Consider the following 55,525-nt stretch of genomic DNA (forward strand, 5'->3'; position numbering starts at 1 on the left):
ATTCATGCACCATCATCTAATGACGATATTGCTGTATCCGGGTCGTTCTGAGACCAGCCAGCCCATGATCGGAGATCGAGGACTGCCAGGACAGGAACTCTTCCACCGTCAACGTATAGCGATGGCAAGCCTCCTCAAGACTAAGAAGACCACCGCGCACAGCGGCAACCACCTCAGCCTTGCGGCGAATAACCCAACGCCGCGTGTTCGCGGGTGGAAGATCGGCGATGGTCAGCGGGCTGCCATCCGGGCCGATTACGTATTTTACTCTCGGTCGAACAAGATCGGTCATTGTACTCTCTACACTAAACTTCAAGACCTATCGCAGCTGACATTACAGTCAGGGCTTTAATAATTGCCTAAACCTCGAGTCATTCTCTGGTAACTTCGGTTAATGGATCGGTCGTATTTTCGTTAAACTTTGGCCTAACTTCCAGAATTTTCGGGTTTTGACGCGAGCGTTATGCAAAAAACTCGTCTCAAGAAAAAATTCTCCGATACCACTTCTCAGAGATCGTTTGGAAAGTCGCTGCGGCGAGGCATATGATGCGGTTCTCGAGAACGGGAGCGCAGCGTACTATTGTACGTGAGCACCGGAAGCGCAGAAACTCGCGTTAGATGGCCGTCGCAGTAGAGTTTCAAACGGTCTCTTATTGGCAAGTCCGGGTCGATGCCCTATATAGAGCCGACAAAGCGCTGCGCTTATATGCCGCGACGAAAACGGATCCGCTTATGACACTGAATAATCTCGATCTGCCGGGAAGACCGGAAGACACTCGCATCGTCGTTGCCATGTCTGGCGGCGTGGATTCTTCTGTTGTGGCCGGCATCCTCAAACGCCAGGGCTATGATGTCGTCGGCGTCACCTTGCAGCTCTATGACCATGGTGCATCGACCCATCGGGCCGGTTCCTGCTGCGCCGGTCAGGATATCGAGGATGCGCGCCGCGTCTCCGAACGTCTTGGCATTCCGCATTATGTACTCGACTACGAAGCCCGTTTCCGCGAAGCCGTGATCGATCCCTTTGCCGCGAGCTATGTCAGCGGCGAAACGCCGATCCCCTGCGTTTCCTGCAACCAGACCGTAAAATTCGCCGACCTGCTGCAGACCGCCCGCGATCTTGGCGCCGATGCCCTGGCGACTGGTCATTATATTCGCAGCAGTGCAAACGGAGCGCATCGTGCTCTGTTCCGTCCTGTCGATACCGACAAGGACCAGAGCTATTTCCTGTTTGCCACCACGCAGGAACAGATCGATTATCTGCGCTTCCCGCTCGGTGGTCTGACGAAGCCCGAAACTCGTGCTATTGCCGAGGAGCTCGGTCTTACTGTCGCAAACAAGCAGGACAGCCAGGACATCTGCTTCGTGCCGCAGGGTAAATATTCGGACATCATTTCGAAACTGAAGCCGGAAGCGGCCAATCCGGGCGATATCGTCCACATCGACGGGCGCGTACTCGGTCGTCATGAAGGCATCGTCCACTATACCATCGGCCAGCGTCGCGGCATTGGCGTCGCCACCGGCGATCCGCTCTATGTCATTCATCTCGATGCGGCCAATGCCCGTGTCATAGTCGGCCCGCGCGAAGCGCTTGAAACCCGTAAGGTTTTCCTGCGCAACGTTAACTGGCTGGGTGACGACGCATTGGAAGATATTCCGGCAGGCGGCGTCGAGGTCTACGCCAAGGTTCGCTCCACCCGCCCGCCGCGTCCGGCCGTCCTGCATCATCAGGCCGGCGAGACGTGGGTCGAGCTGGTCGATGGCGAAAGCGGCATCGCGCCCGGCCAGGCCTGCGTGCTTTATTCGGACGACAGCAACACCGCCCGTGTCTTTGGCGGCGGCTTCATTGGCCGCTCCGAACGCGCCCCGCAGGCGGAAGCCATGCTGAAGCGCCTCGCCCAGCAAGGCCAGCACGCCTGATCAGTTTCGTTCGAAATTGAAGGAAATGGGGCCGTCAGGCCCCTTTTTCATGGAACTCGCGGATAGTGCCGATAATCCGGTCCTGGTCATCATTGCTCAAATATGGATGCATGGGCAGGCACAGAATGTTCTTCGGCAATGTTTCTGAAACCGGCAAACCGCCCGGCGCGCGCATATAATGCGCATAAGCTTCCTGCAGATGCAGCGGCTTTACATAATAAATCACCGACGGAATGCCGTTGGCCTGCAGGTGCGCCTTCAATCCATCGCGATTCTTCGTCTCGATCGCATATTGTGCCCAGGCCGAGCGCGAACCTTCCGGCATCAATGCCACTTTAACGATATCCTTGAGGCCATTGGCATAGCGCCCGGCAATCACCTGCCGCACTTCCATCTCGTCTTCGAGAATTGCGAGCTTTTCGATGAGGATCGCGGCCTGGATCGTATCGAGGCGCGAATTCAGACCGATACGTACATTGTCGTATTGCGTCTCGCCCTTGCCGTGGAACAGGACCGAACGCAGCACCTCAGCGAATGCCGCATCATTGGTGAACATGGCGCCGCCATCGCCATAGCAGCCGAGCGGCTTGGCGGGATAGAAACTCGTCGCTCCCACATCGCCGAAGGCGCCACACATCGCATTGTCGCGCTTGCCACCGATTGACTGCGCAGCGTCCTCGATGACGAAAAGGTTCTCGCGGGCAGCGACTGCAGACAGCGACGTATAGTCGGCGGCCAACCCAAACAGATCGACGGGTATGATCGCTTTCGGCGTAAGCCGGCCTTCCGCGCGCACAGCGGCAATAGCGGCTTCGAGCTGCTTCACATCGATATTGTAGGTGTCGGGATCGACATCGACAAAAACCGGTTCTGCACCGGCCAATGCCACCACTTCGGCAGTTGCGGCAAAAGTGAAACTCGGACAGAAAACCGCATCGCCGGGACCGATCCCCTTTGCCATCAGCGGAATAAGCAGCGCGTCGGTGCCGTTGGCACAGGCGACAACGTGCTCGACACCGATATATTCGGCCAGACGTTTTTCAAACTCGGCAACTTCCGGCCCGAGAATGTATTTACCCTCACGCACAACCTTGGCGATCGCCGCGTCGAGTTTGCCGCTAATCCGTTCACGCTGTGCGCCGAGATCGATGAACTGCATCATTGCTCCACTATCAATGTCTCCGCGAATCTGCGCCGGGAAACTGTTCGGCTACTCTATAGAAGGGCGGAGGGAGGTCCGCGAGAGTGCGCCATTTCAAAGTTTGTGCGGCCTTGTAACAACGCTTTACGTCGAGAGCAATGCATCAGGCGAAAGCGGTCCCGTGTTTATCTCTCCCCTTGTGGGAGAGAAAGGGTTTTCCTGGATTTAGCGTCTTTCGCTAAATCCTTGGAAAATCCAAGAGAGGGGATTTGGAGCGCATCATGCCGATCCCCTCTCTTGCGATTTCTAGCACTTAGCCAAGAGGCTAAGGTGCTGAAATCGCTTTCTCCCCCACAAGGGGGGAGATAAGGGTCAGGCCTTGTTATGTGCAACCGTTCCCGCGGTCAAAATCCGCAAGACGCGGATGGCTTCTTCGCCATCCGTTTTCGGTTGCCTGCGCGTCTGGATGCTCTCGATAAAACTCTGGCACTCGCGCGTCAGCGGCATGCCCTGCGCAACCTTGACGTATGTCGGCTCTTCTGTCGTCGAGGCCCACTGGCCATCATCCTGCCAGATCGAATGCTTGTAGACGGCGAGCTTCTTGTCCCATTGCTCCATGTCGTCGAACACCGCCATCGCCTTGGTGCCGACCACGGTCAGGCGGCGTTCGCGATAAGGGTTGAGCCGCGAGGCAAACAGGTGACCGCGCACATTATCCGGAAAACGCAAATGCAGGTGCGCGAAATCGCTGAGGTGGTCCAGCACGGCGGCACCCTCGCCGCGCACCTCCAGCGGCTCGGTTTCCGTGATCGCCAGGATCATCGACAGGTCGTGCGGCGCGAGATCCCACAGCGCATCGTTCTCGGTATGGAACTTCCCGAGCCCAAGCCGGTGCGAGTGGATATAGCGCACCTTGCCGAGATCGCCGGCCTTGATAAGATCCAGCAGCTTTTCGAACGCAGGATGAAACCGCAAAACGTGGCCGACCATGAAGATGCGGCCATTGTCGTGCGCGGCCTTCACGGCAGCTTCCGCGTCCGGTACCGTCAGAGCGATCGGTTTCTCGACCAGCACATCCTTGCCATTGGTAACGGCACGGATAGCCGCTTCCGCATGGAATTGCGGCGGCAGCGCCATGACGATGGCGTCGACATCGGGATGGGTGAAAAGATCCTCGACTTCTATATGCAAAACGTCCTGCTCGGCAGCAAAGCCGGCAGCACGATCGCTGTTCTGGTCGGAGACGGCATAAAGAGCGCCGAGGCTCTTCAATGTACGGATATGGTTGCTCCCCCAGTAACCGCAACCCAGCACTGCAATCCGTGGAGCCATCTTTTCAGCCTTGTTCATGTCGGCATCCAATATCCGTACGACGAAACTATGACAAGTCCCGCTTCCGGGCATTGCACTTGAATTGTGCGGAAAGGTTGGCCGTTATCTCCCCCCTTGTGGGGGAGAAAGTGATTTCAGCATCTTAGCGTCAGCTAAGTGCTAGAAATCACAAGAGAGGGGATAAATTGGCGTGCTTCCGCGGAAAAATCCCCTCTCTTGGATTTTCCAAGGATTTAGCGAAGAGGCTAAATTCAGGAAAATCCTTTCTCCTCCGCAAGGGGGGAGATAAAAAAGCGGCGTAACATTGCTTGACAGGCTGTTGCCACCCCCATATATCCCGCCCCGTCCCTGTCGATTTGACAGCGCGGCCTCCCGGTTCCTTTTGCAGGCAAACCATCTATGGGTCGCGAGACATATGGGGCGAAGTAGCTCAGTAGGTTAGAGCAGAGGAATCATAATCCTTGTGTCGGGGGTTCGAATCCCTCCTTCGCTACCATTTTCCCATCAATAACGGTTCCATGCGCTAGTAATATCGCTGGCTGTAGCTGTTGTAGCTTGTCTGTAGCTTGTCGCGACTTTTTGATTTTTTGTCAGCTGGTTTTAGAATAACCGCGTTTTCAAAAACGACGATTTTTGAGGATATTGCCGGTCTTTCGAAGGGCGTCAAACCCTTTTGAAGTACGTTCAAAGGCTGGGTCCAAGAAAGAAGGCGCGCTGCCAATGTGGTGCCTGTGCCATGATGCTGGATATGACGGTAATGATGAATTCGAGGGGCAGTGGGGTCGGCGTGTGACCAGAACCATATTGTACAGACCAGTGGGGCTGAGCCCGACGCAACCCCACCAGTCGATTTGAAGGAGAGTAAACCTAAAGAATGAAGTCGCCTGCTACTAACAGTTGGCGATGAGTTAGCGACGCGTACTCAAACATAAACTCAGGTGCTGCATCGCCGTCGATATTGCCCATGATGGCGTTGCCTCCCGATGGCGAGTAGGCAAGTACCAAATGACCTGCGGTGAAGTCCCCGCCAAAGATGAATTGCTGATTGACACCATCGTTAACGTCCGTCTGGTTAGCGTCGATGCGCGACAGATCAATCTTTGTGTGTTCCCCCGGAACACCAAGGAAGAAGATAAGGCCATCCGTCGCGGTGGGAGTACTGTCGTTCTCACTCTCATATATGAAGAGGCCGACGTTGTTGGAGCTGGTGGCGCTTGATACCGACATGAAATCTTTGCCGGCTCCTCCAATGAATCTATAGCCACCCGAGAGCTCATCGTTCCCTGCGCCGCCGATGAGCGTGTCTTGCGGGCCACCGTTGAGCTTATCATTGCCGCCAAGGCCGATGAGCACGTTTTTATCCGCATTGCCGGTGATCGTATCGCCGTATTCTGAGCCAACGACATTCTCGAAATCATTGGAGACGATATCGCCATTGGCATGACCGCCGCTGACGGTGATGTTGCCGAGCAGGTTCAACACCGACATGTTAACGGTCACCTCGGCATTGGAAAACGCATAGCTCAACGTGTCAGTGCCCGCACCGCCTGAAAGTGTGTCTGTGAGGCCCGCACCGCCATGAATAAAGTCATTGCCATTACCGCCATTGATGATGTTGATGCCGTTGTTACCATAAAGTTGATCGCTGCCCTCACCGCCATTGATATTGAGGGTGATCGCGCCGTTGTTCAGAGTAATTTTGTCGTTACCGCCAAGGCCATTGGCAAGAACGCCCAACGAAAGTCCGTCGAAGATGAGGTTATCATTGCCATCAGTGCCACGGCCAAGCCGCGGATTGGTTACCGGGTCGTTCCATTCGCCGTTGTAGACGTCTAAAAAATCCCTTCCGAAATAAATGGATTCAAGTGCCATGATCGTGCACTCCCGTTTTCGGGCTGCACGAGCCGGTTTCCCCCATAGGGCCTGTTACCCCCGCAACCAACGGGAAATAGCCTACGCCTTTATGATGAGAACACAATTAGACCCTACTGAAGAATACTTAATCAAAACGGATTAGATGGGCAAAATCGCGGCACTGCTTCTCTAGGCGTTTCAGTTCATCGTCCGGCCACGGGCTGCTTTTTTCTGGATTGATCCTTGCCCTCGCAGCCTCATCTCTGTTCAAGGAAAGATGTTTGGGCGGCGTATGCAACATTGTTTAGGTATGTTGGGCAATTACTGGAGTTAGACTGATCAAAAGAGCTATCTGTCTGTAAAAATCCAGCTAGACTTTGCCACTCGCTTGCTACAATACTATCACAGCGAGGGACGATGGCCAAGATTTCTGGAATCTTCAATGATGCTGGAACCGCACTCATGGTGCTGGCATCGCTTGGCGGCCTCATCGTTTCGATCTTCAACTACTTCAATCCCGATAGCGGTATCGCCGGTGAGCCAGGAACGCTTCTGGTGATCGCTTCCACCATACTGCTGGCCCTATTCGGTATAGCGCTCAACAAATTGAATGCTGGCTTCCTCCGGTCGTTCCTCATTGTCTCTTCCATCCTCAATATCGCCGGCACATCCTTCGCCGGGTATCTCCTGCATAGTCAAACACTTGTGATCCTTATGCTCGTCAGCCTTCTCGGCTGGATTCTTCACGTGTTCAGACGGCGTCGCGCGTTTGCCTGAACCAAGCTTTTGCAATGGTGACCGACGTGATGTGGACAAAGTATCTATTGTCGGCGTTGTCTGTTGTGGCGTTGACGGCAACTTGCGGCGAACTCCGGGCCCAGAGCGTCGAATGGAGCACCTACAACGGTGACCTTGCGGCACAAAAATTCTCGCCCCTGAAGCAGATAACACCTCAGAATGTGGGTAATCTCACGGTTGCCTGGCGCACGCATACTGGCGACGTTTCATCCGGTGGACCGCCTCCAACTGGAATGCACAATCGCCCGCCAGCCTCTGGTGCGCAGGCCGATATTCCGCCAACAGTGTGGTCGGCGACGCCGCTTTTCGTTAACGACACAGTCTATCTTGGCACGCCCTTTTACCGGATTTTCGCACTTGAACCCGATACGGGAAAAGTGAAGTGGAGCTATGACACCAATGCTGTTCTTGAAGCGCTGACGCAGCCTGACCTCAAGAACCGCGGCGTTGCTTACTGGCAGGCAGATGCCCCTGACGCTTCGCAAGTGTGCCAGAAACGCATCTATATTGGTACGATGGACGCGAAGCTGCATTCCGTTGATGCAGACACAGGCAAGCCCTGCGCGGATTTCGGCAAGGGCGGTGTCGTTGATATCAACCAGTGGAATGTTGAAAACGCCAAATGGCCGCTGTCCATTCTCCAGCCTCCGACCGTTTACAAGGATTTTCTCTTCGTTGGCTGGGCAGGCAAGGACTGGGCGGACGCTGTCGATCCACCCGGCACTGTTTTTGCACTGGATGCACGGACTGGCGCCCTGCGCTGGACGTTCCATGCCTTGAACCCAGCGGACGCCGCGAAGAGCGGCACCGCAAATGTCTGGGCAAGCATGGCTGTCGATCGTGACCGTAATCTGCTGTTTTTGCCGGTCAGTTCACCCAGTCCAAACTTTTTCGGCGGCAACAGGCTGGACGCGATCTCGCTCGGAACGTCTGTCACTGCGCTTGATGTGGACACGGGCAAAGTCGTCTGGTCGAGACAACTGGTGCACCACGATATCTGGGACCTCGACACCAATTCTGCGCCGACACTGATCGATATTCAAAAGGACGGAGCGACAATTCCGGCCCTGGTGCAGACCTCCAAGCAGGGATTCCTCTATGTCCTCAACCGCGAGACCGGCGAACCCGTCTACCCGATCGAGGAACGTCCCTTCCCGGCTTCAACGGTACCCGGAGAGACGGCAGCGCCGACGCAGCCCTACGTGCCGCTGCCGAAAGCTGTCGTGGGAGACAAATGGCCAGGTGTCTTTGGCTTGGCGGACATCGTGAGCTTCGGCTATTGCAGCCGCACCGCCGCGACGTTGCGCGACGAGGGCCGGTTTACACCGCCCAGCCTTGAAGGCTCGCTTGTTTATCCGGGTACGATTGGAGGCATCGAATGGGGTGGCGGAGCGGTCGACCCGTCGACTGGCACCTTCGTTGTCAATTACTCGAGTGCAGTGCAGATTTACAAGCTGATCCCGCGCGCTGATTATGACAAGGCAGCAACTGCCGGAGGCCTGGAAACCGGCGGTTTCTTTCCGATGACCGGCGCACCTTACGGAGTCCAGCTCACGACGTTCCTCAATCCTCTGGGGATGCCCTGCTGGAAACCTCCCTATGGTTCAATTGCTGCCTACGATCTTAAAACAGGCAAGCAGCTTTGGGACGTGCCGTTCGGCCAGGTTCAGCAATATGGCTTCTACATGCCTGAATCGTGGGGATCGATCACCCTGGGGGGCCCCGTCATTACCGCGAGCGGCTTGATCTTCATCGGCGCTTCCATGGACTCGATGGTGCGTGCACTTGATCTTGCAACCGGCAAGGTGTTGTGGAAGTCTCTCGTGTCAGCTCCGGCCGTCGCTCTTCCGGCAGTTTATGAGTATAAAGGCAAACAATATGTCGTGTTTGCAGCGGGCGGTAATTCGATCCTCACTCCAAAGGTCAGCGACGAAATTATCGCTTTCGCCCTGCCGAACTGACGCGCCATCACCATTGCAACTTAAAACCGGGTTGGCAAAAGGGGCATCGCTAATGAGACAATCCGGTTACTGGTCATTGCGATATGTCTGACGTAGCGGGTTCGTATTGGCGCAGCGGCGTTCTTGACCCGCAGGGGCCGGTTGGCGCTGCACAGAATACGATATTGCTGAACGCGACAACGATCATGCTGGCGGTGGTCATTCCTGTCATTCTGCTCACTCTCGGGTTCGCCTGGTGGTTTCGGCACAGCAACGCGCGGGCCCGTTATATGCCTGACTGGTCATATTCGGGCCGCATCGAATTGATCGTCTGGTCGATACCGGCGATGGTTGTGCTTTTCCTCGGCGGAATCGCCTGGGTCGGCTCCCACGATCTCGATCCAGGCAAACAGATCGCTTCCGCCGCCGCGCCACTTGACGTTCAGGTGGTCTCCCTCGATTGGAAATGGCTCTTCATTTATCCCGATCTGGGCGTCGCAAGCGTAAACAGCCTCGTGGTGCCGGCAGGTGTTCCGATACGCTTTCAGCTGACGTCGGCAACTGTGATGAACAGTTTTTTCGTGCCACAGCTCGGCAGCCAGATTTATACGATGGAGGGCATGACGACGCGGCTCAATTTGCTCGCAGACAAGCCGGGGAAATATCCGGGGCTATCGGCGCAATTCAGCGGCGAAGGCTTTTCGGATATGCGCTTTATGGTCGAGGCAATGCCGCAGCAAGCCTTCGACCAGTGGACCGCAAACACGCGCGCCGCTGGCGGGAATTTGGACAAGGCGAGCTACGCGCAGCTGGCGCGTCCAAGTTCCGCGGTAGCATCGTCCACCTTTGGTCAAGTCGAGCAAAACCTGTTCAATGACATCGTGAATGCAAATAACCCCGTATCCGGCACATCCCCCGCCGGACACCATTCGGCACCCTCAATTTCTGACGGAACCTGACATGCTCGGAAAGCTCAGCTGGGCCGCCATACCTTTCGACCAGCCCATTCCCATGGTCGCATCACTGATGGTCATACTCACGATCTCGGCGATATTGCTGCTTGTCATGTGGAAAGGCTGGTTGCCGTATCTCTGGTCCGAATGGATCACCAGCGTCGATCACAAGCGCATTGGCGTCATGTATATCCTGCTTGCGCTTGTCATGCTCGTTCGGGGCTTTACCGACGCGATCATGATGCGCGCGCAACTGGCACTGGCCGCTGGCGGGGCGCAGGGTTACCTGCCGCCGGAACACTACAATCAGATATTCTCGGCTCATGGCACGATCATGATTTTCTTTGTAGCGATGACCTTCATGGTCGGTCTGATGAACTTCGTTGTGCCTCTGCAACTCGGTATCCGCGACGTGGCGTTTCCCGTGTTGAACTCGGTCAGCTTCTGGCTGACGGCGGCAGGTGTATTGTTGGTGAATATGTCACTCGTCATTGGCGAGTTCGCACGGACAGGGTGGCTGGTCTACCCGCCTCTGTCGGAATTGGCCTATTCGCCCGGGGTTGGCGTCGATTATTACCTCTGGGCGCTGCAGATATCCGGCGCGGGCACGCTTTTGTCAGGCATAAATCTGACGACGACCATCCTGAAGCTGCGAGCACCCGGCATGGGCTATATGAGGATGCCGATCTTCTGCTGGACAGCACTCGCTTCCAACCTACTGATCGTTGCGGCTTTCCCGATCCTGACCGCGACCTTCGCGATGCTCCTTCTGGATCGCTACCTCGGATTTCATTTCTTCACCAACGAGGCTGGCGGTAACGCCATGATGTATATCAACCTCATCTGGGCCTGGGGTCATCCTGAGGTCTATATCCTGATCCTGCCCGCATTCGGCGTTTTCTCCGAGGTCATCGCCACCTTTTCCGGCAAGTCGCTGTTCGGTTATCGCTCCATGGTCATCGCCACCATGGCAATATGCGTGCTCTCGTTCATGGTGTGGTTGCATCACTTCTTCACGATGGGCGCAGGAGCCGACATCAACGGCTTCTTTGGGATCATGACGATGATCATCGCGGTGCCAACCGGCGTGAAAGTCTTTAACTGGTTGTTCACGCTTTATGGCGGCCGTCTCCGCTTCGACGCGCCGGTTTATTGGGCGCTGGGCTTCATGGTCACTTTTGTCGTTGGCGGCATGACAGGTGTGTTGCTTGCAATTCCCCCAGCGGATTTCGTCCTGCACAACAGTCTGTTTCTCGTGGCGCATTTCCATAATGTGATCATCGGAGGCGTGCTCTTTGGAGCTTTCGCAGGATATACGTTCTGGTTCCCCAAGGCTTTTGGTTTCAAGCTGGACGAGCGTATCGGCAAGGCAATTTTCTGGTGCTGGTTCATTGGTTTTTATCTGGCCTTCATGCCGCTCTATATCCTCGGCCTGATGGGCGCGACGCGGCGGATGCAGCACTATGATGTTGCCGGGTGGCAGCCTCTGATGCTCGTCGCGCTGCTTGGCGCAATCGTCATCCTCGCCGGTATCGTCCTCACCGGCGTTCAACTCGTCGTCAGCATCCGCACACGTGACCAGCGACGCGATCTTACCGGCGATCCATGGAATGGGCGCACGCTCGAATGGTCCACACCTTCTCCGCCTCCTGCATGGAACTATTCGGTCTTGCCGGCGGTAAACGGCCTTGACCCTTACTGGGAAGCAAAGAAAAGTCCCCAATCCCAGCGTCAAAATGGTCCCGAACCGGAAACAATCGCAGTTCCACGCAACAGCCCCATAGGGTTCGTGCTGGCATTCTTCGCCGTCGTCACCGGCTTTGCCCTGATTTGGCACATCTGGTGGATGGCTATTGCCGGATTGATAGGGGCTCTCATAACCATTCTTGCCCACGCCTGGCGCGTTTCCGACGAGGTCGAGTACATCGTTGAGAGCGAAGTGTCGCGAGCAGCCATATGAGTGCAAGTTCATCGGCTCACTCAGAGGTTCGCGAGATTCCACTATCGGAACGCGGCCCCGCGCCGACAAATGTGGTGGTCAGCTTCGGTTTTTGGCTGTTTCTCCTGAGCGACATCGTCATATTTGCGGCGTTGTTCGCGGCGTTTGCGGTGTTGTCGCATGAGACGGCGGGCGGACCTTCGGGAGACGATCTGTTTGATCGTAACCGCGTCCTTCTGGAGACCGCTATCCTTCTCGCGTCAAGCTTCACCTGCGGACTGATGTCGTTGGCCGTCGAACAACGCAAACTGATCCCGGCCGCCGCCTGGGGCGCGGTCACATTCCTGCTCGGCGCGACCTTTGTCGGCATGGAACTGTCTGAATTCCATGGCATGATTGAGAGCGGTGCCGGACCCGATCGCAGCGCCTTCCTCTCCGCCTTCTTCACTCTGGTGGGCACACATGGCCTGCATGTGTCGGCGGGGTTGTTCTGGTTGCTGGTGATGTTCGCGCAGGTTCTGACGCTCGGTTTCCGTCCGATGGTCCTGCGGCGGCTACGCTGTTTCAGCCTGTTCTGGCACGCGCTCGATATTGTCTGGATTGGTGTTTTCACAATCGTTTATCTTGGAGCCCACTAATGGCAGAACCCATTGAAACGACCGAGGATCAAGAGGCCGGTGCACCGCGCGTGGCCGGGGGAAGTTGGCAGGGCTACCTTATCGGGCTGGTCTTTGCGATCATATTGACGCTGGCTTCATTCTGGGTTGCAGGAACCGATATGATCTGGGGACCGGGCGTGCCGATCCTGCTTGCCGTATTGGCGATTGCCCAGATGGGCGTCCACCTCGTCTTCTTTCTTCACATTTCGAGCGCACCCGACAGCCTCAACAACATCCTTGCGCTGGCCTTCGGCGTCTTCGTCGTTGCCCTTGTTGTGTTCGGTTCAATGATCATCATGGCCAACCTCAATGCGAACATGATGTCGATGCCGGAACTGATGAATATGCAACGCTAGCCAAGGTCGGATGTAGCGCTCTTGCGCCGTATGAGATACTAGGATCGCGGGCGCGACTGCCATTAGCTTGGGGTCGGGCGGGCGATTGACGTCTACCTCGCTGCCACGAACGAACGTGACCGCCCCTTTCCTCAATCGAACGAGCTACTTTCCGGCACATGAGCAGCAAGTATCTTCCCGGTACTGCTCGTCCATAGGGTGATTCGAGCAGAGCATAGGGGGACGAATGCTGACTGTTTCGTTGTTCTTGGGCGTATATCTGGCGGGAACCAGGGTTGAACAGGGTGATGCCGTCATGCAGGCCCAGTTTGATCTGATGAAATTATCCTACGCCTGCAGTGACCCTCTCTACAGGACGAAGAGGGATTCCGTCAGACGCTGGGTGAGGAAGTTCGACACCGATACGACTTTCAAGGACGAGGACGTATCCAGTCTGGACAGTGGCTTGAAGAATGGCACGACCCGGCTGAGCAAGCCCATCAACAAGGGTGATTGTATCACGCTCCTCACCGAGGCGCAGGCAAAGGTAGACCAGCTCTTCGAGGAATTCAGCCGCTAGAGCCTCCCCTTCCGTCATCCTCGGGCTTGACCCGAGGACCCATTGGGGATGCGCAAATCCCGGCGTCGTGATCTTGTTTCTTCGCGCAAGTGTGGGTCCTCGGGTCAAGCCCGAGGATGACGGAGAGGTCGGGGACCCGCAAGCAACGCGCGTATCTCAAACGCCATTGTGAATTGACCGTGCGCGCCCCAGCGTGCAGTTTTTGGCATCGCCACTAGGGAAACCAAAACAGCGCTCCCGGCCCCCCTTTATACGTCTGTTGAAAGGGCCGCGCTTTTGGAGGCAAAGATGCGACTATTCTTGATGCTCGTTCTAATGGCCTTGAGCGGCTGCGTGTCCAATGGCTCTCCGCCGGACAATGATGGCATACCACGCCGGCCGTCGTGGGCCGGAAACAACTGACAGCCAAAGTCGCGTGATCCTCAAACTCCAAGCATCATCGTGATGTGATCGGCAAGGCGCAAGGTCAGCGCAACAATCGTCAGCGTCGGCATATCGTTGCCGCATGTCGGGAAGACCGAACTGCCGGCGATGTGCAAATTATGCATGCCGTGGACTTTACAATTCTGATCCACCACACCAAGGCGCGGGTCCACATGCATGCGCGTCGTTCCCATGTGGTGATTGCAACCGATGATGGGATGCTGCTGCCCTTCGTCCTCCTGCTCCATATCGACACGCGCCATACCCGAACCTTCGAGCTGCTCCTTCATCAATCCCAGCATGCGCCGGTGCGTGCGCTTCTCAAGATCGCCCACCCGCCAGTTCAGTTCCGCCCGGTTCAGGCCGAGACTGTCGCGTTGCCGGGAGAGTGTGACACGGCTCTCGCGATCCGGAACCGGCTCGACAACACTCTCGATCTGGAAATGATCCGATTTCGCAGCAAGCTTCAGCCTGCGATAGATCAAGGACGCCATCAGGTTGGGACTGCCGCGCGCCACAGTAGCGAAGGTTCGCAGCTTGATGTCGCGGTAGTTTCTTCGTTGAATTGCGCTGTAGAGTTCATGAAAGCGTTCGGTGACGTCGCTGTTTTCCCCGGCCCGGCACGCGCGGAAATAGGTCCTGCACTGGACTAGCTTTTCCTCCCGCTGCACGTGCTCGGCAAGACCGAAATGGGCGCTGGCGCTGGTGCCATCCACGGCAAGCTCGGGATTGTGATACGTGTGACGCGCATCGTAAAAACGGAACGCCGCCGCGGTGCTGGACGGCATCACCTGCCCTTGGCGGATACGCGGATGTTCCATGAAATAACGGCCCACCACATCGTGCTCGTTGCCAAGCCCAGCCGGTGCCACCTTGTTCGAAAGAAGCATGAGCCGGGCGTTCTCGACACCGCCTGCAGCCAGGATAGTCCGCTTTGCCCGGACGAAAAACGGCTTCTGCGCTGACGACACAACGTGGACACCCGTCACAACGGAAGCGTCATCATTGGTGGCGATCTCGGTTACGTTGGCGTTGAGAAGCACCTTGGTCGTCCTGGCAGCGGCCAAAGCAGCGCGGTAGTCGCGTCCAAACCGCGTCGGAGGGCTGAATTTGCTGACGATCGTCTCGAGCGATCCATCGTTCAACTCCAGCAACTGGACCTGTTTGGGAGAAAGGTGCTCGCGCCAGAACTGCGGTTCAAAGCTATGGTCATTGACCTTAACGAGATCGTTCGCACGGTGATAGTAGCGTTCCACTTCGGTTAGATCGATTGGCCAGCCGCTGTTTGGAACCCAATCCCTTCGCTCGAAATCGATGTCTATGAAGGGCCGTATCCATCCGCCCCAGCAATTGGAGCTGCCGCCCAGTTGCCGCGTTCTGGTGGCGTGAAGATCATAGTCAAGACCAACATTTTCGCTGCGATAGAGCGCTTGCGATTGAGCGTTGAACTTGAGTCCGCCGCCTTCAAGGACGCATGTTTCTATGCCGCGCCGCGCAAATTCCAAAGCAAGCGTTATACCTGCCACCCCGCCGCCGATAATGCAGATTTCCGTATGGAGTACAGATCCGCATGGAAGTTCTCTCGCATCGATAAACATACGCTTACAAGGCCCCCGTTCCCCCTGGAGTACTCCTGTAATTATACCGTTAGAATTAGCCGGAGAAAAATGCGCCACGGCGGGTGAAAGGCGTAGTCTCTTTGGTGGATACCCCCGTCCTTTGATTGCTTTTCAATGCTCCAAAGGTGGCGCAACCACGCACAGCCACGTCTGCGCCACGTAACGGAATCGAGAACCTTTTGCCGGTTCGAATAGTGCTACAAGGGACACCCCAATGGGGCGCTTTTGAATCTTTCCAGCGTCTGTTACACTCTTCCCATAATCAATAAAATACGGGGAACCATCATGCATCGCGGTCTGAGGTGCGGAGTTTTTCTAGCAGGGGTTGTATTTTGCGCTTTTGCAGGTGCGGTCGCGGCGGACGACAGCAATGACATCGCGACGGGAGAGAGGCTCGCGGCGTTCCTGCGTGCTGGTCGCACTGTGATTTCCGGCCACCAAAAACTGATCAACGACGCATCGATAGGCGACAAGCATCTGACGGGGCAACGTGTTGCTGACGAGACGCTTGAAATCTTCGCCAAGGGAAAACCTGCGCCAGAAGACAGTTTCGATGCGGACGACAAAAAGCTTTTTGACGCCCAGGTCGCTGCCTTGCGCGAAGTCGTCGATGAGCATCAAAAGATGATCGATGTAGAGGGCGTGGGTTTCAAGGGCTTTATTCCCGCCACGTTTGCCCGCCTCGTCAATGAACGCTTCGGGGAAAAAGTCGGCGATCAGGCAAAGATGAAGGTGACAGCTCCAGAGGAACTCGTGCGGAATCGCAAGGCCCTGCCCGATCAATGGGAACAGCAGGTCATCGAACAGAAATTCATGTCCGCCGATTGGCCAAAAGGCAAACCCTTCGTCGAAGAGGTTCCCATGAACGGCCGTCCTGCGTTTCGCATGCTCATTCCCGAATATTATTCCGCTTCGTGCCTCAGTTGCCACGGAACACCCAAAGGGGAGATGGATATCTCCGGCTATCCGAAAGAAGGCGGTGCAGAAGGCGATCTGGGCGGTGCAATGAGCATCACACTGTTCAAATGAGCGCTTTCAATGCCATTCGGTCCCGCATCGGCCGGCTCCTGGAACGGAAGATACCACTGCGACTCGCCTGCCTTTCGGCGGCCCTGTTGGGAGCGCTTCTTCTCAGTGTCGCCTTCATGGCCCATGACCTTCTCGACAATCAACGGCGTGTCCAAGTGGCAAACGCGCGTTTTCACATGTTCAGCGAGGCCGCCAAGGCACACAGGCATTTTGGTGAAATGCGCTATTGGCTGACCGATCTGTCGGTGAGCCTCCTGACGCTGTCGGAGCGTCGCGCCGAAACCGCAAGAACTGCCCTCGATGCGGATTTGGCGCGCATCAGGGAGTTTGCTCCCGACGCCGCCGATATGATTCAGAAGGGGGCAAAGTCCTATTACGATCAAGCGATGGAAGCCGTCGATGCCTACACCAACGACAACCGCGTCGTCGGCAACACGCGCCTCGCCGCAGCAAGAAGTTACAGCGACGAAATAGACGGCGTACTGACGGCGCTTGAAACACGCCTCGAAACTGAAGCCGATGGTGCGCGCGATATGGCCGTCAAGACGATGCGGAATACCTTTAACCGCGCCATGATTGCCGTCAGTGCCATTACCATCGCCGGCGCGATCATGACGTGGCTGGTGCTTCGATCCATCCTTGTACCACTGGGGCGCGTCGACAGGGCCATGGCTCAGCTTACCGAGGGACGCGAGGATGTCGAACTGCCTCCCGAGGGTCGCGACGAGTTTGGCCGGCTCGCGACGACATTGCGTCTGTTGCGCGATGGGCAGGCAGAGCGGCGCGTGCTTGAAGCAGCTGCGGAACACCAGCGCAACACTGTCCGGACTGCGATCGAAACCATTCCCGATGGCTTTGCCCTATTCGACGCCGACGACAAGCTTGTACTCGTGAACCAGCGCTATCTGGAGATTTTCCCCGAGACAGCGGACCTTATGACACCCGGAACCAGCTTCGAAGAAATCATGCGCGCGCAAGCGGAGCGTGGCCGGACCGAAATAGATCGTGCCGAGCGGGAGGCTTGGCTCAAGGAGGCAATGCGCCGCCAGCGGGACCCGCAAGGTACAATGGAACGGCAGTTTGCCAACGGCACCTGGATACGCGTTGCCAAGCGCAAGACGCCGGAAGGCGGTACGGTCGCGGTCTATACCGACATCACTGATCTGAAGCACCGTCAGACGGAGCTTGAGGAAGCAAAGCGCGGCGCGGAAGTCGCCAGCCAGGAAAAGAGCCGTTTCCTCGCCTCGATGAGCCACGAACTGCGCACGCCGCTCAATGCGATCATTGGCTATAGCGAAATGCTGATGGAGGATGCCAGTGATTGGGGCAAGCCAGGTTTTGTCGCCGATCTCGGCAAGATCATGGGATCGGGCCGTCACCTTCTTGCATTGATCAATGATGTGCTCGATCTTTCGAAGATCGAGGCGGGCAAGATGGAGCTCTACGTCGAGCCTGTCAGCCTGAAACAGCTCTTGGTCGATGTCGAAAGCACCGTTGCTCCGCTGATCACCAAAAAAGGCAATCGCCTGACGGTCACCGTATCGGTCGAGCCTGATGAAATCGAAACTGACAAGACCAAGCTGCGGCAAAACCTTTTCAATCTGCTCTCGAATGCCGCCAAATTTACCGAGAACGATGAGATCCGGCTGTCGGTCCGGCGCTATCAGGATGACGACAGGGGCGATCTGGTGGAATTCGCTGTCAGCGACAACGGTATCGGCATGACAAAGGAGCAACAGGCAAAGCTCTTCCAGGCGTTCGTGCAGGTCGATGCATCCACCACACGCAACTATGGCGGAACCGGTCTTGGTCTCGCCATCACCCAGCATTTCATCAAGATGATGGGCGGTGCGATCGAGGTGGAAAGCAAGTTCGGCGAAGGCTCGACCTTCCGGTTCACAATACCGGCAAACGGCACAATACCCCTCGCCGAGGAAACCGCTCCGCAGGTGGAGCTGCCTGATAACGCGCGGCGCGGAACAGTTCTCGTCATCGACGATGAAGCGCGGGCCCGCAGATTTATTTCTGACACTGTCCGCAGCGCGGGCTTCAACGTCATCGAAGCCGCCGGCGGCGAAGAGGGCATGGCAAAGATGCGCAAATCGCGCCCGGACGCGATCATTCTGGATGTTATCATGCCCGGTCAGGACGGCTGGTCGGTGCTGCGAGAGATCAAGTCTGACAAGGCGCTGCGCGATATCCCTGTGATCCTTGCAACCGTCGTCGCGGATCGGGAGATGGGGTTGGCCTTCGGCGCAGCAGGCCATCTGGTCAAGCCTATCGATCCGCGGCAGCTCGTTGAAATGTTGAACGCTGTGGCAGGCGCCGGGCAGCACGACGTGCTCATTGTAGATGATGACCCGGCAACGCGGGAACTTTTCCGGCGGGTCCTCGTTCGTGAAGGCTGGCGGGTTCGGGAGGCCGTCGATGGCCAGCGTGGGCTTGCGGAGCTTGAGGCAGGGCGCCCCACGGTTATGGTCCTCGATTTGATGATGCCCAACATGGACGGTTTCGCGCTGCTTCGGGCTATTCAGGACCGGTCTGACCTCGTCGATATTCCCGTCGTCGTCGTCACATCGAAGGACCTTACTCGAGACGAACTGAATTGGCTCAATACGCGTGCGAGTGAAGTTGTCAGAAAGGGAACCAAAGGCCGCGCCGACCTGATCGCAGCCTTGAAGCGGCATGTGCCGCTCAGCGAAGATGCTTGAGGAGCAGGAATATGGTCAAGATTCTTCTCGTCGAAGACAATGAGATGAACCGCGACATGCTTTCGCGCCGGTTGGAGCGGCGGGGATATGAAGTGATCATCGCAACTGACGGCCTCGCCGGCGTCGAAGCGGCAGTGAGCAACAAGCCCGATCTTGTTCTTATGGACATGAGCCTGCCGGTCATCGACGGCTGGGAAGCAACACGGCGGATCAAGGGAAATCCCCTCACGGCCGCCATTCCTGTTATCGCGCTCACTGCCCACGCCATGGCCGGAGACCGGGAAAAAGCCATGGAAGCCGGATGCGATGATTATGATACCAAACCAATCGAATTACCGGCGCTCCTCGACAAGATCGCCAGACTGACCGGAGGTTGAGCGCCGGTGTCCCTTCCCAACGACATCGGCCGCCGCGCCTATATTGCCCGCCTTGTGCAGAAGATCGCCGATCCCGCACAGGCTATCCTTGGTTATCAGGAACTGGTGATCGAAGCGGTCGTGGAAAACGGGCCCGCCGAAGCATTGCCCGATCTCGAGAAGGTGCTTGGCGCTGCTCGCGACCTGAACTTGCTTATCAAGCGGCTTTTGGAGATGGAAGCGTCGCAAACTGCCGGAATATTCACCGTCGATAGTGAATTACGGCACGATTTGCGAACGCCGATGAACGCCATTCTCGGCTATTCGGAGATGGTCATAGAGGATTTCTCGGATGTTCTCGCCGCAAGCATCGTTGATGATATTGCGAAGATCATCGAGGAAAGCCGGTTCTTGCTGGAGCAGATCGATGGAAGACTGGACGTTTTCTCGGATGATCCGGATGAAAAGCCGACTGACCATATTGACGTCACCATAGCAGCCGATCTCGCGCGGACCATTGCCGCTCGCGTGGCTCCCTCGTCGGACGAAACGGGCCGTATCCTCGTTGTCGACGACACCGCCTCGAACCGCGATCTTCTGAACCGGCGCCTCACGCGCGACGGCCATCTCGTCACTGTCGCCAGTTCCGGCGAAGAAGCGCTGCGCATCCTGGAGACGCAGGAATTCGATTTGGCCCTGGCCGATATCCTGATGCCCGACATGAACGGCATTGAACTCCTCAGCCGGCTCAAATCGCACGAACGCCTGCGCGAGATACCCGTCATCATGATTTCGGGCCTGAAAGACGATGACGCCATTATCCGTTGCATCGAGGCAGGAGCCGAGGATTATCTGCACAAACCAATCGATCCGGTGCTATTGCGTGCACGCATAACCGCCTGTCTTGAACGCAGCCGTTGGCGTGAGCGCGAAAGGCGCTATCTCGCGCAGATCGAATTCGAGAAGGAGCGCGCCGATACGCTCCTTGATGCAATTTTGCCGAGACAGGTGGTGAAGCGGCTCGCCGATGGTGAAAAAGTGATCGCCGATCGCATCGATATGGCGACGATCGTCTTTGCGGATATCGTCAATTTCACGGAATTCGCGGCACGCACCCCGCCTATCACACTGGTCCAAAGACTTGGAGAGCTGTTTTCGCGCTTCGACGAATTGGCGGATCAGCACGGTATCGAGAAGATCAAGACCATCGGTGACGCCTATATGGCGGCGGCCGGGTTGCCCGACCCGCGTCCGGACCATGCCCAGGCAGCCGTGGCGTTTGCAAGGGCCATGCTGGCCGAGACGTGCCAGATGACAGGTGAGCGTTCGCTCAGCCTGCGAATTGGAATAAACTCCGGCCCTGTCATTGCCGGCCTCATTGGCCGGAAACGCTTTGTCTACGATGTCTGGGGGCACACGGTGAACGTTGCCAGCCGCATGGAATCCTGCGGGACGCCCGGACGTATCCAGATATCTCAAAGCACTTTCGACGCGCTCGGCCCGGACTTCGGAGAGTGCCACCGGGAGATCCGGGATATTCATGGGATTGGCAAGTATCCGACGTACCTGCTTTTATGATCTGGCCATCGTCTTGCCCAACATCTACTCCGCCAAGACCGCCCTCAATCTCGGCACAGCGAAATCCATAAACGCTCGCAGTTTCAGCGGCACCAATCCCTGTCCCACGTAGATCAGGCTCACCGGCCACGGCTCCGGTTCGAATGCCTCGAGTACGATCTGCAGCTCGCCTGCCGCAAGAGCGCGGGTGGCCTGGTAAGACAAAAGCCGCGTCACACCGAGACCCGCAACTGCCGCATCGATTGCGGCGTCGGCGGTGCTGATGCTCAGCCGGGAGTGGACCGGCACGCTGACCTCCTTCCTGCCATCCATGAAAGTCCAGCTTCGTGGCGAATTCAGCCCCTCGAAGGTGATGCACTCATGGCCAACAAGATCCTCGGGGCGCTCTAGCACGCCGCGTTGCGCAAGATAGGCCGGGCTCGCATAGGACGCACGACGGATCCAGCCGACCCTGGTCGCGACAAGATTGCTGTCCGGCAGATTGCCAATGCGCAGCGCGAGATCGATATGGTCTTCCACCAGATTGACCTGACGGTCGCTGAGACTAAGCCTCAAATTGATTTCTGGATAGATCTTGAGGAATTCGATCACGATTGGGAGCACGTGAAGCCGCCCGAATACCACCGGCGCGCTCATCGCCAGATCACCCCTCGGCGTTGTGTATTCGCCCGCCGCGGTACGCTCGGCCTCATCGACCTGCTCCAGAATGGCCTTGCTCGCCTCGACATAAGCGCGGCCGGCATCGGTCAGCGAGACATGGCGGCTCGAACGGATAAGCAAACGTGTTTTCAGATGCGCCTCAAGGTCGGAGACCTTTCGACTGACCGTGGCAAGCGGAATCCCAAGGCGGCGTGAGGCGGCGGACAGACTTCCCGCCTCTGTAACAGCAAGAAGCACGGCCATTGCATCCAGACGATCCATTCGAATCCTTTCATTTTCTGGAATGAAAACTCCAATAACTGACATCTACAGCAATTTTATGGAAGAGACTATGTTAGGCGTCCACGTATCTCATCCCTCCGAGGAGTTGGTCATGCTGTCCGGACACGCCTTTTCCAGCGACGTCGCTTTCACGCCGACCGTCAAAGCAATTCAGTCCCGCAAGGGGTCCCGCCATGGTTATGAGAGCATGGAGCAGCGCGGCTCATGGCAGACGCGTATCACGCCAGACCTGGCGGATTTCATCCAAAGCCAGACCAGTATCTTCTTCGGAACGGCAAATGACGAGGGCCAACCTTATATTCAGCACCGCGGCGGCCCACCCGGCTTTCTGCGCGTCATCGACGATACGACCATTGCGTTCGCAGATTTTGCCGGCAACCGTCAGTACATAACCTCCGGTAATCTCGCGGATAACCCCAAGGCGTTTCTGTTTCTCATCGATTACCGCAACCGCCAGCGGGTGAAGCTATGGGGCGAAGCGCGGACTGTCGAAGACGACCCCGATCTCATGCAAAAACTGATGCCGGAGGGCTATCGCGCACGACCTGAGCAGGCGATCCTGTTCACAGTTACTGCCTGGGACATGAACTGCCCACAGCACATTCCGATGCGCTTCGAGGCCAGCGACGTGGCCGCGTTGTTGCTCGAGCGCGACGAACGTATCAAGTCGCTCGAAGCGGAACTCGCTCGCCTGCAACCAGCTTGACGCGCACCGCGGTTCCGCAAGCAAATTTAGTTTGCCAAATGGAATAGCTTTGTCTATAGTTCTCCATATGGAGAACTATTACGCGCCTCTTGATGCAGCCTTTCACGCCCTCGCTGATCCAACGAGACGGGCAGTCGTCAATCGCCTTGTCAAGGGTCCCGCGCCGGTTAAGGAACTGGCAGAGCCATTCGACATGGGACTGCCGTCCTTCATGAAACACCTCCGAATTCTTGAAAACGACGGACTGATCAGTTCGCAAAAGGTCGGCCGCGTCCGCACCTGCTGGGTGAATACCGAGAGGCTGGCGGCCGCCGAATCCTGGCTCTCGGAGCAACGTGAGCTTTGGCAGGCCAGAACGGACCGGCTGGCTGAGTATGTCGAAACCCAAATGTCGAGGAGTGTTGAAGATGCCGGCTGAAAAATTCGAACTGACCATTGCGCGTTTCATCAATGCGCCGCCAGCGGTCGTCTGGAAAGCGTGGATCACGCCTGAGCATCTGGCGAAATGGTGGATACCCGCACCCGTTGAATGCGAGGTGGTCAAGCTGGACGTTCGCCCGGGTGGCGCATTCGAGACGCGCATGCGCGAGGGTGGCGGTGAATTCCAACCGCATGTCGACGGTTGCTTTTTGGAGATTGTTCCTGAAGCCCGCCTGGTCTTTACGACGGTCCTGACGGAGGGTTGGAAGCCGGCAGAGCCTTGGCTCGCATTGACCGCGATAATAACATTTGAGGCAGAGCGCAGCGGTACCCGATACGCCGCCCGCGTGTTGCACAAAAACGCCGCGGACTCTCGAAAGCATGACGAAATGGGATTCCAAGATGGCTGGGGAACTGCAATCGACCAGCTTTCAAAATTCGCCGAACGATTGACGTGAACCTGCGGCCGGTTCGCTACAGCACGCCATGTCTGGCGGGACGCCGGACATGGCCGCCAAGCTGCCATGCCGCCGGCTTAATTATACAGCGCCGGATTTCCCGTCTTCAAGCACTCGATCCGGCTTGCCAGGAGCGACGAGAATTGCGAATTCCCGACCCTCGAACCAATCTCGGCGATTTCGTCGAAGTCGACGTCGAGCAACAAGCCGCGTGCACTCAGCAAGGACATCACGCCTGTAACGAGCGTGCGTTCCACTGCGTAGTCCATATTGAGTTGTGCTATTTCGTCTGATTGTTCTTTGAGAATGCTAAAAAGCTGCCCCAGTTTTTCGTTCATTATTCGGTGCCCACCACGTAACCCCTGCCTGAATCATTCCAAGATTCTTGACGGAAACGTAATAGGCCGTAAGAGCTATTTTATCGTCAGTTCGCTAACCAATGTGGACTAGAGCCTCGGGCGACGCGCTATTTTTTCACTGTCCCGGGATCATAGTGCTGGCAATGCTTCCTTCGACATAGATATCCGCTTCCTTGGCTGCCTCGATGAACACGGATCGCGCCATGTCGCCGGTCGCACTTCCGTCCATGGCTTCTAGACACGCCAGTTGTGCGAGACCATGCAGTCGTCCGCGTTTGCCGGGCCATTCGTTCAAGAGGAATTCTGCAGCTTCCGCGACGGAGGCGATCGTGCGGAGCCTGTCGGGAAAAAGCGACTCTACTGTGACTGACCTGAAGTGAACGTTTTCCATAGTGCTAGAACGCTAGGGCTCAAATTTAGGTTCCCGTTTCAAAACTTGCATCCTTGTAGCTAGTTGAACTTCGCCGTGCATTGCCTGTTTACTTCGGCGACCATGTGCTAAGTTCAATTAAATTGGATACATTCGCCTGGTTCGCGCGGCGAATAGGCGAAAACCTTCAAATCACGACCAAGGGAGAAACGCGATGGGCCTTCGCATCAATGACACTGCACCGGATTTCACCGCTGAAACCACGCTGGGCGAAATCCATTTCCACGACTGGATCGGCGGTAGCTATGCCGTGTTGTTCAGTCATCCGAAGAATTTCACGCCGGTCTGCACGACCGAGCTTGGCTACATGGCCGGACTTGCTCCGGAGTTCGCCAAACGCAATGCCAAGATCATCGGCATTTCGGTCGATCCTGTCGAAAATCACGACAAGTGGAAGGCGGATATCAAGACGGCAACGGGCCATGAGGTCGACTACCCCCTCATCGGCGACAGGGATCTGAAGGTTGCAAAACTGTATGACATGCTGCCTGCGGAAGCTGGCGATACGTCCGAGGGCCGCACACCCGCCGACAACGCCACCGTGCGCTCCGTCTTCATTATCGGTCCGGACAAGAAGGTGAAGATGACCCTCACCTATCCGATGACCACAGGCCGCAACTTCGACGAGATCCTGCGCGCAATCGACAGCATCCAGCTCACCGCAAAACACCAGGTTGCGACACCGGCCCAGTGGAAGCAGGGTGAGGATGTCATCATCACCGCAGCGGTTTCGGATGAGGACGCCAACCAGCGTTTCGGCGGCTTCGAGCGCGTGTTGCCCTATCTACGCAAGACCAAGCAGCCAAGCGCCTGAACGATACAACATGAGCCCCGCCCTAACCGGCGGGTTTCATTTTTCTATCATGTTGTTCTTATTGTAATCCACAACTGGCTAGCTGCGCGGCATAGGTACCTGCTATCGTGGCTGTTCGCCGTGCGGACCGGTCGATGGCCGGCTTGCCCCGCCAAGTACCACGCGCATAGTCATTCGGCCCTGCATAGTAAGCGGCGTAAAGATTATAGGCATCGTTGAGCGGAATGCCATTCATCTGATGGCTCCTTGCGTGGTACCAGCCAATGAAACGAATAGCGTCGCTGAAATCTGTTCGCCGGGCAGTCCAGCGGCCGGTTTCCCGTTGATAATCCGCCCATGTCCCGTCGAGGGCCTGCGAATAACCATACGCGGTCGATGGCCGTGACCACGGAATAAAGCCGAACAATTTTGTGCGCGGCGGCTTGACCCGGGCCTGATAGCCGGATTCCGTATAGATCGTCGCCATAAGAATGGGAACCGGCACGCCATATTCCGTCTCAACACTCTTGGCTTGCTTGTACCAATTGTTGAAGAAGCCGTCTCTCTGATCGAATACGGCACAGACATTGTTGGTCTGGGTTGGCGCAGTGGCGCAGCCTGTGAGCAACAACAACGCAATGAACATGATGCGGCGCATGGGCAAGTCCTTGTCTAGAGCCTTTCACCTATTCCGCAATTCCTAACGACTGGTTACCGGTTAATTGGTTCATAATCTCCTCCTTAAAATTTGATTAAAGATCGATATGGCGGTGCGAGGCTTCGCCTCTTGACCCATCAATTAATACCGTCATACAATACTACGACTAGCGACAAACATCGCTAGCGATCTCCATCCATGCTGAAGCGGAACAATTACCATGAGCGATTTGATGCCAACTCAAACGATAGGTTTTGCCGAGACCCGCGACGGGATAAGGCTTTCCTATCGCATCGTCCCCGGGAGCGGCGAAGGCCGCTGCGTTCTCATTCATTCGCTGGCGATGGACAAGTTTTTCTGGGAGCCAGCCGCCACGGCACTTGCCGCTGCATCCGAGGTTCTCATTTATGACTGCCGCGGCCACGGCGTTTCCGGCAAGCCGGCAGGCCCCTACAGCACTGCGCAATTCGCCGATGATCTCGCCGATCTCATGAACCATGTCGGCTGGTCATCGGCCGTCGTCGCCGGTGCGTCGATGGGTGGCTGCATCGCCCTTGCCTTTGCCGCAGCCCATCCTGAGCGTGTCGACGCTCTCGGCCTGTTCGACACCACGGCCTGGTATGGGGAAAACGCGCCCGCAGCCTGGGCTGAACGCGCTGAAAAAGCCAGGAACGAAGGCCTGAAGGCGCTTGTCGGTTTCCAGAAGACCCGCTGGTTCAGCGATGGCTTTCGCGAGGCAAATCCGGACGTGGTGGAAGCCGCTGTCTCGACCTTCCTCGCCAATGAAATCGACGCCTATATCGCGACCTGCAACATGCTCGGCGCAGCCGACCTGCGCGAAGCATTGCCGAAGTTTGACTTCCCATGTCGCGTGCTTGTCGGAACCGAGGATTATGCGACGCCGCCGGAAATGGCACGTGTGCTCGCAGATAATATCCCAGGGGCAACGCTGACGATCCTCGAGGGTGCCCGCCATTTTACCCCGCTGGAAGTTCCGGCCATCATCGCCGGCAATCTTCAGCTGCTGATCGAGGCCACCAAGGCCTGAGGTAAAAAGGGACGGCGCGATCACTCGCGCCGTCTGTCTCATTCAGCCGCTTTTTGGCTGGCACCACGCGGCAGATTGTACATGCCGCGCGGAAGCCCCGACAGAAACTCGACGACTTCGCTGCTGTCGATCACGTCGGCATACTTGGCGTTCATGTCGCACAGCGTCATGGCGTGGCTCGCCTCGGAACGCTCGAAGCACCCGTCTTCGACCATCGTCACCCGCAAATTGTAGCTGAAGGCATCGACCACCGTCGCGCGCACGCAGCCACTGGTTGCGGTTCCAGCAACGATGACGCTGTCACACCCGAGCAGCGTCAAATAGCTGATGAGGTTGGTCCCATGGAAAGCGCTGGGCTTCTGCTTGTAGATGACGATGTCGCTCGGTTCCGGCGCGATCTGCGGCATGATCTCGTTGCCATCGCGATTGCTGCCACCCGGTTTTTCACCGCTGCGTTCGTTCTTCCAGGCCCAGCTGCCCGCGTCCCAATTGTCGGAGCGTCGCACTCCGGTTGTATAGATCACTGGCACTTCGCGGTCGCGGGCTGTTCCAATCAGGTTCTGCAGAACAGGCAGGGCATCCCAGGCGGCTTCGCCACCCGACTGGCGCCAGCGCTTCACCGATTCAAGCAGGGGCTCGCGCTTGTCGCCGCAAAACGCGTAGTTGACGTCGACGATCAACAGCGCCGGCCGCTTGCCAAACCCTGCGCGTGCGCCATATCCGGCAAGTTTGAATACTTCCTTGTCGCGCTCCGTCAGGAATTTGTCCCAAATTCGCTCTGCCATTGAATCTATCCTCCATCCTTTGAAAATCACCGGAAAACCATGCCATGGCGTCGCCGATCGGATGAAAACACGCGTCCGTGTACCCTCCTTCCGACAAAAAGATGCCTCGGCGACTTGACTTCTCTCACAAATTTGTTTGTATGGCAAACATACATTATAACAGAATGACAAGAGAAATTAAGCTAACTGCATTTGCGTGAATGCCCGGCACGGGCGCCCTTGGAGGAGGAACTCATGATTCACAAGTCTCTTAAAACCCGTTTTGCCTGCGCTCTCGCCGGCGTGATCCTTGCATCGACCGCAATGACTTCGATAGCCAGCGCTCAAGAGGCGTGGCGCCACGGCATCGTTGAAGCCAAGGGCGATTCCGGCTTCCTCTTTCAGGCCGCAGAAGGTGGCTTCGATGACAAGCACGGCATCAACATCGACATGGTGCAATTCACCGGTGGTCCAACTGCGTTGAAGGCGCTCATCGCCGGCGATCTCGACAGCTTCGAGGCGAGCCCCGTTATCGCGCTCTCCGCATTGCATCAGGGCGCCGACGTCAAGATCATCGGCTGCGACTGGCCCGGCATGACCTATACGGTCTTTTCCGGTAAAGACATCGCGAGTGCGGCTGATCTCAAAGGCAAGACGGTCGGCGTTTCTGCGCCTGGCTCGCTTCCCGATATTTTCACCCGCCTCGCGCTTGAAGCATCCGGCCTTGCCAATACGGACGTAACGTTCGCCAATGCCGGCGGCAGCGCCGATCGCGTCAAGGCCGTTGGCGGCGGGGTCGTTGCTGCTGCTGCCAGCTCAAGCGAATTCGCCGTCGATGCAGACGCCTTGAACGTCAAGCCGCTTTTGAAGGGTGTCGAGGTTACACCGCAGTTCCTCAAGGTCTGCATCATGACCACCGGCAAGAAGATCGCCGAGCGCCGCGAAGCGATGACCAATTTCCTCGCCGCCGAGATGGAAGGCCTCGCTCATGCGATCGCCAACAAGGACGCGATGCTCGAGGTTGCCCGCAAGGTCGGTCACCTGCCCGAGGACGACAAGACCGCCGAGTTCATTTACAATGAAGCCCTCGAGTACAAGGCGATCAATGCGGATCTGGCCATCCCGTTGGAAAAGCTGCAGTGGGTTGACGATGAAATGGTCAAGCTCAAGTTTCTCGACGGCAACGCCGATACCAAGAAGTTCGTCGATGACAGCGTACGCACCGAGGCTCTCGCACGCGTCAAGAAATAACTGGAAAAGAATATGGCCCATCTGGAAGTACAGAACATCACCAAGTCCTTTGGCACACATCATGCCCTGGACGGTGTCTCCTTCAATGTCGAAAAGGGTGACGTCGTTGCCCTGATTGGCCCGAGCGGATGCGGCAAGACGACCGCCCTGCGCATTATCATGGGCCTTGAGACAGCCACGTCCGGTCAGGTCAAAGTCGCCGGGCGTCCTGTTTCCGGCTGTGGTCACGATCGCGGCATGGTGTTCCAGCATGCCGAATTGCTGCCTTGGCGCAATACGCTCAGCAATATCGGCTATGGGCTGGAGATGAAGGGCATGAAGGAGCCTGAACTTTCCCGAACGGCCATGCATTATCTGGAACTGGTGGGTCTGACCCTGGCAAAGGACAGACGCCCGCACCAGCTTTCCGGCGGCATGAAACAGCGCGTGGGTATTGCTCGCGCGCTGGCGATCGATCCGGAAGTGCTGCTGATGGACGAGCCCTTCGGCGCGCTGGATTCGCAGACGCGTGAGGGACTGCATGGAGAATTGCTTTCCATCCATGCCAAGACGCAAAAGACCATCATTTTCGTGACCCATGATCTCGACGAAGCGGTCATGCTCGCAGACCGCGTTGCGGTCATGCATGCTGGCAAGATAAGCCAGATCATTCCGATCGAACTGGAGCGCCCGCGCCTTGATATGCGCGCTATCCGCACTTCGGCGGAATATTCCAAGAAACGCACGCTGATCTGGGAAGCCCTGCACGATGCGGGCGTTTCGGCTGCAGCCTAAGGAAGAACGATGACTACAGACACAGAAATACAGGCGCCGGCCCGCGTGGAGCGCCGCACAGGTCAGGCAAGCTGGACAACCACTGTACCGGCATGGGTGATCACCACCATATCGGTCGCCATAGCGACTGGTCTCTGGGAGTTCTTCGGTCGCGACGTCAATCCGTTGCTTGGCACCTACCCGAGCGCCATCGTCAAGGCATTCTTCTCGATGCTGCAGACTGGCCGCCTGCAGGACGCGCTCATTCAAAGCAGCCAGCCATTCATCGTGGGTTATATCGTCGCCGCGATCGTCGGTATCCCGGTCGGGCTGCTGCTCGGCCGATACCGTATCCTCGAATCCGCCCTGGGCATCTATGTCACCGCTGGCTATGCCACCCCGCTGATTGCCCTCGTTCCCTTGCTGATCCTGTGGTTCGGTCTTGGCTTCATGGTCAAGGCCGTTGTGGTCTTCCTCCTCTCCTTCTTCCCGATCTGCATCAACACGTGGTTCGGTGTGAAGGCCGTGCCGAAAACCATGATCGAGGTCGGCACCGCCTTCTGCGCCTCGCAAACGGCCATCATGCGCGGCATCATTCTACCGGCAACAATCCCCTACATCATGGCCGGTCTGCGTCTCGGCATCGGCAAGGCGGTCATCGGTATCGTCATCGCCGAGTTCCTCACCGCGATCTCCGGTCTCGGCGGTATCATCATCACCTCGGCCAATAGTTTCCGCACTGCCGAGATGTTCGTGCCCGTCATTCTGATCATGGTGCTCGCCGTGGCCTTGACCGCACTGGTTGGCTGGCTGGAAAAATATGTTGCCCCGTGGCAGAGCGAAATTACCGGCCACGACAGCGTCTGACACGACAATCATCCATCGCTATTGGAGAACCGCTGCGGGCAACTGCAGCGGTTCTTTTGCTTTTGGCCGACTTAAAACGATATGTCGATATAAATTGATTTTATCGACATATTAGGGCATCGTGTCGATCCAATCGACGTGTAACAATGATACGTCGATGAAAACCGAGAACATCGACATGACCTTTCGGCCTGAACGTCCCTATAATGATTTGCCTCTTTTGCCCCCAACGCGGGATATAGAGACAAAGCCTATACTAAAGGCCTGCATCGAGGCGCGCGCAGCCTTGGCAGAACTGCTGGTATCGGGGCAGCTTATACCCAACCAAGCCGTTTTGATTAATTCCATCCCCCTCCTGGAAGCGCAGGCAAGTTCCGAGATCGAAAATATTGTTACAACAACGGATCGTCTGTTTCGCTTTGTCAACGAGGACGGCAACTACGCGGATGCTGCAACAAAAGAGGCTTTGAGATATCGCACCGCCCTTCGAGAGGGGTTTCGAATGCTCGAACAACGCCCACTCTCCACGTCGATAGCAGTTCAGGTTTGCCGTACGATCAAAGGTCTCGATCTGGATATTCGCGCGACACCCGGTACAGCACTTGTGAACGAGGCAACCGGCGCCGTTATTTATACACCCCCTGATGGGCAGGACTTGCTGCGCGACAAGCTCGCAAACTGGGAGCGTTACATCCATGAAGCGGAAGACATCGATCCGATCATCCGCCTTGCGGTAATGCATTATCAGTTCGAGGCAATCCATCCCTTCACCGACGGGAACGGCAGAACAGGCCGTGTCTTGAATCTTTTGTTTCTCGTCGACAAAGGATTGTTGGAAATTCCGATCCTCTATCTTAGCCGCTACATTATCCGGAACAAATCGCTCTACTATCAGCGGCTTCTGGCCGTCACTACAAATAATGAATGGGAGAACTGGATTCTTTTCATGATTGAAGCAGTGAAGGAGACTGCACAATGGTCGACATTGAAGATCCGCGCAATTCGCGACCTTTTGAATGAAACTACCGCCAGAATTCGTCAAGAACTGCCAAAAATCTATTCTCGAGAGCTTGCAGAAATTATCTTCGTTAATCCTTATTGCCGCATCGGCGATCTGGTTGACGCAGGAATTGCCAAGAGGCAAACGGCCTCCACCTATCTGAAAGCGCTCGTAGAAATAGGCGTGCTTCGGGAAATCAGGTCAGGACGCGAAAACCTTTTCATCAATCCGGCAATGCTGGATCTCCTGTCCGAAGGCGGCGGATTGAACGGAGCATAACTCCGTCAGCATGATCTATCATCATTCGATCAAGATGCCGCCGAGGTTTTCCACGGCACGGCGGGTCACGACCCCGACAAGATTCGCGCGGTAATCGGCAGGAGCGTGCATGTCGCCCATCAGGTCGTTCTCATCGGGCAGCAGCCCTTTCACCGCATCCGGCTCGAACCTCGCCTGCAGCGCTTCCTCGGCCTCCGTCCAGCGAAAGACGCCGGCGTTTCCGGCCCCCGTGATCGCCACATGGATATTGCCGTCGCGATGACGGGCAACGAACGCAGCTGCCAAGGCATACCGCGACGCCGGATTGCGAAACTTGGCATACCCGGCAATCTCCGGCACCTTGAACTCGATACGCACGAGAATTTCACCAGGCTCCAGCGTCGTGGTGTAGAGCCCGTCGAAATATTCGGAGGCAGGGATGCTGCGGCGATCCGTATGCAGCGTCGCATCGAGCGCCAGCACGGCCGACGGGTAGTCCGCTGCCGGATCATTATTGGCAACGGAGCCGCCGATCGTGCCGACGTGCCTGACCTGAACGTCACCGATCGAACCCGCAAGGCCACAAAGTGATGGAATGAGCGCTCTGATCTTTTCGGATGCAGCGACCGTCGCATGCGTGGTTGCGGCACCGATGATGATGCGATCCGGACCAACGGTAATCCCCGAAAGTTCGGGAATGCGGCGGACATCGATCAGATGGGCAGGCGCCGCCAGCCTTCCCTTCATCGTGGGGATCAGCGTGTGCCCCCCGGAGAGGTAAGCGGCTTCCTCGACTTCGGAGAAAAGACTGACTGCTTCCTGCAGCGTTCCTGGCTTATGGTAGGTTGTTTCATACATAGGCGTTTGCCTTCTTCATTCCGCCGCGACGGCGTGCGCCGTGCGGTGCTTTTCAGCGGCGGAGAGCACCGCCTTGATGATGTTGTGATATCCCGTGCAACGGCAAAGATTGCCCTCTAGCTCATGGCGAACTGTAGCTTCGTCGAGGACGCCGTCATGACGCTCGATCATATTGACCGATGCCATGATCATACCGGGCGTGCAAAAACCGCACTGCAATCCGTGATGCTCATGAAAGGCCGCCTGCACATCGTGCAGCTTTTCGCCATCGGCCAGGCCCTCGACCGTGGACACCGATGCGCCTTCGATGGACGCCGCAAGTATCGTACAGGATTTGACAGCCTTGCCATCGACAATGACCGTGCAAGCGCCGCACTGCGTCGTATCGCAGCCGACATGTGTTCCGGTCAGGCCAAGATGATCACGCAGGAACTGGACGAGCAACGTACGGTCTTCGACCTCCTTCGTGTGGAGTGTGCCGTTGACGGTGATGGCGACTTTGGACATGGGTGCCTTCCCTTTTATCTGGAGAACCAGCGGGCCTTGGGGCGTTCCGCTGGTGTTTCAATCGCTGCTACAGCGGGATCGGCCGGCGCGGCGCGGGCCGCAAGGCTGGCGAAGAACTCGTCTGCAAGCTTCTTGGCCGTTGAATCGATGAGCCGGGAACCGAGCTGTGCCAGCTTGCCGCCAACCTGCGCCTTGGCGACGTAGGTCAGGATGGTTTCGCCATCGACATCGGCAAGGTTGACGTCGGCGCCGCCCTTGGCGAAACCGGCGATACCGCCTTTGCCAGCTCCAGAGATGGTATAGCTCTCGGGCGCTATCACGTTGCTCAGAGTGACTTCACCTTCAAATGTCGCTTTGACCGGGCCGATCTTGGTGGTCACCCGGGCGGTAAACCCATCCTCCAGCGAGCCTTCCAGGCTGTTGCAGCCGGGTATGCATTCGCGGAGCGCCTGCGGGTCATTGATCAGCGCCCAGACATGCTCGCGCGGCGCAGCGATGCGGTATTCGCCCTTGAGATCCATTAAACTCTCCTCTCAGTTTGCGCCGGTCACGGCCTCGTAGTGCGACAGGTCCAGATATTTCGCCGGATCGGTCAGTGGTGCCCCGGCTATGCCGTAGCGCGAGCGCAGTTCGAGCACGCGCTTCATGCCTTCCGGAATGATTTTCGCATCCGGTGTCAGGCCTGATTTCGGCGATAGCAGGCTGCTCATGACAGACTGCAACGCCGCGGGCTGGATTTCCGGCATCTTCGCCTGCAAAAGCTGTTCAGCCGCCTCGCGATTGGCCGGATCAAGCGTCCAGGCAAGGCCCTTCAGGTAACCGCGGATGAACGCGCGAACAGCGTCAGGATTCTCCGTTGCCCAGGCGCGCCTCGCCGTAACCACGCCGCCCTGATAGCTGTCGTAGATCCGGGTCGACACGTCGAGCACGTTGAAGCCTGAACGGCGGGCAATGCTGGTGAATGGCTCGATGGTCAAGGTCGCGGCATGCTCTCCGCCCTTCACCGATTGCCAGCGCTGTGGTGTGGCTCCTACCGGCGCGTAGTTCGCTTCGTCCCGCTTCAGTCCGCCGTCTTCGAACATATCGAACAGCACAAACGCAAACCCCGTCGAGAGGGCATCAAGCGCGACGGATTTGCCCTTGAGATCCGAATACTCCTTGATCTCGGGGGCTGTAACGATCGCAAGCTCGAGCTGCGTCCCGCCCATGAGCACGACATAGCCCGGATCGACACCGGCGCCAGCAGCTCCCTGCCCCTCGCCATAAGCCACGACATTATCGAATGCAGTAAAGACGATATCGAATTCACCCGCGGCAGTCCGCTGCGCCTGCTCGACCGAGCTCCCTGTCAAAGTCAGGTCGACGGACAGGTTGTCATCGGCGAAGAACCCTTGTTCCATCGCTGCAAATGTCGGCAGATTGGGAGCGCCCGGAAAGGCGATGATGCGGATATTGGTCTTGGTTTCGGCAGTCATTTGCGAGAAATCCTCCTAGGACGCACGAGCATCGCGCTCGCCTTTCGATTGATGAATTGCCCGCCACACCGCATGCGGGGTGACCGGCATATCGATATCGGTGACGCCGTAGTCCTTGAGCGAGTCGAGCACGGCGTTGACGACCGTCGCAAGCGCCGGCGTCGTCCCGCCTTCGCCGCCGGCCTTGATGCCAAGCGGATTGGTCGGGGAAATCACTTCGGCAATCTCGCACTTGAACGAAGGCATGTTGTCGGAGCGCGGCATGCCGTAATCCATGAACGATCCGGCAAGCGGCTGGCCCGACGAAGCATCGACGGCGCAAAGCTCCCACATCGCCTGCCCTACGCCCTGCGCAATGCCGCCATGGGTCTGGCCATGCACAATCAGCGGATTGATGCAGCGGCCCACATCATCGACAGTCGCGTAGCTGGTGATAAGGACGTGTCCGGTTTCGGGATCCACTTCGACCTCGCAGATCGCTGCTCCATTCGGAAACACCGGCGTGTGCATCTCATTGTCACGCGCCACCCGCAACGGCCCATCCTTCTCGCGCGTCAGGTCACCGAGCGTGAAGATATCGATCGTCTGGTTGGTGCCGCGCAGCTTGAAGTGACCGCTTTCGAAATCGATAGCGTCGAAGTCTGCGCCGAAATGTTCCGCCGCCCGGCGGCGACCTTCCTTCAAGAGGTCTGCAGACGCCATGGCCATGACGGTTCCCGCATGGCGCATCGAACGGCCCGAATGGGATCCGCCCCCGACGCTGACAATGTCGGTATCGCCAAGGATAATCCACACCTTTTCGACAGGCACCTGGATCATGTCGGCAACCACTTGTGCGAAACTCGTCTCGTGACCCTGGCCGCTCGGCTGGGTACCGATGACGACCTCGACCGTGCCATCTTGCTTGATTTCAATCTCGGCGCGTTCCTTCGGTGAACCGATGGAGGACTCCACGTAGTTGGCAAAACCCCGGCCCAGCAATTTGCCGCGGCCGGCCGCTTCCTCGCGCCGCACCTCGAATCCCCCCCAGTCGGCGAGCTCAAGCGCGCGGTCCATGTTCTTTTCGTATTCGCCGCTGTCATAGATGGAGCCGACGGCGTTGGTGTAAGGCATCATGTCCGGTGAAACGAGGTTCTTGCGGCGCAGTTCGAGCTTGTCGAAACCGAGTTCGCGCGCGGCCTTCTCGACAAGACGCTCGATCGCGTAGGTTACTTCCGGCCGGCCGGAACTGCGGTAGGCCTGCGTGCACATCGTATTGGTAAAGACGGCGCGGGCGCGCAGCGTCGCCACCGGAATGTGATAGGAGCCGGTAATGAGACCGGATCCCTTGCTGAGCGGCGACAGCGAGACGCAGCGACCACCGACATTGCTGAGATTGTCTGCCCGCATCGCCAGGAACTTGCCTTCGCGATCAAGCGCAAGTTCGACCTTGGTGATGAGATCGCGGCCTTGATAATCCGTAAGAAACGCCTCGGAACGTGTTGCCGTGTATTTGACCGGCCGCCCGATCTTCTTCGATGCCCAAAGCACCAGACCGAATTCCACATAGACGCGATTGCGCGCGCCAAAATTTCCACCGACATCGTATGAAAGCACACGCAGGTTCTTCGGCTCGATACCGAGAACCTTGGCAAGCTCACCCTTCTGGCGCACGGCGCCGCCGCTGCCGGCATAAAGCGTATAGCGCCCGGTCTCGTCGTCGAAATGACCGAGCGACGAGCGCGGCTCGATCGGTACGGCGGTCACACGGCCGATATGGAATTCGGCCGTAACCACGTGATCGGCCGCCGCGAAGGCTGCTGCTGTCCCCGCTTCGTCGCCAAAGCTCGAATCGATGAAGACATTGTTCGGCACTTCGTCCCACACAGCGGGTGCGCCGGGCAGCGCGGCCTTTGCGGTTTCGGTGACGTGCGGCAATTCCTCGTAGTCGACAAACACTTTTTCAGCCGCATCCGCCGCCTGGGCCGCCGTCTCGGCGATCACCACAGCCACGGCTTCGCCCACATGGCGCGCCTTGTCGACCGGGAGCAGATAATGCGGCCCAGTGAATGGTATGCCGCCGCCGGCAGCCGTAAGCTTCACATCGAATTTCGTCGAAGGAACCGGATTGTGCGGGATTGGCTCAAGTCCGTCGGCCAACAGGTCGGCACCAGTCAGGACTGCCAGAACGCCGGGACTGGCAAGCGCTTCCGATGTGTCGATGCCGAGGATCCGCGCATGCGGGTATGGCGAGCGTACCATCGCAGCGAATGTCTGCCCGGGCAGGCTGAAATCGTCGGAAAACCGGCCCTTGCCGGTAATGAGCCGCCCGTCTTCCTTGCGCGGAAGCGGCTTTCCGACATGGCGAAACAGCGCATCGCGCACGAGCTCCATTTCCGGCGACAGACCAGCCGGCTCAGGCTTTTCCAGCACGGCTGTCCCGTGTCCGCTCGTGCTTTTATGAAGTGGGCTTCCCATAAATCCTCTACCCTTACCGGCTGAAATTACGCCGACGACATTCTGTTGCTCTTCGTATTAATGTATGACAGTATGTCGGAGTAATGCAATCGAAAAGATGCAATATCTTTCTGATTGGGCGGATCGCCCCTATGGTTATGAGTGGTTTTTGCGCTTTTCACCTCGCCTTCAAGGCATTGGAGAAGCGCATCTTCGGGAGAATGAGACTTACATGACGACGCACAAGCGCAAGGCTCCACTGGACCTGCAAGAACATCTGGAACGGCTGGAAGAACGCGGCCTGCTGACGCGAATTCAGGTGCCGATCGACAAGGATAGCGAACTGCATCCGCTGGCGCGCTGGCAGTTCCAGGGCGGTCTGCCCGAATCGCAGCGGCGCGGTTTTCTTTTCACCGATGTGAAAGATGCGAAAGGCGAGAAATACGATATCCCGGTTGCAGTGGGTGTCCTCGCCGCTTCACCGGAAATCTATGCCATCGGTCTTGGTGTTCCCGAGAGCGAGATCGGAGATGTCTGGGTCAACGCCATGGAAAACCCAATCGATCCTGTCATGGTCGAGGACGCGCCGTGCCAGGAAGTCGTCATCACGGGCGATGATCTCAAGCTCGAAGGCCGTGGTCTCGGCAGCTTGCCGGTTCCGGTCTCGACACCTGGCTTCGACAGTGCCCCCTATTTCACCGCGACGCTTTGCGTTACGCGTGATCCGGAAAATGGCATCCGCAACATGGGCACCTATCGCGCCGCGCTGAAAGCCGAAGACCGGCTCGGCGTGCGCATGGCGAGCCGCCTGTCCGGTGCCGGGGGGTATCAGCATTGGCTGAAGTATCAAAAGCGCGGCGAATCCATGCCCTGCGCCATCGTTATCGGTTGTGCCCCTGCCGTTCTTTTCACCGGGCCGCAGAAGCTGCCTATCGATCAGGACGAACTCGGCGTTGCCGGCGGTCTCATCGGCGAGGCCGTTCGTATCGTCAAGTGCAAGACCATCGATCTCGAAGTGCCGGCCGACGCCGAAATCGTCATTGAAGGCTTGATCGACACGGAGCTCCTTGAGCCTGAAGGGCCCTTTGGCGAAAGCCATGGCCATGTCGCGCTCGAAGATTTCAACATGTCCATGCGCGTGACGGCGATCACCCGCAAGCGCAAACCCGTGCTTGTCTCGATCGTCAGCCAGGTCACACCCAGCGAATCGAGCGTTCTCAAGCGCGTTGCCTATGAGCCGCTGTTCTTCAATCACCTGAAGAAAGTGCTCAACGTCAAGGGTATCAAGCGCGTCGTCATGCATGAGCCTTTGACCAATATCCGCAAGGTGATCTTCCTGGAATTCGACCGCAGCGCGCCGCAGTCCGAGATCTGGCGCGGCCTGCAGGGGGCAGCGATGCTTCAGGCGCAGTGCGGCAAGATCGTCATCGCCGTCTCCGACGATATCGACGCCCGCAATGCCGACGCCGTGTTCTGGTCGCTCGCCTACCGTGCCAATATGATCGACGACGTGCATGTGACGCCCTACCGCTCCGGCGGGCATGGGCCGAAATCGGCAAACAAGAATGCCGAGGGCACGCTTCTCATCGATGCCACGTTGAAAGCACCGATGCCGCCTCTCGCCCTGCCCGCAGAACCCTACATGGTGCGGGCTCGCGAGATATGGGAAAACCTGCAATTGCCGCCACTCTCGCCGCAGCCGCCATGGCACGGTTATTCGCTCGGCGACTGGAGCGATGTCTGGAGTAACTTTGCCGATAAGGCTGTCAGCGGCGACTGGCGCGCCAATGGCGAAAACACTTTCTCCCGGCGTAAAGGTGGTATGAAACCCGAAACACCGGCGCGCGATATTGAAAAGAAAGCATAATCAGGCGACTATCGCCCGATTCTGATATAGTTTCAGCGCCGGCGGGGGTCGGCGCTGAGGGACAGGCAACACAACGCAGGCAGCAGCATTGCGAGGGATAAAATGAACGATCCGGTCATGGAACCATTCGGTCCGCTTACACATGAGTCTGCGCCGCTGAGAAACAAGATCATGAAGTCGCTGCGGCGCGCAATCGAGACAGGATTGCTGGAGCCGGGTACGCGTCTTGTGGAGAAAGACCTGTGCCAGCAGCTCAACGTCAGCCGCACATCGCTGCGCGAAGCGCTGCGCCAGTTGCAATCCGAAGGCATTCTGACCGACCTCAACAATCGCGGTCTAGCCGTGGTCACCGTCACTTCCGAGGACGCGGAGAATATCTACCGCATCCGCGGCGTGCTTGAACCCTTGATCGTGGAACAGTTCATCGAGAATGCGCCGGATGCAGAGGTCGAAGCCTTGAAAGCCCATTTCCTGCGTTTGAAGGAAGCTTACCTGCATGGCAATGCCGAAGAGATCGTCGCCAGCAAACGCGATTTCTACGATCGGATCTGCACCGGAGCGCGCAATCCGATTGCCTTCGGTGTCCTGAGCAAGCTGACTGTTCTTACGTCCCCGCTGCGCCGGCGTTCCGTCGTGCGTCCCGAGCGGCGCGTCCAGAGCATCGCCGAGATCGAGAAGATCGTCACCTCCATCGCCAAACGCGACAAGGCCGCTGCAAAAGCTGCTGCAGAGGAGCATGTTGCCCACTCCGCCCGCTCGGCGCTTCATGCTTCAGAGTCGGCGAACTAATCATGCGCCGTCTGATCATCGCCATAACCGGGGCCTCCGGGGTCATCTATGGCGTTCGTGCCTTGCAACTCCTGCGCGATGTTGAAGACGTCGAGACGCATGCAATCGTCTCGCCATCGGCACTGCGCACTGCCGCCGACGAACTCGACATGAGTGCCGAAGAAATCCGCGGCCTCGGCGACAAGCTGTATAACTACCGCGATATTGGCGCCGCCATCTCGTCAGGGTCCTTCCGCACCGCCGGCATGCTGGTTGCGCCCTGCTCGGTGAAAACCCTGAGCGGCATCGCCAATTGCTACAATGACGAATTGATCGTGCGCGCCGCCGATGTCTGCCTCAAGGAGCGTCGCCGCGTCGTTTTGCTTCTCCGTGAAACGCCGCTGCATGCCGGGCACATCGCGCTGATGGATCAGGCCACGCGCAATGGCGCCATCATCATGCCGCCCGTTCCGGCCTTTTACAGCAAGCCAAAGACCATCGACGACATGATCAACCAGACCGTCGGTCGCGCTTTGGACCTGTTCGATATTAATCTGCCGCTCGTCAAACGCTGGAAAGAAGACGAAACCGGCCAGCAGCAATCATAGGCCTACCAGCTCCATCAAACGACGCCGAAGCCCTGTGAATTTGGTCCGGCAGAACGGTCCTACTTGGCCAAAATTTGCTCTATTGCCCGTTCCACTATTGCGATGGACTTGCGAGCTTCGGAATCCAGAGTCGAGCCATGATAATAACGCACGACGAGTGGCAGGTTCTCATCGGTCGAACGGTTGCTATCGTCTGAAATCGTGGCGAGTGCCAACCCCGCCGTTTCAAGTTCCATAAGCTCGATGCGTTCCGCGGAAAGCTCGGCCGCTTTTACGGCGTCACGCAGGGTTTCGGTGTGTTTGTCAGGTCCCGGTTTTGGTCCGGTCTTCATCCGCTGGCGGATGGCGCGCAATGGGGCAACGACATCATCGCGCCATTCGTCGACCAGCCCGATAATTTGCACTGTCTTTGCCGGAGAAAGTGCGATGGAACCATGCTTGAGCCAGGCAGCGAACAACAGCACAGGCACATCGACGCCATTGCGTTCCTGCAATGCCAGGCATGCATCGGCGACGTCGGGGGCTTTGTAGAGGCGCAGTGCGAAGTCCCATAGCCCGATATTCATGTCCTGCATGCTTTCCCTCATCGCAATTGCGGGGCCGGATAACTTGATCCGGCCCCGCTTTACCAGTTTCGCGAGCATGAAGGAAGGCAAACCGGACAATGTTGCTCGTCGGGTTCAAGCGCTCTAGGCCGTTTGCGTTGAACAGGCCTCGCAGATCGCCGCAACGTGGCGATGGTCCGTCCCGCAGCAGCCCCCAAGGATACGCATTTGCGGAAATGATCTGGTCAGCCCGTTGTACCACCGCCCGAGATCGACAGGATCTCCGGCGTCGAGCGTAACCGAATCATCGAGTTCCGCATGGCTCTTGGTCGAAGCGTTCGCCTTGATGCCGCGCACGCGATCGAGCCACGCCTCGCCCTTCTCCAGTGCATCGACGAAATGGCTCGGATGCGCGCAGTTGATCATATAGTAGGCTGGCGAACCTCCAGTTGCATCGTCCACCCGGTTGATCGCATCGCCGAGCGATAGACCGGTCACCAGTTTTCCGTCGGTCTCTACCGTGAACGAGATCACGCAGGGTATGGCATGGGTCTTGGCAGCTTTTGCAATGCCGATTGCCTCATTGTAATTGGTCAACGTATAGGCCGCGACCATATCCGCTTCGGTTTGTGCGAAACTCTCGATCTGCGCCGCATGGTATGTTTCAGCCTCGTTGGCATTCATGTTGCCAGCCTTGTAGCCATCGCCGCGCGGTCCAATGACCCCGTCGATCACGCAAGGTGTCGCGGCGGTTTCAAACTCCCTGCGAAGTTCAAGCAGCAGATCGACCGAATCCCGGTTGATTGCGCGCAGGCCCTCGGCGTCGTAGCCGAGCTTGGCGCCCCAATCGGGGTTTGCCCGCCATGTCGGCGTATCGAGGATGAAGCCGGTGCCGTTCTCGCGGGCAATTTTGAGATAGCTGATGTAGTAGTCTTTCAGTCGCTGTCTGCCTTCCGGCGTCGCCATCAATACGAAGGATGCGAATTCGGGAAGGTCGATCCCGTCGTAAAAAATAAATGTCGTCTCCATGCCACCGTCACTGAGGAAAGTGGTCCCCTCGAGTTGCGGCAGGTTTTTGCGGTACTTGGCCATGATTGTCGTCCCTTCCAAGAGTGACCGGTATGGGCTGTTTGCCTCTCCTCCCGGCATGTTCTGTTTTGCGCCTTTCGTTCCAGGCAATCTAGAAACCTCATGGTCGGGTTGTTTCACATGCGGAAAAACACGAGTAAATTCAGCCGGATAGGCGATATCGTGGCGACAGAACCCTCCCCCGTGCTACACTCAAACAGCCGAAACCGTACCGGAGGTACAGTATTCCGGGGGGACAACATCATGCGCAAGGGAGACGAGACCCGCGAGCGTATTCTTGAAATCGCCGAGATGTCAGTGCTGGCCAAGGGCTTCGCGGCGACCTCGATAGAGGAGATTATCGCTGAGGCGGGCATTACGAAAAGCGGGTTCTTCTATCACTTCAAGGACAAGAACGAGCTCGCGCACATTATGCTGAAGCGCTACGTCTGCGCCAATGACCGGGTGTTCGACGATGTCATCGAGCGCGGGCATCAACTGTCGGATGATCCGCTCCAGGCGTTCCTGATCAGCCTGAAGCTCCTCGCCGAGGTCATGTCTGATCTGCCGAATGGTCACCCCGGCTGTCTTATCGCTTGCATTTGCTATCAGGAGCGCCAGTTCGACCGTGAAGTCCTGAACCTGACGGCACGGTCGGTTGAAGCGTGGAACGCCAGGTTCCGCGCCATTCTCGACAATATCGCTCTCGAGCACCCTCCGCGCGACCCGATTGATTTCGACGATGTGGCGGACATGCTCTCCTGTGTCGTTGATGGCAGCATCATCATGTCGAAGGCACTGAACGACCCTTCAAGGATCGAGCGGCAGGTCATGGCCTTCCGCAGTTTTATAAAACTGCTGTTTTCATCAACCCCGCAAATAAGGGTCCCAATGCCGAATTCCACGGGGATCTCGGGAACGGTCAACTGATCGGGCTACCTACGCGTCGACTGTTCGCTTCAGGAACAGCCGGCCCTCTTGATCGACCTGTGTGTGCAGGTCTAGGTAATCGTGAATGGTCGTGTGCGCAGTCTCGATAGGGTGCTTGTGTGTAGCGGTTATCACCATCACATCGGCCCCGGCGGCGTCACCTGCCAGAATGCCCGGTATGGCGTCCTCGAAGACGAGGCAATCTTTCGCGTCAACGCCAAGCTTTCGTGCCGCCAGCAGGTAGCAGTCCGGATTGGGCTTGCCGACCTTGACGTCTTCGGCCGTTACGAGATTGTCAGGCACAGGAATCCCGGCTGCAGCCAATCGGCGTTTCGCCAGTTCGAGCGGCGATGAGGTGACGATCGTCCATTTTTCCGGCGGCAATGCCTTCAAGAACTCCGCGGCGCCGGGCAACGGCACAATCCCCTCCACATCGAGGATTTCGGCATCAGTGATCTTGGTGGCTTCTTCTTCGGGATCGACGCCGGGCAGACCCAGCCGGCGCACCGTATCGACAGCGCGGGCGCCATGCATGGTCGGCAGGAATGTCTTGACGTCGAGCCCTTGTTCTTCCGCCCATCTTGCCCAAACACGTTCTGCCGCCGCCGTAGAATTGATCAGCGTGCCATCCATATCAAAGAGGAACGCTGCGTATTTTTTGTCGAAGGCGGATGGCGTTGTCGGCACGATGCTTCTCTCTTCTCTTTGTTGTAGTGGAAGGTGCAACTACCCTCATGGTGAGCGCCTGAGCTTGTCGAAGGGCGAACCACGCAGATTCATCGTCTGGATCTTGCTGATCCCCAGCGAAGCCCGTCCATCAGCAGCGAGACGAGGCGGCGGGATCGGTCGCGCCAATCGGGCGTATCCGGCGCTGAATAAATCCCCGACAATGCCTGAGAAATATCCGATATATCGACATCACTGCGGATGGAACCATCTGCAACGGCAGCATCTACGAGGCGCTGCAGAGCCGATGCAATCATACCGGACGTATTGGCAAATACCTCGGAATTCGCATCGAAAAGGATACGCAGGCTGTTGGCCATGCCGCGCTTTGCTGCGATGTAATCGACGAAGCGCTGCATCCATTCGGCGAGCGCCACATCCGGAGCATTGTGCTGTGCGAGTTCATCCGCGGCAGCGCAAAGCACCTCGACCTCCCGGCGGTACACCACTTCGACGAGATGTTCGCGCGTTGGAAAATGCCGGTAAAGCGTGCCTATGCCAACACCGGCCTTGCGCGCTATTTCTTCAAGGGAGGCGCTGCCGCCGCGTTCGGCAAATTCAATTGCAGCAATTCCGATGAGCTTTTCCCGATTTCGGCTGGCATCCGCCCGCAACCGCTTCGCGGGTGCCGGTGGCTTTGCTTCCTTCAATTCGGGCAGCTCCTTATGATGCAATATTTCGGCTCCAGAGGCGATTGGGGCTTGAACCCGTTTGGCCAAGCCGCTATGTTCAAGAAACGGAGGCACCTCCGATTATCTTGTCACCTCCGGACTAATACCCTATTTGGGCCCTGCATGTCATGTTTTTTGCGCCTTGAACGCAACTGAAACGCTGGCGGGCCCGTTGGACTCTTCCCAAGCCTACTGGAGCAGGACTCCCCATGAGCAATCAAACCACCATCAATCTCGAAATCAATGGCCAGGCACATACCCTCGCCGTCGAACCGCGCGTAACACTTCTCGATGCTCTGCGCGATCATCTCGAACTGACCGGCACCAAGAAAGGCTGCGATCAGGGCCAATGCGGTGCCTGCACCGTTCATGTCGACGGCGAGCGTGTGCTTTCCTGTCTGACGCTGGCGGTTCAGGTCGAAGGCCGTGCGGTCACGACCATCGAAGGGCTGTCCGATCCCGGAGCCGAACTCCACCCCGTCCAGTCCGCCTTCCTCGAACATGACGCCTTCCAGTGCGGCTACTGCACGCCGGGTCAGATCATGTCCGCCGTTTCCTGCATTCGCGAAGGCCATGCCGGGTCCGATGATGAAATCCGCGAATATATGTCGGGCAATCTCTGTCGTTGCGGCGCCTATCCGCACATCGTCGAGGCGGTCCGCGAAGCTGCGAAGGTGATGTCATGAGAGATTTCTCCTATCTCCGCGCCGGCTCGGTTGACGAAGCGCTCAGCGCTGCGGCCATGCCCGCAACCATGCTGCTCGCCGGCGGCACCACTTTGCTCGATCTGGCCAAATGCGGTGTCAACGCGCCTGAACGGGTTGTCGATATCACCCATCTCAAAGGTCTCGATACGATTCGAGTCGATGCCGAGGGTGCTTTTATCGGCGCGCTCGCAAAAATGAGCCGCGTCGCTGCCGATCCTGCAATACTTGCCGGGTTTCCCGCGGTATCGGAAGCGCTTTGGCAGGCGGCTTCGGCGCAGATCCGCAACATGGCGACCATCGGCGGCAATCTTCTGCAGCGCACGCGCTGCGCCTATTTCCGCGACCCGGCAAGCTTTCCCGCCTGCAACAAACGCGTTCCGGGTAGCGGCTGTTCTGCCATGGAAGGTGTCAATCGCGGCCATGCGGTTCTCGGCACGAGCGACGCCTGCATCGCAACCTATCCGGGTGATCTCGCCGCTGCCCTCGTCGCCTTCGATGCTGTCGTGCATCTTGGCGAACGCAAGGTTCCCATCGACGATTTCTTCCTTTTGCCTGGCACCACACCGCACAAGGAACACGCGATGCAGCCAGGTGAGATGATCACTGCGATCACTATCCCCGCCTCGGCTGCCGCGCGGCACTCCACTTACCTGAAGGTGCGTGACCGCCAGTCCTATGAGTTCGCCGCCGCAAGCGCTGCTGTTGGCATCGAGTTCGAGACGGATCACGAAACCATCCGCGATATCCGGATCGGTCTCGGCGGTGTTGCGACGAAACCCTGGCGGGCCCGCGCCGTCGAAGATGCTCTTCGCGGCAGGGTCCTGGAGCCGGACACCATCAAGAGCGCGAGCCGTCTCGCCGTCGAGGGCGCCATCGCCCATGGCGGCAATCACTACAAGATCGAGCTCGCCCCCCGCGTCGTTGAACGCGCCATCCTGAAATCGGGAGCTTTGGCATGACCATAGTCGACACCAAAATGAAACACGGCGACGCCTCCGACGGGTTGCTCGGAGGGCGTCTTGCCCGCATCGACGGCCCGGCGAAGATCACCGGCGCCGCTGATTATGCGATGGAACACTCGCCCGAGGGCATGGTCTACGCAGTCATCATCGACAGCACGATCGCTTCCGGCCGCGTCGTCGCTATCGATACGAGCGCAGCCGAGGCCTATCCCGGCGTTCTGCTCGTTCTGACACCCGACAATGCCTTGACGATCAAGACGGCTACCGACTGGACTGGCGCGCCGCCGCCAGAGGTTCCCTATGAGCCGTTCGCACGCGAGATCACTTTCGCCGGCCAGCACATTGCCGCTGTCATCGCCGAGACCTTCGAGCAGGCGACCGCTGCCGCAGCGCTCATCAAGGTTACCTACGAAGAGACAGTGCCGATTTCGAGTTTCGATGATCCGCGCTCCGGCGAGGGTTTCCCGATCGATATGATGACCAAGGAATGGGGCGATGCAGACGCTGCGCTCGCCATTGCTCCAGTCCGCATCGAGCAGGAATACAAGACACCGCGCGAATACAACGTGCCCATCGAGCCGCACGGCCTGATTGCCCATTGGGAAGGCGATATGCTGACCCTGTGGGAGCCCAGCCAGTGGATCGACGGCATGTCCCGCACCTACGCCGAATGGTTCAGCATTCCGTTCGAGAACGTGCGCATGCTGTCGCCCTATATCGGCGGCGGCTTCGGTTCGAAGGCGTTGCCAACGCGCTACGGCGCGGTTGCGGCCATTGCCGCGAAAATGCTCGACCGTCCCGTCAAGCTCGCCATCACGCGGCCGCAGACATTCACCGCTTTCGGTGGCCGGCCTGCGACACGGCAGACCATCGCACTCGGTGCTACCCGCGAAGGCAAATTGCTGTCGATCGTGCATCGCAGTGCCAATGAGACGTCGATGAGCGACGTCGCGATCGAACCCTTGGGCTCGGTCACCTCGATCATGTATGCGGTTCCGAATTTCTCGTCGCGCCAGAACATTGTGCCGGTCAATACGGTCAAGCCAGGCGCCCTGCGTGCGCCCGGCGAAAACCCCAGCGCCTTCGGCATCGAATGCGCCATTGACGAGCTGGCCTACGAGGTCGGCATCGATCCGCTTGATATCCGCCTGCTCAATTATGCCGAAGAAGACCCGCACGCCAAAAAGCCGTGGTCGACGCGCCGCTTGCGCGAAGCCTATGCCGCGGGCGCTGAAGCCTTCGGCTGGGCGAAACGCAGCCCAAGCGTTCGCTCCATGCGCGAAGGCAAGCAGCTGATCGGCTACGGCGTTGCCGCGGGCACATACCCGGTTCGCCGCACGCCGGGCGAAGCAATGGTCCGAATCCTCAGCAATGGCACCATCGAGGTCGCCAGCAGCGGCATCGATATGGGTCAGGGCACCTATACGATCCTTGCGCAAACGGCGGCTGAGGCGATCGGCGTGCCGGTCGAGACAGTCGTGGTCAAGCTCGGCGACTCGTCACTGCCGCGCGCCCCGGTTGCCGGTGGTTCGCAGCTTGCCAACCTGATGACCGGCGCCGTGCACGTAGCAGCTCTCGCCGCGCGCGACGAGCTGATCGGTCTTGCCATCAACGATCAGAATTCGCCGTTCCGCGACCTGCAGGCCAATACGCTGACCATCGAGGGCGGGCAGATGTCATCGCCGCGCGATGCGGGTTCAAGTGTTGCCATTGCCGAGGTGATGCGACGCACAGGGCGAGAGCGTATCGAGGCGCTGCGCAACACGCTGCCGGAAAACCTGCGCAACAAGGATGACCATTTCCGCAACTTCACGACGATCTCGACCATGCTTTCACCGACCGAGGGCGACTACTCGATGCACAGCTGGTGCGTGCATTTCGTCGAGGTGCGGGTCGATGTTGATTTCGGCACGGTCCGCGTTTCCCGCATGGTGTCGGCACTGGATTCGGGCCGGCTCTACAATCCCAAGCTGGCCGAAAGTCAGTGGAAGGGCGGGATCATCATGGGCATCGGTCAGGCCCTCCTCGAGGAAGGCCTTGTCGATCAGCGCAATGGCCACGTGATGAACAACAACCTCGGCGACTACCTCGTCCCGACCAATGCGGACATCCCCAATCTCGAGGTCATCTCGGTCGGCATCCCGGATACAAACGCTTCGATCCTGGGCGGGAAAGCCGTAGGCGAACTCGCCATTGTCGGTGTCGCGCCGGCCATCGCCAACGCGGTCTACCATGCCACCGGCATTCGTGTCCGCGATCTGCCGATCACGCTCGAAAAGCTGATCTAGCATTCCTCCTCGGAAACAGAAAACCCGGCACTCGTGCCGGGTTTTCTTTGTCGAACATCTTGGGCAGAGACCGTTTGAGAATTCAGCCTGATGAGCGAGCTGGTGTGGTTTTCGAGACCCGGAGCGCAGCGGACTTATTGGTCCGTGAGCACCGGAAGCGGAGAAAACCGCATCAGATGGCCATCAGGGTGGATTGGCAAAGGTCTCTCAGGCGGCGTCCTGAATGGCTGCCAACTTCCAGTCCGAATTGGGCTTGCGCACGAACGTCCAGACCTCGGTCGTCTGCGACGGCTGCTCTTCATCGCCCTTGACGACGCGTCCCGTCTGCCTGTCCACCATCGAATCGACGCTCTCATACCGCATGGCTGTCGTCGCGTATTGCGCGTCGCCTTCGGCCCACGCTTCGGCGATATCGGCCTGCAGGAGCTTCACATCGGAGACGCTGTTGCGCAGCCCGTCCGTCGCATTCTGGCCGAGCTCTTCCGCGAGGTAGGACATGGCTTCCGGCGTGGTAAGATTGCGCAGCGTGGCGTAATCTTCCTTGCCATAGGCCGTCTGCACTTCGGTCAGAAGCTTCTCGAACGTGTCAAGATCATCCTGCTTGATGCCGATTTCGTCCGACGCCGCAGCCAGACCTGCCGATGCGTAACCCCTATTGTTGTTACCGGCAGGAGCCTGCCCTGCCGTATTCTGGTTCGAGGCAGAACCTATCGTCGGCACGCGCATGGGCGAGACGTTCGATGGCTCTTCATCATAGGCGTTGCGTCCGAACCCCTGCGTCGGACCGGCAGCTGCCGGCGAAGACTGGCGCGAACGGAAGAAGCGCATGGCGAGCGTAACCGCTCCGATCACCAATGCGATCTGCAACAGCATGCCGAGCATGCCGGCAGCGCCACCGAAGCCATATCCTAGGAACGCGCCGAGCAGACCGCCGAGGAGCAGGCCACCCAGCAGCGAACGGCCCATGCCGCCGAACAATCCCGGACGTTGCTGCGCCGCCGTCGGCGCCGTAGCGCCCGGCTGGTTTTGCGGCCTCGGCGTCATCGAACGCTCGATCGGTGCAGCCGGTGCTGGTGCCGTGCGTGTTGGCGCAGGTGCCTGGAAGGTACGCGAGCCGCGGCTGCCGAAACCACCGCCACCAAAACCGCCGGCACGCCGGGCATCGGCCTCATAAACAGCGCTGAACGATACCGCCAATCCTATGACGAGTATCGCGGCTATCCGGCCAAGGCGAGAAAGGTAAAGCGGCATGCAAATGATCTCCTCTATGCGTGTCCTGTGACACTTCGTCCACGCATATGGTGACGGCTTCCGTGGATTTTAAGGATTGGCGAGGAAATTTCACAGAATGAGGGCAACTGGGCGCGACGCAAAACCTTTTGAGAATTCGGCCTGATGAGTCAGCTGGTGTGGTTTTCGAGAACCGAAGCGCAGCGGACTTATTGGTCCGTGAGCATCGGAAGCACAGAAAACTGCATCAGATGGCCATCGGGATGAATAAATCGAAAGGTTTTAAATGCCGGCGTACCACTCGTATCCCCGATCCTCCCAGAAGCCGCCCTTGCCTCCTGCCAGGTTCTTGAAACTCTCCACGAGCTCGATACCCATGACGTATTTGGCGTGCTTGTAGCCGAGCTGACGTTCGACACGCAGCCGCAGCGGCGCGCCGTGGGCGACTTCGAGATCCTTGCCGTTCATGCCGTAGGCAAGGATCGTCTGCGGGTGCCAGGCATCGACGAGATCGATGCTTTCATAATAGCGGCCGCTGCCGTCGAGTGATGGTTCGAGGTCATCGGCACAATGGAACACCGCATAGCGGGCGCCGGGTGCAAGGCCAGCCTTTTCCAGTACGAGGCCGAGCGGCACGCCGGTCCACTTGCCGATGGCGCTCCAGCCTTCGACGCAGTCGTGCCGGGTGATCTGGGTGCGCGACGGCATCGCCTTCAGGTCGGCCAGCGACAGGTTCAGTGGGGTTTTCACCTTGCCGTTCACGACGAGCTTCCAGTCGGCGAAATTGTTTTCCGTCATGCGCGCATAGTCCTCGCTGTCCGGCTGCGAGGTGCCATTTGCCTTGAAGACCGGGGACAGATCCGCCTCGGAAAATTCGCGTGCCAGCGTCTGCTGCGACATGAGGAGCCGCTGCGCGCCCATCGTTAGCGACTCGGCTTTTTGCAGGATGTCGTTGACGGTCGTGCTTTGCACCATCGCATCACAGCCTGTGAGCAGCCCTGTTGCCGCGACACTCGAGCCGATCAGGAAACGGCGGCGGGTGAGATCGAAGCTCATTTCGACACCTCGTCTTTTTGTTCGAATTTCAGCGCGTAGTAGCCGGTGATCATCGATCGCAGATTGTTCCAGACGCCGGAAACCAGCACCATGACGATATGAACGATAACGAAGATGACGATGAGCGACGCGCTGATGAAATGGAGGGTACGTGCCGACTGCCGGCCGCCGAAGACGTCGAGCAGCCAGGGGAAGATCGCATTGAAACCCGGCGACATGGTTAGCCCGGTCAGCACCATCAACGGCAGGATGATGAAGATAATGGCCATATAGGTCAGCTTCTGCAGCGAATTATAATGCCGCGCTTTCTCGCCCTTGGGAAACCGCAGCCGGGCATGGTCCGCTATCTCCTGCGCCAGATGGCTTGGCGTCAATTGGTCCTTGGTTGGTACGATATCGCGGCGGAAATGCCGGCCGATCAGGCCATAGAGCAGATAGACCAGACCATTGATGACAAAGAACCAGGCGAAGAAGAAGTGCCAGCGGCGGCCCGTCGCAAGATCCTGATAGCTCGGGATGGTGATCCAGGCTGGGAAAGCACGCGGGCTGAGTTCACCGTCCTCGGTTGAGGCGCCGAGCACACCGGTCGTATTCACTGAAAGCGAACCGATGCGTGTCACGCCCTTGATCGTATTGCCATCCTCGACAGCACCGATGGAAATGAACGAAGGGTCGGGAAGCGCATCGGCGCCGTATTGGCCCCAGTAAAGATTTGGATGGGCGTTGAAGATTTGCAGGCCGCTCATCAGAAGGAAGCTCAGGCACAAGACGTTCAGCCAGTGGGTGATGCGCACCGCCACGGAATGACGGTAGAACAAAACCTTCTTCGGCTTGGCGGTGTCGGTAACACCTGATGTGACGCTTGCCATTCGAGCCTCCATGGTACTGGAAATTGGTTGTACGTGGTTCACCCTTGACGAGCTTGCCGCTTGTAGAACGGCGAACCACGCACAACCCAATCAAATATTAGTTTGTCGTCTTCTTCTTCGGAGCCATCGTGCCCATGGCATCAGGCTTCATCGCATCCTTTTTCGTCATGGTGCTCTTCGTCATTGTATCCTTTTTCATCGCCATTGTGTCGCATTCCTTCATCATGGAATCCTTCTTCATGGCGTCTTTTTCCATGCCGGCATGTTTCATGCAGTCAGCCTTGTTCATGGGCTTCATGGCGTCTTCGGCCTGGGCGATGCTGGCTCCAGCAAATGCTGTTGTCAAAACGAAAGCCGAAAGCGCGATGCTGCGTGTGAGAATGTTCATGGATGTTCTCCCTTGGTTTGAATGAGACACGAATGCAAGTGTCTTCGAGTTTCAGATGCCCTTTGACATCCGCGTGATCCTGGGAACACCAGGAATGCTTGATTTATTCGGTAGCGGCGGCGAGTATCGGCCCGCCATTCGGTGTCTGTACGAGAATGGCCGTCCGCAATCCCGGCTTGGTAGCGGGAAAAGTCACCGTCTGCGGCTTGCCGCTCCAGCTTCCGACTTTGGTGAGGCTGTGAACGACGTTTTTATGGGGAAGCGTGTGGCCGCTATTTTCACCGCTTCTGACCGGCACGTTTACGGTCTGGTCATTGTAGGTGACGAGCCAGATATCGGCATTGCCGCCGGGCGCCTCACCTGCGCCGATCGTCAGGGAACGATTGTTCAACTCCAGCCGCGGCGCGCTGAGAGTCCCTTGCGTCTTGATAAGCTGGTCCACTTCGGAAATCCTGTTGCCGACGACGTCGGCGCGCCCGTTAACCACCATTTGCGGCGTGAAAGGTCCATCACGGCCAAGCGGCGTCTCATAGACTTCCTGGCGGTCCGTGTACTCAGGCTTGGCAAAAATGTCCTTCCAGCCGAGCCGGTCCCAATATGTCACGCCAAAGCTCAGGGCAAGGATGCCCGGGCGCTTGCTGAGCTCGATCAGATTGGCGTTTGCCGGCGGGCAGGAAGAGCAACCTTGGCTGGTGAAGAGCTCGACGACGGTGAGCGGCCGCAAGGTGTCGGCATGAGCGCCGGCAGCACCGAGCATGACAGTTGCGGCGGTCAATGCGATGGACAGCATATGAGAGCGCTTTGGCTGAATTCCCATCTTCAACTCCTGAAAACTGCGATGAGCGGTCATGTGCCGGTCACATCAGGGAATACGAAGGGGTGCAGGATTTGGTTACAGCGATCACGGATTGGTGATCATTCTTTGGTGGAATCCTGTTTCAAGGATTGACGTTCCGCCGCGTTCCATCTCATCTGTAACCTTTGTCCGCTTCTTGCGAATAAGGAATGGAACGGAGTGAATCCGGTCGAAACGCGATTGAAGGAACTGATGCTCGCGAGCCTCGATGGCGATGCGCGGAGCTATGGCATTCTTCTGAATGACCTTGCCAGGCATCTGCGCTTTTATTTCCTGCGCCGGTTGTCGGATGCCCACAAAGGCGACGCCGACGACCTGGTGCAGGAAACCTTGATGTCGCTGCATACACGGCGCGCGACATATGAGACCGACCGGCCTTTTACAGCGTGGCTGCATGCGATCGCACGCTACAAGCTGATCGATCATTTCAGGCGAAACCGCATTCGCGCAACGGTTCCGCTCGACGATGCGGAGGATCTGTTCGCCGTTGATCAGTCCGACGCCGCAGCCGATCGCATGGATGTGGAGCGGCTCTTGCAATCGGTGCCGGAAAAATCGCGGGACCTGATCTACAGGACGAAGATCGAAGGCCAGTCTATCGCCGAGGTTGCGCAAAGCACCGGACTTTCGGAAGCTTCGGTCAAAGTAGGGATACACAGAGGAATCAAGGCGATTGCAGCGAAGTTGAAAGGACGGGCAGATGACGACCGATGACCTGATCGCCCGCCTGACCGGCGAGTTGAAACCGGTATCGCGCCTGGCCGTTTTTTGGCGGGTCGTGATCGGCCTCGGCATCAGCCTCGTTGTCTCGTCCGCTCTCATGTACTTCTGGCTCGGCATGCGGCCCGATATGATGACGGCGGCGGGAACGATGATGTTCTGGACCAAGTTCGCCTATACGCTGATCCTCGCCGTTGCTGGGACGTGGGCGGTCAAGCGCATCGCCTATCCGCTCGGTAGCATCCGGGTCAGTCTCGCCGTGATGGCCGCGACGATTGTAGTGATGATCGTTCTTGCCATGGCGAAACTGGCGATGACACCGCCAGATCAACATATGGCGATGATGAAGGGCCATACGATTGCCGTTTGTACCCGCAACATCGTTATGCTGTCGCTGCCCTTGCTGGTCGGCGCGTTCTGGGTGCTGCGCGGGCTGGCGCCGACGCGTTTGACCGTGGCGGGTGCTGCGGCAGGTCTTGCCGCCGGCGCTATTGGTTCACTGGTTTATTCATTCCATTGCGATGAAAGCGCCATGCCGTTTATTGCGGTCTGGTACACGCTCGGCATTCTGATCCCCGGCCTGATCGGCGCGATTGCCGGGCGGTTCGTGCTGCGGTGGTAGCTTTTTGCCCTCGCCTTGCGGGACGGGGATTGGGACCTCTTTAGAATTCAGCCTGATGAGTCAGCTGGAGTGATTTTCGAGAACCGGAGCGCAGTGGACATTTGGGTCCATGAGCACCGGAAGCACAGAAAATCGCATCAGATGGCCATCAGGGTGGATTGGCAAAGGTCTCATTTCATGAGCCATTCATGCTCGACCGCATTGTGGAATTTCCACGTACGCTTTGGCCCTGCCATGACGTTGAGATAATAGAGGTCATAGCCGTGGCAGGCGGCGCAGGGGTGATACCCCTTGGGCACCATCACGACATCGCCGTCCTCGATCGCCATGGCCTCATCCAGCGAGCGGTCATCCGTATAGACCCGCTGAAAGCCAAAGCCCTGGCGAGGATTGAAGCGATGATAGTAGGTCTCTTCCAGGTAGGACTCTGCGGGAAGGTTGTCCTGGTCGTGCTTGTGCGGCGGATAGCTCGACGTATGGCCGCCCGGTGTGATCACCTCGACGACGAGCAGTGAATCCGCCGGCTCGTTCTCCGGCAGAATATTGGTGACGTAGCGGGTGTTGGTACCCTTGCCGCGCGTTTCCTGGGAAAGACCATCCGGCGCAATCACCCGCACCGGCGATCCGCCGCCAAGACCCGGCGCCGAACAAACGGCGAGCTCAACGTCGGTCTCCGCAGATACCCACCAATCGGACCCTTGCGGCAGATACACCGACCAGGGCTTGCCTTCGAAGGGCGACATGCGGTTGCCGAGCAGACCGAGGTCCTCGCCATTGGCCGTGACCTTGCCTTTGCCCGTCACGAAGACCAGGCAGACTTCCTTGTCTTCCGTTTTTCCGCAAACGGACTGGCCGGCATCCAGCTTGTGCAAATCGAAACCGACATAGCTCCAGCCCGCTGTTTCAGGCGTCACATGAGCCACATGGCCCCGGCCCTGCATTGCCTTCAAAAGCAGTTTCGACATGGTTTACTCCTTATCGGTGCCAGCATCTTCCGGCGCGACAGTTTCCGCCGGCTTAACGGGGTCCGAAGCATCAAAGATGATGAAGAATTGCCAGATCCCGTAGGCGGCGAAAGCCAAAACGATGATGCCCCAGAATGGCGTTCCGGTTGCGAACTCGAAGATCGACCACGCGATACAGAACGCCACGACGGCAACGCGCCGCCAGAGCGGCCGAAACCAGGGGTGATTATTGTCTTTGTTCATGTTGAACCCACTTTTCAACCCTTGGGGAAGCCCTGAGTCTCGACCGTATACCCGGCGGCAGTCATGACCCGCATCAGTTCCTTATACCCGACTTGCGCCATCTTGAGCGGTGGATTTTTCTTCGGATCCTGTTCGGCCTCGACCACGAACCAGCCTTCATAGCCGTAATCGGCAAACTTCTGGACGATTGCACCGAAATCCAGCGAGCCGTCACCCGGTACGGTGAAGGCGCCGAGGGCAACCGCGTCGAGGAAGGACTGCCTCGAGCGGTCCAGACCGTCGATCA

At 57.9% G+C, this 55,525-nt stretch carries 57 protein-coding genes and 1 tRNA gene (1 of these 58 cut by a window edge); 31 read left to right on the forward strand and 27 right to left on the reverse strand.

Translation table 11 applies throughout. From position 1 onward, the window contains the following. Window positions 1-16: 16 nt before the first annotated feature. Window positions 17-292: a CtrA inhibitor SciP gene (sciP, locus tag LB462_RS26290; RefSeq protein WP_091878079.1), complete on the reverse strand. Its 276-nt coding sequence runs from the start codon at window positions 290-292 to the stop codon at window positions 17-19. A gap of 440 nt (window positions 293-732) precedes the next feature. Between sciP and mnmA the strand changes: the two genes are divergently transcribed. After that, entirely contained in the window at window positions 733-1,920 is a 1,188-nt protein-coding gene (mnmA, locus tag LB462_RS26295) for a tRNA 2-thiouridine(34) synthase MnmA (RefSeq protein WP_224514199.1), read from the forward strand. 34 nt (window positions 1,921-1,954) lie between these two features. Here mnmA and LB462_RS26300 read toward each other — a convergent pair whose 3' ends face one another. Continuing rightward, window positions 1,955-3,079 (reverse strand): DegT/DnrJ/EryC1/StrS family aminotransferase, encoded by a 1,125-nt coding sequence (locus tag LB462_RS26300; RefSeq protein WP_224514345.1) that lies wholly within the window; start codon window positions 3,077-3,079, stop codon window positions 1,955-1,957. A 354-nt stretch (window positions 3,080-3,433) separates the two neighbouring features. Then, the gene (locus LB462_RS26305; RefSeq protein WP_224514347.1) at window positions 3,434-4,393 is read right to left on the reverse strand and encodes a Gfo/Idh/MocA family protein; all 960 of its coding nucleotides are present in this window, start codon (window positions 4,391-4,393) and stop codon (window positions 3,434-3,436) included. A gap of 419 nt (window positions 4,394-4,812) precedes the next feature. On the opposite strand from LB462_RS26305, the gene LB462_RS26310 reads away from it, so the two are divergent. Beyond that, window positions 4,813-4,889, forward strand: a tRNA-Met gene (locus LB462_RS26310). Between the two features lie 371 nt (window positions 4,890-5,260). Here LB462_RS26310 and LB462_RS31345 read toward each other — a convergent pair. Then, window positions 5,261-6,265, reverse strand: a complete 1,005-nt coding sequence (locus LB462_RS31345; protein WP_304610457.1) for a calcium-binding protein — start codon at window positions 6,263-6,265, stop codon at window positions 5,261-5,263. Between the two features lie 399 nt (window positions 6,266-6,664). Here LB462_RS31345 and LB462_RS26325 point away from each other — a divergent pair, with 399 nt between their 5' ends. From LB462_RS26325 to LB462_RS26355, 7 genes are all read left to right on the forward strand, one after another. Beyond that, window positions 6,665-7,024 (forward strand): hypothetical protein, encoded by a 360-nt coding sequence (locus tag LB462_RS26325; protein WP_224514201.1) that lies wholly within the window; start codon window positions 6,665-6,667, stop codon window positions 7,022-7,024. A 29-nt stretch (window positions 7,025-7,053) separates the two neighbouring features. Continuing rightward, window positions 7,054-9,006, forward strand: coding sequence for a pyrroloquinoline quinone-dependent dehydrogenase (locus tag LB462_RS26330; RefSeq protein WP_224514350.1), 1,953 nt, complete (start codon window positions 7,054-7,056; stop codon window positions 9,004-9,006). An 83-nt stretch (window positions 9,007-9,089) separates the two neighbouring features. Next, the gene (cyoA, locus tag LB462_RS26335; protein ID WP_224514203.1) at window positions 9,090-9,944 is read left to right on the forward strand and encodes a ubiquinol oxidase subunit II; all 855 of its coding nucleotides are present in this window, start codon (window positions 9,090-9,092) and stop codon (window positions 9,942-9,944) included. 1 nt (window position 9,945) lies between these two features. After that, window positions 9,946-11,898: a cytochrome o ubiquinol oxidase subunit I gene (gene cyoB / locus LB462_RS26340; protein WP_224514205.1), complete on the forward strand. Its 1,953-nt coding sequence runs from the start codon at window positions 9,946-9,948 to the stop codon at window positions 11,896-11,898. Continuing rightward, window positions 11,895-12,515 carry a cytochrome o ubiquinol oxidase subunit III gene (gene cyoC / locus LB462_RS26345; RefSeq protein ID WP_224514207.1) on the forward strand — a complete coding sequence of 207 codons (621 nt, stop codon included), beginning with the start codon at window positions 11,895-11,897 and terminating at the stop codon, window positions 12,513-12,515. The genes cyoB and cyoC overlap by 4 nt, the downstream gene beginning before the upstream one ends. Then, on the forward strand, window positions 12,515-12,892 hold the full coding sequence (gene cyoD, locus LB462_RS26350) for a cytochrome o ubiquinol oxidase subunit IV (RefSeq protein ID WP_112530580.1): 378 nt from the start codon (window positions 12,515-12,517) through the stop codon (window positions 12,890-12,892). Before cyoC ends, cyoD begins: the two co-directional genes overlap by 1 nt. A gap of 226 nt (window positions 12,893-13,118) precedes the next feature. Continuing rightward, window positions 13,119-13,451 carry a hypothetical protein gene (locus LB462_RS26355; RefSeq protein ID WP_224514210.1) on the forward strand — a complete coding sequence of 111 codons (333 nt, stop codon included), beginning with the start codon at window positions 13,119-13,121 and terminating at the stop codon, window positions 13,449-13,451. 422 nt (window positions 13,452-13,873) lie between these two features. Here LB462_RS26355 and LB462_RS26360 read toward each other — a convergent pair whose 3' ends face one another. Next, the gene (locus LB462_RS26360; protein WP_224514211.1) at window positions 13,874-15,472 is read right to left on the reverse strand and encodes an FAD-dependent oxidoreductase; all 1,599 of its coding nucleotides are present in this window, start codon (window positions 15,470-15,472) and stop codon (window positions 13,874-13,876) included. Between the two features lie 306 nt (window positions 15,473-15,778). On the opposite strand from LB462_RS26360, the gene LB462_RS26365 reads away from it, so the two are divergent. From LB462_RS26365 to LB462_RS26380, 4 genes are read left to right on the forward strand one after another with little or no spacing between them, the layout of a single operon-like run. After that, window positions 15,779-16,522, forward strand: coding sequence for a Tll0287-like domain-containing protein (locus LB462_RS26365; protein WP_224514213.1), 744 nt, complete (start codon window positions 15,779-15,781; stop codon window positions 16,520-16,522). Then, window positions 16,519-19,233 carry an ATP-binding response regulator gene (locus tag LB462_RS26370; protein ID WP_224514215.1) on the forward strand — a complete coding sequence of 905 codons (2,715 nt, stop codon included), beginning with the start codon at window positions 16,519-16,521 and terminating at the stop codon, window positions 19,231-19,233. Before LB462_RS26365 ends, LB462_RS26370 begins: the two co-directional genes overlap by 4 nt. Window positions 19,234-19,244: 11 nt before the next feature. Next, window positions 19,245-19,610 carry a response regulator gene (locus LB462_RS26375; RefSeq protein WP_224514217.1) on the forward strand — a complete coding sequence of 122 codons (366 nt, stop codon included), beginning with the start codon at window positions 19,245-19,247 and terminating at the stop codon, window positions 19,608-19,610. Window positions 19,611-19,616: 6 nt separating this feature from the next. Further along, on the forward strand, window positions 19,617-21,167 hold the full coding sequence (locus LB462_RS26380) for an adenylate/guanylate cyclase domain-containing protein (RefSeq protein WP_224514218.1): 1,551 nt from the start codon (window positions 19,617-19,619) through the stop codon (window positions 21,165-21,167). Between the two features lie 24 nt (window positions 21,168-21,191). Here the strand turns inward: LB462_RS26380 and LB462_RS26385 are convergent, their stop codons facing one another. After that, window positions 21,192-22,088 (reverse strand): LysR family transcriptional regulator, encoded by an 897-nt coding sequence (locus LB462_RS26385; RefSeq protein WP_224514221.1) that lies wholly within the window; start codon window positions 22,086-22,088, stop codon window positions 21,192-21,194. Between the two features lie 112 nt (window positions 22,089-22,200). Here LB462_RS26385 and LB462_RS26390 point away from each other — a divergent pair, with 112 nt between their 5' ends. The 3 genes from LB462_RS26390 to LB462_RS26400 all read left to right on the forward strand — a co-directional run bounded on the left by LB462_RS26390 (window position 22,201) and on the right by LB462_RS26400 (window position 23,693). Continuing rightward, window positions 22,201-22,815 carry a pyridoxamine 5'-phosphate oxidase family protein gene (locus LB462_RS26390; RefSeq protein WP_370637306.1) on the forward strand — a complete coding sequence of 205 codons (615 nt, stop codon included), beginning with the start codon at window positions 22,201-22,203 and terminating at the stop codon, window positions 22,813-22,815. A 67-nt stretch (window positions 22,816-22,882) separates the two neighbouring features. Next, complete coding sequence (locus tag LB462_RS26395) at window positions 22,883-23,233, forward strand: ArsR/SmtB family transcription factor (RefSeq protein ID WP_224514354.1); 351 nt, start codon at window positions 22,883-22,885, stop codon at window positions 23,231-23,233. Next, window positions 23,223-23,693 (forward strand): SRPBCC family protein, encoded by a 471-nt coding sequence (locus tag LB462_RS26400; protein WP_224514223.1) that lies wholly within the window; start codon window positions 23,223-23,225, stop codon window positions 23,691-23,693. The genes LB462_RS26395 and LB462_RS26400 overlap by 11 nt, the downstream gene beginning before the upstream one ends. 77 nt (window positions 23,694-23,770) lie before the next feature. On the opposite strand, the gene LB462_RS26405 is transcribed toward LB462_RS26400, so the two are convergent. Together LB462_RS26405 and LB462_RS26410 are read right to left on the reverse strand one after the other, a co-directional pair. Continuing rightward, a complete protein-coding gene (locus LB462_RS26405; protein WP_112530558.1) occupies window positions 23,771-24,031 on the reverse strand; it encodes a hypothetical protein in 261 nt (86 codons plus the stop codon). A gap of 136 nt (window positions 24,032-24,167) precedes the next feature. Then, a complete protein-coding gene (locus tag LB462_RS26410) occupies window positions 24,168-24,443 on the reverse strand; it encodes a DUF982 domain-containing protein (RefSeq protein WP_112530556.1) in 276 nt (91 codons plus the stop codon). Window positions 24,444-24,636: 193 nt separating this feature from the next. Between LB462_RS26410 and LB462_RS26415 the strand changes: the two genes are divergently transcribed. Beyond that, window positions 24,637-25,296 (forward strand): peroxiredoxin, encoded by a 660-nt coding sequence (locus LB462_RS26415; protein WP_224514224.1) that lies wholly within the window; start codon window positions 24,637-24,639, stop codon window positions 25,294-25,296. A 58-nt stretch (window positions 25,297-25,354) separates the two neighbouring features. On the opposite strand, the gene LB462_RS26420 is transcribed toward LB462_RS26415, so the two are convergent. Next, window positions 25,355-25,933, reverse strand: a complete 579-nt coding sequence (locus tag LB462_RS26420) for a transglycosylase SLT domain-containing protein (RefSeq protein WP_224514226.1) — start codon at window positions 25,931-25,933, stop codon at window positions 25,355-25,357. Window positions 25,934-26,153: 220 nt separating this feature from the next. Here LB462_RS26420 and LB462_RS26425 point away from each other — a divergent pair, with 220 nt between their 5' ends. Beyond that, window positions 26,154-26,981 (forward strand): alpha/beta fold hydrolase, encoded by an 828-nt coding sequence (locus tag LB462_RS26425; RefSeq protein ID WP_224514228.1) that lies wholly within the window; start codon window positions 26,154-26,156, stop codon window positions 26,979-26,981. A 38-nt stretch (window positions 26,982-27,019) separates the two neighbouring features. On the opposite strand, the gene LB462_RS26430 is transcribed toward LB462_RS26425, so the two are convergent. Next, window positions 27,020-27,766, reverse strand: coding sequence for an isochorismatase family protein (locus tag LB462_RS26430; protein ID WP_224514230.1), 747 nt, complete (start codon window positions 27,764-27,766; stop codon window positions 27,020-27,022). A gap of 234 nt (window positions 27,767-28,000) precedes the next feature. Here LB462_RS26430 and LB462_RS26435 point away from each other — a divergent pair, with 234 nt between their 5' ends. The 4 genes from LB462_RS26435 (at window position 28,001) to fic (ending at window position 31,895) form a co-directional block, all read left to right on the forward strand. Next, window positions 28,001-28,996: an ABC transporter substrate-binding protein gene (locus LB462_RS26435; RefSeq protein WP_224514231.1), complete on the forward strand. Its 996-nt coding sequence runs from the start codon at window positions 28,001-28,003 to the stop codon at window positions 28,994-28,996. Between the two features lie 12 nt (window positions 28,997-29,008). Beyond that, window positions 29,009-29,770 (forward strand): ABC transporter ATP-binding protein, encoded by a 762-nt coding sequence (locus tag LB462_RS26440; RefSeq protein WP_112530546.1) that lies wholly within the window; start codon window positions 29,009-29,011, stop codon window positions 29,768-29,770. Between the two features lie 9 nt (window positions 29,771-29,779). Next, entirely contained in the window at window positions 29,780-30,616 is an 837-nt protein-coding gene (locus LB462_RS26445) for an ABC transporter permease (RefSeq protein ID WP_224514233.1), read from the forward strand. A 178-nt stretch (window positions 30,617-30,794) separates the two neighbouring features. Next, entirely contained in the window at window positions 30,795-31,895 is a 1,101-nt protein-coding gene (gene fic / locus LB462_RS26450; protein ID WP_224514356.1) for a protein adenylyltransferase Fic, read from the forward strand. Window positions 31,896-31,916: 21 nt separating this feature from the next. Here fic and LB462_RS26455 read toward each other — a convergent pair whose 3' ends face one another. From LB462_RS26455 to LB462_RS26475, 5 genes are read right to left on the reverse strand one after another with little or no spacing between them, the layout of a single operon-like run. Further along, the gene (locus LB462_RS26455) at window positions 31,917-32,732 is read right to left on the reverse strand and encodes an FAD binding domain-containing protein (RefSeq protein ID WP_224514235.1); all 816 of its coding nucleotides are present in this window, start codon (window positions 32,730-32,732) and stop codon (window positions 31,917-31,919) included. A gap of 15 nt (window positions 32,733-32,747) precedes the next feature. Continuing rightward, window positions 32,748-33,239 (reverse strand): (2Fe-2S)-binding protein, encoded by a 492-nt coding sequence (locus LB462_RS26460; protein WP_224514237.1) that lies wholly within the window; start codon window positions 33,237-33,239, stop codon window positions 32,748-32,750. Window positions 33,240-33,253: 14 nt separating this feature from the next. Next, a complete protein-coding gene (locus LB462_RS26465) occupies window positions 33,254-33,760 on the reverse strand; it encodes an SRPBCC family protein (RefSeq protein WP_224514239.1) in 507 nt (168 codons plus the stop codon). Window positions 33,761-33,772: 12 nt separating this feature from the next. Next, on the reverse strand, window positions 33,773-34,714 hold the full coding sequence (locus LB462_RS26470; RefSeq protein ID WP_224514241.1) for an ABC transporter substrate-binding protein: 942 nt from the start codon (window positions 34,712-34,714) through the stop codon (window positions 33,773-33,775). Window positions 34,715-34,729: 15 nt separating this feature from the next. Then, window positions 34,730-37,171, reverse strand: a complete 2,442-nt coding sequence (locus tag LB462_RS26475; protein ID WP_224514243.1) for a xanthine dehydrogenase family protein molybdopterin-binding subunit — start codon at window positions 37,169-37,171, stop codon at window positions 34,730-34,732. A gap of 211 nt (window positions 37,172-37,382) precedes the next feature. Between LB462_RS26475 and LB462_RS26480 the strand changes: the two genes are divergently transcribed. From LB462_RS26480 to LB462_RS26490, 3 genes are all read left to right on the forward strand, one after another. After that, window positions 37,383-39,017, forward strand: coding sequence for a UbiD family decarboxylase (locus tag LB462_RS26480; protein WP_224514244.1), 1,635 nt, complete (start codon window positions 37,383-37,385; stop codon window positions 39,015-39,017). Between the two features lie 102 nt (window positions 39,018-39,119). Continuing rightward, window positions 39,120-39,806, forward strand: a complete 687-nt coding sequence (locus LB462_RS26485) for a GntR family transcriptional regulator (protein ID WP_112530535.1) — start codon at window positions 39,120-39,122, stop codon at window positions 39,804-39,806. 2 nt (window positions 39,807-39,808) lie between these two features. Further along, complete coding sequence (locus LB462_RS26490) at window positions 39,809-40,393, forward strand: UbiX family flavin prenyltransferase (protein WP_224514246.1); 585 nt, start codon at window positions 39,809-39,811, stop codon at window positions 40,391-40,393. Between the two features lie 59 nt (window positions 40,394-40,452). On the opposite strand, the gene LB462_RS26495 is transcribed toward LB462_RS26490, so the two are convergent. Both LB462_RS26495 and LB462_RS26500 read right to left on the reverse strand, forming a co-directional pair. Continuing rightward, window positions 40,453-40,968 carry a TIGR02444 family protein gene (locus tag LB462_RS26495; protein ID WP_224514248.1) on the reverse strand — a complete coding sequence of 172 codons (516 nt, stop codon included), beginning with the start codon at window positions 40,966-40,968 and terminating at the stop codon, window positions 40,453-40,455. Between the two features lie 114 nt (window positions 40,969-41,082). After that, entirely contained in the window at window positions 41,083-42,030 is a 948-nt protein-coding gene (locus LB462_RS26500; protein ID WP_224514249.1) for a homocysteine S-methyltransferase family protein, read from the reverse strand. A gap of 240 nt (window positions 42,031-42,270) precedes the next feature. On the opposite strand from LB462_RS26500, the gene LB462_RS26505 reads away from it, so the two are divergent. Then, window positions 42,271-42,936: a TetR/AcrR family transcriptional regulator gene (locus LB462_RS26505; protein WP_224514251.1), complete on the forward strand. Its 666-nt coding sequence runs from the start codon at window positions 42,271-42,273 to the stop codon at window positions 42,934-42,936. Window positions 42,937-42,945: 9 nt separating this feature from the next. On the opposite strand, the gene LB462_RS26510 is transcribed toward LB462_RS26505, so the two are convergent. Next, entirely contained in the window at window positions 42,946-43,626 is a 681-nt protein-coding gene (locus LB462_RS26510) for an HAD family hydrolase (protein WP_224514358.1), read from the reverse strand. Window positions 43,627-43,712: 86 nt separating this feature from the next. Then, window positions 43,713-44,336, reverse strand: coding sequence for a TetR/AcrR family transcriptional regulator (locus tag LB462_RS26515; RefSeq protein ID WP_224514253.1), 624 nt, complete (start codon window positions 44,334-44,336; stop codon window positions 43,713-43,715). 206 nt (window positions 44,337-44,542) lie between these two features. Between LB462_RS26515 and LB462_RS26520 the strand changes: the two genes are divergently transcribed. From LB462_RS26520 to LB462_RS26530, 3 genes are read left to right on the forward strand one after another with little or no spacing between them, the layout of a single operon-like run. Then, a complete protein-coding gene (locus LB462_RS26520; RefSeq protein ID WP_112551870.1) occupies window positions 44,543-45,019 on the forward strand; it encodes a (2Fe-2S)-binding protein in 477 nt (158 codons plus the stop codon). Further along, a complete protein-coding gene (locus LB462_RS26525) occupies window positions 45,016-45,999 on the forward strand; it encodes an FAD binding domain-containing protein (protein WP_224514255.1) in 984 nt (327 codons plus the stop codon). The genes LB462_RS26520 and LB462_RS26525 overlap by 4 nt, the downstream gene beginning before the upstream one ends. Next, window positions 45,996-48,290 (forward strand): xanthine dehydrogenase family protein molybdopterin-binding subunit, encoded by a 2,295-nt coding sequence (locus LB462_RS26530; protein ID WP_224514257.1) that lies wholly within the window; start codon window positions 45,996-45,998, stop codon window positions 48,288-48,290. Before LB462_RS26525 ends, LB462_RS26530 begins: the two co-directional genes overlap by 4 nt. Before the next feature lie 207 nt (window positions 48,291-48,497). Here LB462_RS26530 and LB462_RS26535 read toward each other — a convergent pair whose 3' ends face one another. The 5 genes from LB462_RS26535 to LB462_RS26555 all read right to left on the reverse strand — a co-directional run bounded on the left by LB462_RS26535 (window position 48,498) and on the right by LB462_RS26555 (window position 52,650). Then, window positions 48,498-49,541 (reverse strand): Tim44 domain-containing protein, encoded by a 1,044-nt coding sequence (locus LB462_RS26535; RefSeq protein WP_224514269.1) that lies wholly within the window; start codon window positions 49,539-49,541, stop codon window positions 48,498-48,500. A 261-nt stretch (window positions 49,542-49,802) separates the two neighbouring features. Then, a complete protein-coding gene (locus LB462_RS26540) occupies window positions 49,803-50,576 on the reverse strand; it encodes a molybdopterin-binding protein (RefSeq protein WP_224514272.1) in 774 nt (257 codons plus the stop codon). After that, window positions 50,573-51,445 carry a cytochrome b/b6 domain-containing protein gene (locus tag LB462_RS26545; RefSeq protein WP_224514274.1) on the reverse strand — a complete coding sequence of 291 codons (873 nt, stop codon included), beginning with the start codon at window positions 51,443-51,445 and terminating at the stop codon, window positions 50,573-50,575. Before LB462_RS26545 ends, LB462_RS26540 begins: the two co-directional genes overlap by 4 nt. Window positions 51,446-51,542: 97 nt before the next feature. Then, on the reverse strand, window positions 51,543-51,833 hold the full coding sequence (locus LB462_RS26550; protein ID WP_224514276.1) for a pentapeptide MXKDX repeat protein: 291 nt from the start codon (window positions 51,831-51,833) through the stop codon (window positions 51,543-51,545). Window positions 51,834-51,936: 103 nt separating this feature from the next. Then, a complete protein-coding gene (locus tag LB462_RS26555; RefSeq protein ID WP_224514279.1) occupies window positions 51,937-52,650 on the reverse strand; it encodes a DUF1223 domain-containing protein in 714 nt (237 codons plus the stop codon). A 198-nt stretch (window positions 52,651-52,848) separates the two neighbouring features. On the opposite strand from LB462_RS26555, the gene LB462_RS26560 reads away from it, so the two are divergent. Continuing rightward, entirely contained in the window at window positions 52,849-53,403 is a 555-nt protein-coding gene (locus LB462_RS26560) for a sigma-70 family RNA polymerase sigma factor (RefSeq protein WP_112530506.1), read from the forward strand. Further along, window positions 53,390-54,031 (forward strand): NrsF family protein, encoded by a 642-nt coding sequence (locus LB462_RS26565; RefSeq protein ID WP_224514280.1) that lies wholly within the window; start codon window positions 53,390-53,392, stop codon window positions 54,029-54,031. The genes LB462_RS26560 and LB462_RS26565 overlap by 14 nt, the downstream gene beginning before the upstream one ends. A gap of 170 nt (window positions 54,032-54,201) precedes the next feature. Here LB462_RS26565 and iolB read toward each other — a convergent pair whose 3' ends face one another. The 3 genes in view from iolB to iolE are tightly spaced (at most 14 nt apart) and all read right to left on the reverse strand, a layout consistent with a single transcriptional unit that may run on beyond the window. Next, window positions 54,202-54,996, reverse strand: a complete 795-nt coding sequence (gene iolB, locus LB462_RS26570; protein WP_224514282.1) for a 5-deoxy-glucuronate isomerase — start codon at window positions 54,994-54,996, stop codon at window positions 54,202-54,204. Window positions 54,997-54,999: 3 nt separating this feature from the next. Beyond that, a complete protein-coding gene (locus tag LB462_RS26575; protein WP_224514294.1) occupies window positions 55,000-55,239 on the reverse strand; it encodes a DUF3329 domain-containing protein in 240 nt (79 codons plus the stop codon). Window positions 55,240-55,253: 14 nt separating this feature from the next. After that, window positions 55,254-55,525, reverse strand: the 3' end of a protein-coding gene (iolE, locus tag LB462_RS26580) for a myo-inosose-2 dehydratase (RefSeq protein WP_224514296.1). It continues 646 nt past the right edge of the window; 272 of the gene's 918 nt are visible here — the last part of the coding sequence; its start codon lies beyond the right edge, outside the window; its stop codon occupies window positions 55,254-55,256.

This window comes from Phyllobacterium chamaecytisi (assembly GCF_020164455.1).
Classification (GTDB): domain Bacteria; phylum Pseudomonadota; class Alphaproteobacteria; order Rhizobiales; family Rhizobiaceae; genus Phyllobacterium; species Phyllobacterium chamaecytisi.

What these genes read in the sequence shown, in the direction of transcription:
- sciP (WP_091878079.1), bottom strand. Translation starts at nt 292, where the DNA reads ATGACCGATCTTGTTCGACCGAGAGTAAAATACGTAATCGGCCCGGAT.
- LB462_RS26330 (WP_224514350.1), top strand. Translation starts at nt 7,054, where the DNA reads ATGTGGACAAAGTATCTATTGTCGGCGTTGTCTGTTGTGGCGTTGACG.
- LB462_RS26420 (WP_224514226.1), bottom strand. Translation starts at nt 25,933, where the DNA reads ATGCGCCGCATCATGTTCATTGCGTTGTTGTTGCTCACAGGCTGCGCC.
- LB462_RS26375 (WP_224514217.1), top strand. Translation starts at nt 19,245, where the DNA reads ATGGTCAAGATTCTTCTCGTCGAAGACAATGAGATGAACCGCGACATG.
- LB462_RS26555 (WP_224514279.1), bottom strand. Translation starts at nt 52,650, where the DNA reads ATGGGAATTCAGCCAAAGCGCTCTCATATGCTGTCCATCGCATTGACC.
- LB462_RS26540 (WP_224514272.1), bottom strand. Translation starts at nt 50,576, where the DNA reads ATGAGCTTCGATCTCACCCGCCGCCGTTTCCTGATCGGCTCGAGTGTC.
- LB462_RS26355 (WP_224514210.1), top strand. Translation starts at nt 13,119, where the DNA reads ATGCTGACTGTTTCGTTGTTCTTGGGCGTATATCTGGCGGGAACCAGG.
- LB462_RS26530 (WP_224514257.1), top strand. Translation starts at nt 45,996, where the DNA reads ATGACCATAGTCGACACCAAAATGAAACACGGCGACGCCTCCGACGGG.
- LB462_RS26490 (WP_224514246.1), top strand. Translation starts at nt 39,809, where the DNA reads ATGCGCCGTCTGATCATCGCCATAACCGGGGCCTCCGGGGTCATCTAT.
- LB462_RS26535 (WP_224514269.1), bottom strand. Translation starts at nt 49,541, where the DNA reads ATGCCGCTTTACCTTTCTCGCCTTGGCCGGATAGCCGCGATACTCGTC.
- LB462_RS26300 (WP_224514345.1), bottom strand. Translation starts at nt 3,079, where the DNA reads ATGCAGTTCATCGATCTCGGCGCACAGCGTGAACGGATTAGCGGCAAA.
- LB462_RS26435 (WP_224514231.1), top strand. Translation starts at nt 28,001, where the DNA reads ATGATTCACAAGTCTCTTAAAACCCGTTTTGCCTGCGCTCTCGCCGGC.
- cyoC (WP_224514207.1), top strand. Translation starts at nt 11,895, where the DNA reads ATGAGTGCAAGTTCATCGGCTCACTCAGAGGTTCGCGAGATTCCACTA.
- LB462_RS26565 (WP_224514280.1), top strand. Translation starts at nt 53,390, where the DNA reads ATGACGACCGATGACCTGATCGCCCGCCTGACCGGCGAGTTGAAACCG.
- LB462_RS26370 (WP_224514215.1), top strand. Translation starts at nt 16,519, where the DNA reads ATGAGCGCTTTCAATGCCATTCGGTCCCGCATCGGCCGGCTCCTGGAA.
- LB462_RS26525 (WP_224514255.1), top strand. Translation starts at nt 45,016, where the DNA reads ATGAGAGATTTCTCCTATCTCCGCGCCGGCTCGGTTGACGAAGCGCTC.
- LB462_RS26305 (WP_224514347.1), bottom strand. Translation starts at nt 4,393, where the DNA reads ATGGCTCCACGGATTGCAGTGCTGGGTTGCGGTTACTGGGGGAGCAAC.
- LB462_RS31345 (WP_304610457.1), bottom strand. Translation starts at nt 6,265, where the DNA reads ATGGCACTTGAATCCATTTATTTCGGAAGGGATTTTTTAGACGTCTAC.
- LB462_RS26325 (WP_224514201.1), top strand. Translation starts at nt 6,665, where the DNA reads ATGGCCAAGATTTCTGGAATCTTCAATGATGCTGGAACCGCACTCATG.
- LB462_RS26405 (WP_112530558.1), bottom strand. Translation starts at nt 24,031, where the DNA reads ATGAACGAAAAACTGGGGCAGCTTTTTAGCATTCTCAAAGAACAATCA.
- LB462_RS26395 (WP_224514354.1), top strand. Translation starts at nt 22,883, where the DNA reads ATGGAGAACTATTACGCGCCTCTTGATGCAGCCTTTCACGCCCTCGCT.
- LB462_RS26480 (WP_224514244.1), top strand. Translation starts at nt 37,383, where the DNA reads ATGACGACGCACAAGCGCAAGGCTCCACTGGACCTGCAAGAACATCTG.
- LB462_RS26415 (WP_224514224.1), top strand. Translation starts at nt 24,637, where the DNA reads ATGGGCCTTCGCATCAATGACACTGCACCGGATTTCACCGCTGAAACC.
- LB462_RS26500 (WP_224514249.1), bottom strand. Translation starts at nt 42,030, where the DNA reads ATGGCCAAGTACCGCAAAAACCTGCCGCAACTCGAGGGGACCACTTTC.
- LB462_RS26410 (WP_112530556.1), bottom strand. Translation starts at nt 24,443, where the DNA reads ATGGAAAACGTTCACTTCAGGTCAGTCACAGTAGAGTCGCTTTTTCCC.
- LB462_RS26545 (WP_224514274.1), bottom strand. Translation starts at nt 51,445, where the DNA reads ATGGCAAGCGTCACATCAGGTGTTACCGACACCGCCAAGCCGAAGAAG.
- LB462_RS26575 (WP_224514294.1), bottom strand. Translation starts at nt 55,239, where the DNA reads ATGAACAAAGACAATAATCACCCCTGGTTTCGGCCGCTCTGGCGGCGC.
- LB462_RS26550 (WP_224514276.1), bottom strand. Translation starts at nt 51,833, where the DNA reads ATGAACATTCTCACACGCAGCATCGCGCTTTCGGCTTTCGTTTTGACA.
- LB462_RS26360 (WP_224514211.1), bottom strand. Translation starts at nt 15,472, where the DNA reads ATGTTTATCGATGCGAGAGAACTTCCATGCGGATCTGTACTCCATACG.
- LB462_RS26455 (WP_224514235.1), bottom strand. Translation starts at nt 32,732, where the DNA reads ATGTATGAAACAACCTACCATAAGCCAGGAACGCTGCAGGAAGCAGTC.
- cyoB (WP_224514205.1), top strand. Translation starts at nt 9,946, where the DNA reads ATGCTCGGAAAGCTCAGCTGGGCCGCCATACCTTTCGACCAGCCCATT.
- LB462_RS26460 (WP_224514237.1), bottom strand. Translation starts at nt 33,239, where the DNA reads ATGTCCAAAGTCGCCATCACCGTCAACGGCACACTCCACACGAAGGAG.
- LB462_RS26495 (WP_224514248.1), bottom strand. Translation starts at nt 40,968, where the DNA reads ATGCAGGACATGAATATCGGGCTATGGGACTTCGCACTGCGCCTCTAC.
- LB462_RS26445 (WP_224514233.1), top strand. Translation starts at nt 29,780, where the DNA reads ATGACTACAGACACAGAAATACAGGCGCCGGCCCGCGTGGAGCGCCGC.
- cyoA (WP_224514203.1), top strand. Translation starts at nt 9,090, where the DNA reads ATGTCTGACGTAGCGGGTTCGTATTGGCGCAGCGGCGTTCTTGACCCG.
- LB462_RS26425 (WP_224514228.1), top strand. Translation starts at nt 26,154, where the DNA reads ATGAGCGATTTGATGCCAACTCAAACGATAGGTTTTGCCGAGACCCGC.
- cyoD (WP_112530580.1), top strand. Translation starts at nt 12,515, where the DNA reads ATGGCAGAACCCATTGAAACGACCGAGGATCAAGAGGCCGGTGCACCG.
- LB462_RS26390 (WP_370637306.1), top strand. Translation starts at nt 22,201, where the DNA reads ATGCTGTCCGGACACGCCTTTTCCAGCGACGTCGCTTTCACGCCGACC.
- LB462_RS26465 (WP_224514239.1), bottom strand. Translation starts at nt 33,760, where the DNA reads ATGGATCTCAAGGGCGAATACCGCATCGCTGCGCCGCGCGAGCATGTC.
- fic (WP_224514356.1), top strand. Translation starts at nt 30,795, where the DNA reads ATGACCTTTCGGCCTGAACGTCCCTATAATGATTTGCCTCTTTTGCCC.
- LB462_RS26365 (WP_224514213.1), top strand. Translation starts at nt 15,779, where the DNA reads ATGCATCGCGGTCTGAGGTGCGGAGTTTTTCTAGCAGGGGTTGTATTT.
- LB462_RS26470 (WP_224514241.1), bottom strand. Translation starts at nt 34,714, where the DNA reads ATGACTGCCGAAACCAAGACCAATATCCGCATCATCGCCTTTCCGGGC.
- iolB (WP_224514282.1), bottom strand. Translation starts at nt 54,996, where the DNA reads ATGTCGAAACTGCTTTTGAAGGCAATGCAGGGCCGGGGCCATGTGGCT.
- LB462_RS26485 (WP_112530535.1), top strand. Translation starts at nt 39,120, where the DNA reads ATGAACGATCCGGTCATGGAACCATTCGGTCCGCTTACACATGAGTCT.
- LB462_RS26505 (WP_224514251.1), top strand. Translation starts at nt 42,271, where the DNA reads ATGCGCAAGGGAGACGAGACCCGCGAGCGTATTCTTGAAATCGCCGAG.
- mnmA (WP_224514199.1), top strand. Translation starts at nt 733, where the DNA reads ATGACACTGAATAATCTCGATCTGCCGGGAAGACCGGAAGACACTCGC.
- LB462_RS26520 (WP_112551870.1), top strand. Translation starts at nt 44,543, where the DNA reads ATGAGCAATCAAACCACCATCAATCTCGAAATCAATGGCCAGGCACAT.
- LB462_RS26430 (WP_224514230.1), bottom strand. Translation starts at nt 27,766, where the DNA reads ATGGCAGAGCGAATTTGGGACAAATTCCTGACGGAGCGCGACAAGGAA.
- LB462_RS26475 (WP_224514243.1), bottom strand. Translation starts at nt 37,171, where the DNA reads ATGGGAAGCCCACTTCATAAAAGCACGAGCGGACACGGGACAGCCGTG.
- LB462_RS26440 (WP_112530546.1), top strand. Translation starts at nt 29,009, where the DNA reads ATGGCCCATCTGGAAGTACAGAACATCACCAAGTCCTTTGGCACACAT.
- LB462_RS26385 (WP_224514221.1), bottom strand. Translation starts at nt 22,088, where the DNA reads ATGGATCGTCTGGATGCAATGGCCGTGCTTCTTGCTGTTACAGAGGCG.
- LB462_RS26400 (WP_224514223.1), top strand. Translation starts at nt 23,223, where the DNA reads ATGCCGGCTGAAAAATTCGAACTGACCATTGCGCGTTTCATCAATGCG.